This window comes from Stenotrophomonas sp. HITSZ_GD, assembly GCF_029543105.1.
GTDB lineage: Bacteria > Pseudomonadota > Gammaproteobacteria > Xanthomonadales > Xanthomonadaceae > Stenotrophomonas_A.
Genome location: NZ_JARQXB010000002.1, coordinates 286,559 through 343,076 on the forward strand (window position 1 = coordinate 286,559; position 56,518 = coordinate 343,076).

The window sequence follows — 56,518 nt, forward strand, 5'->3', positions numbered from 1 at the left end:
CGCGCGAGTTCATGCAGCAGGTGATGCCGCAGAGCCTGCGCAAGCTCAAGCACTACAAGGACGACATCCCGCTGTTCAACCGCTTCCAGATCGAATCGCAGATCGAGAACGCGTATGAACGCAACGTCCGCCTGCCCTCCGGCGGCTCGATCGTGGTCGACCAGACCGAAGCGCTGACCGCCATCGACGTGAACTCCTCGCGCGCCACCAAGGGCAGCGACATCGAGGAGACCGCGTTCCAGACCAACCTGGAAGCGGCCGAGGAAGTGGCCCGCCAGCTGCGCCTGCGCGACCTGGGCGGCCTGGTGGTGATCGACTTCATCGACATGTCCTCCTCCAAGCACCAGCGCGAGGTCGAGAACCGCCTGCAGAACGCGCTCAAGTACGACCGCGCGCGCGTGCAGCTCGGCCGCATCTCGCGCTTCGGCTTGATGGAGATGAGCCGCCAGCGCCTGCGCCCGAGCCTGGGCGAATCCAGCCAGATCGTGTGCCCGCGTTGCGACGGCCATGGCCGCATGCGCAGCGTGGAGTCCCTGTCGCTGTCGATCATCCGCGTCGCCGAAGAGCACGCGATGAAGGAGAACACCGGGCAGGTGCTGGTGCAGGCCCCGGTGGAGATCGCCAACTTCCTGCTCAACGAGAAGCGCTCGGCGCTGCGCGAGATCGAAACGCGCCACGACGCGCCGATCATCATCGTCGCCGACGAGCAGCTGCACACCCCGCACTACGAAGTCACCCGCCTGCGCGAGAACGAACTGGGCGAGGAAAGCGGCAAGCCGAGCTACCAGCGTGGCACCCCGCGCAAGCTGCCGGTGCACGCGCTGACCAAGGCGCAACTCAACATCCCGGCCGCGCCGGCGGTGACCTCGATCAAGCCGAGCCAGCCGGCCCCGGTACGCGACGAGCCGGTGGAGCCGGTGCCCGCGCCCGCCCCGGTGGCGGCGCCGGCCGCGCCGGCCGCCACGGGCGTGGTCGGCTGGCTGAAGCGCATCTTCGGCACCGGTGAACCGGCGCCCGCCCCCGCGCCGGCCCAGCGTCCGCGCCAGGCCCAGGGCGGCGAAGGCAACCGCAACGGCGGCAACCGCAACGAGCGCGGCGACCGCAACGCGCGGCGCGATGGCCGCGGCGGCAACCAGAACCGTGGCAACAAGGAGGCGCGCCGCGAGGAACGTCGCCAGGACGAGCGGCGCCAGGGCGGCAACGGCCAGCCGGCGCAAGCCGGCCAGCAGAAGCCGCAGCAGTCCCCGCAGCCGCCGCAGGGCCAGAAGCAGAAGCAGCCCAAGCAGCCGCAGCAGAACGCCGGGCAGAACGCCAATGCGCAGCCGCAGGCGCCCAAGCAGCCCGCGCAGCCGCAAGCGCCGCGCGCCCCGCAGCAGGAGAAGCAGAAGGCCGCACCGCGCGTGGAAGACGTCGCGACCGCCGCCGCGGTGATCCCGGCGGTGGCCGCCGCCGCGCCGGTCACCGCGCCCGCGCCGGTCGCCGCCGAGCCGGCGGTGCTCGCGCCCAAGCCGATCGACACCGCGCCGCTGGCCGAAACCCCGGCGCTGGACACGGCCGACGAAGCGCTCGCCGAGGGCGCGCCGCAGGAAGCCGCGGGCCAGGGCGATGATGCCTCCGGCGAAGGCGGCAGCCGTCGTCGTCGTGGCCGCCGCGGTGGCCGTCGTCGTCGTCGTGGCGGCGCCGGTGCCGGCGAGAACGCCGAAGCCGGTGCGCACGACGCAGGCGAAGGCGACGAGCAGGATGCGGACAGCGAGCTCGATGCCGACCTGACCGAAGGCGCCGAGCCGGTGGAAGCCAGCCGCCAGCCGGAGTTCGAGTTCGACGACGAAGTCGCGCCCGCGCCCGCCGCCAAGCCGCGCCCGCAGGCCAGTGCCCCGGTGGCCCCGGTGGCGGTGGCCGCCGTCGCCGCGCCGGCCGTCGTGGCCGACAAACCGCAGGCTCCGGTCGAGCCGGTTGCCCCGTCCGCCGAGCCGGCCGAGACCAGTGCGGTCGATACCGCGGTGCGGACGCCGGTCGAAGCGCCGGTGCCGGTGATCGATTCGCCGAAGGTCGAGGCACCGAAGGCCGCGGCGCCGAAGGTCGAGGCCGCGAGCGTTGAGGCGCCGAAGGTCGAGGTGCTGCCGCCCGTGGAGACCACGCCGGCCGACACCGCGCCGGTCACCATGCAGGCCGCGCAGACCCCGGACGAACCCAAGCCCTACATGCCGGTGCAGACCACCCTGCTCGATGTGCTGGCCCCGGCGGAAGCCGAGCCGGTGCGCGAGCCGGCCCCGGCCGTGGAAGCGGCACCGGCCGTGGAACGGGAGCCCGAGCCCGTCACCCCCACGCCGCAGGCCGAGCCGGCCGCGACGCCGGTGGTGGAACCGGCACCGGCCACGCCGGTCGAAGGCTCTACCGACGCCGCCGCGCAGGCCGCCACGGCCGAAGCCGCGACCGAAGCCAGGGATACGTCTTCGGCACCCGAGTCGGCGTCCGAAGCGGTCCGCGAGGACGTAGAGAAGGCGCACGATCAGCCGCGTCCGCCGATCGTCTGAGTCCATCGCTCGTAAAGCAAAGCGGCCTTCGGGCCGCTTTCTTTTTGCGTCCTGTGCCGCTGCCTCGCGCGCGGCCCGAACCCTTCAGACCGTGCGCGTGGGGTCCAGCAACCCGTATTGGTTGGCCAGCCGCGCGAGCGCGATGCTGTCCTGGATGCCGATCTTCTCGAACAAGCGCGCCTTGTGCGTGTTGATGGTCTTGGCGCTCAGGCTCAGCCGCTTGGCGATATCTTCCTGGCGCAGGCCCTGCGTGAGCAGCAGCGCCACCTCCAGCTCGCGTGGCGACAACAGGTCGAACGGCGAGGCACCGCCTTCCAGGTTCGACAGCGCCATGTTCTGCGCGATGCTCGTGCCCAGATAGCGCCGGCCCAGCGCCACTTCGCGCACCGCGCGCAGCAACTCGTGCGCGTCTCCGCCCTTGCCGACATAGCCGGACGCACCGGCTTCGAGCAGGCGCTTGGGCAAGGGCCCGTCCTCCAGCACCGATACGATGATCACGCGCGTGCCGTGATCGCCCTTGACGATGCGCTCGGTGATCTCCAGCCCGCTGACACCCGGCAGGTGCAGATCGCACAGCACGATGTCGGGGTGCAACTGCCGGATGAGCGGCAGCGCGGCTTCGCCGCTGTCGGCCTCGCCCACGACCTCGATGTCCACTTCCTTGGACAAGATCATCTTCATGCCGGTTCGCACCAGCGCATGGTCGTCGACCAGAAAAACCTTGATGGTCATCCCTGCGTCATTCCCGCTGTAAGCCAACAATTCAGCCTAGACCGCCCGATTGGGCGGGGCAAGCTGAAACCAGTTTGGTGCATGGCCGGGCCGTGGGGAAGCCATCCACTGCGGCGGACCCTTGAACCGGAACGCCCGCCACATCTCCATGTTTCCATGTCCTGCGGGCTGGCGCGCTCAGGGATAGCCCGGTAGGGGGATCGGACTAGGCCGCGCTGGCGCTCAGGCCGGTGTCGGGTCGTGCAGCGGACGCAGCTGCGGGTCCAGTGCCACCCGCTCGTCGAACACGAAGCAATGGCCGTCGTAGCCCTCGCCGCCCACCGCCTCGAAGTAGCCCAGGATGCCGCCCTCCAGCTGCAGCACGTTGTCCATGCCGTCGGCCTGCATCCACAGCGCGGCCTTCTCGCAGCGGATGCCGCCGGTGCAGAAGCTCACCACGGTGGCATCGGCCAGCGCTGGGCGGTGCGGCGCCAGGGCCCCGGGCAGTTCTGTGAAACGGGTGATCGGCAGGGTCAGCGCGCCGGCAAAGGTGCCATGGGCCACCTCCTGCTGGTTGCGCGTATCGAGCAGCACCACGCGCCTGCCCCGGTCGTCGTGGCCCTGGCGCAGCCAGCGCCGCAGGGTCTCGGGGGCCACGGCCGGCGCGCGTTCGCCGGCCAGCGGCGAGGCGTCGTCGCGGCGGAAGCTGATGATCTCGGCCTTGCGCTTCACCTTCAGCCGGGCGAAGGGCATCGCCTCGCTGTGGCTGTACTTCACGTGCAGCGGCTGCAGGCGCGAATCGCCGCGCAGCCAGGCATAGAACGCCTCGATGTCCGGCGCCTGCCCGGCAAGGAACAGGTTGATGCCCTCCCCGGCCACCAGCACGCTGCCCTTGAGGGCGAGCGCCTCGGCGCGTTCGCGCACGGCCTCGGCCAGCGCGTCCGGGTCGGCGATCTCGACGAAATGGTAGGCGGCGGTATTGACGATCATCGCGCCATTCTACCCGGTGGGCGCCGCCCGTCCGGTTCAGCGCGACAGCAGCAGGAACGGCAGCAGCACCAGCGCGGCGACGGCGAGCATGCCCAGCAGGGTCACCAGCACGAACAGCGGCCGGGTGCGCAACAGCGTGGCGAAGGTCTCGCCGCTGCCGTCGGCCAGTTCGGCGGCGCGGCGCGCCCGCGCGGTCTCGCCGCGACGCTGTTGGTAGGCGTCGAGCAGCGGCTTCACCCGCGCGTGATCGTCGCGCTCGCGCAGCCAGATGCCGCCGGCGGAAATGCCCCAGATGCTGGGGCGGGTCTCGTAGTAGTCGACCTTCGCTTCGTCGAGCAGCGCGCGGACTTCATCGGCCTCGTCGTCGGGCACGTTGCGCAGGTTGAGGAGCAGCTTGGCCATGCGCCGATGATACCCGGCCGGGCGATGCGATAATCGCGGTTTTCCCGCGACGTGCCGCCATGTCCCCGCTGCGTACCTGCCTGTTGTTCCTGCTTGCCCTCGCCCCGGCCGCCTGCGCGCCGCCGGGCCCGCCGCCCGGCGGCCGCATCGCCGCCTTCCAGGCCATCGATACGCAGCCGGGCCACGGCCAGCTCGCGCAAGCCGGCGATCAGGTGACCGTGCATTACACCGGCTGGCTGTACGACGAGCGCAAGGCCGACAAGCATGGCCCGAAGTTCGACAGCTCGCGCGACCGCGACCAGGCGTTCACCTTCCCGCTCGGCGACGGCCAGGTCATCCGTGGCTGGGACGAAGGCGTGGCCGGCATGCGCGAAGGCGGCAAGCGCACGCTGATGATCCCGCCCGATTACGGCTACGGCGCGCGCGGCGCCGGCAGCGTGATTCCGCCGGGCGCCTCGCTGGTGTTCGAGGTCGAGCTGCTGCAGGTGCAGCCGCAGTGAGTTCGCCGCGCCTGGCCATCGTCGGCGGCGGTCCGGCGGGCCTGATGGCCGCCGAGGTCGCCTGCCGCGCCGGCGTGGCGGTGGACGTGTACGAGGCGAAGGGGTCGGTCGGGCGCAAGTTCCTGATCGCCGGCAAGGGCGGGCTCAACCTCACCCACTCCGATCCGTTCGAGGTGTTCGTTTCGCGCTATCGCGAGCGCGCCGACGCGGTGGCCGGCTGGCTGCGCGATTTCGATGCCGACGCACTGCGCGGCTGGGCGCGCGCGCAAGGCGTGGAGACCTACGTCGGCACCTCTGGCCGCGTGTTCCCGCTCGACCGCAAGGCCGCGCCGCTGCTGCGGGGGTGGGTACGCCGCCTGAAGGAAGACGGCGTGCGCTTCCACGTGCAGCATCGTTGGCAAGGCTGGGACGCGGACGGCGCGCTGCGCTTCGCCACGCCCGACGGGGAGGTTCGCGCGCAGGCCGACGCCACCGCGCTGGCGATGGGCGGCGGCAGCTGGCCGGAGTTGGGCTCGGACGGCGCCTGGGTAGCGCCGCTGGCCGCGCGCGGCGTGGACATCGCGCCGCTGCAGCCGGCCAACTGCGGCTTCGACATCGCCTGGACGCCCTACTTCGCCGAGCGCCACGCCGGCGCGCCGCTCAAGCCCGTGGTTGCGCACTGGACCGACGCGCAAGGCCACGCGCATGCGCTGCAAGGCGAATGCGTGGCCAGCGCGCATGGCATCGAAGGCAGCCTGGTCTACGCGTTGGCGGCCGACCTGCGCGAGGTCATCGCACGCGACGGCGCGGCCACGCTCTACCTGGACCTGGTGCCCGGCCGCGACGAGGCGCGGCTGCGCGCCGACCTCGCGCGCGCCCGCAATGGCCGCAGCCTCAGCGAACACCTGCGCCGGCAGGCCGGCGTGAGCGGCGTGAAGGCGGCGCTGCTGCACGAGGTGCTCGACAAGCCCGCCCTGGGCGACGCCGCGGTGCTCGCCGCCACGCTCAAGCGCCTGCCGCTGCGCCTGCTGCGCCCGCGCCCGATCGCCGAGGCCATCAGCAGCGCCGGCGGCGTGCGCCTGGAAGCGCTCGATGCCTCGCTGATGCTGCGCGAGCTGCCCGGCGTGTTCTGCGCCGGCGAGATGCTCGACTGGGAAGCGCCCACCGGCGGCTACCTGCTCACCGCCTGCTTCGCCAGCGGCCTGCGCGCCGGGCGCGGCGCGGTGGACTGGCTGCGCGCCGCCGCCTGAGCGGCGCGCGCCTTCAGCGCGACTTGCTCTCGCGCAGCGCCTTCACCCGCGCCGGCGGCTGGAACGAATCGGCGCGCGCATCGGCCCAGAAATCCTTGAACACCGCGTGGTCGGGCGCGTGCCGCAGCAGCTCGCCCGGTTCCAGGTAACGGTACAGCGAGGCCAGCGAGCGAATCTCCACCGCCGACACGCGGCGCAGGATGTGCTCCGGGCCCAGCTGCGCGGGATCGTTGAGACCGGCGGCGGCCAGCAACTCGCGTAGCGCGCGCAACGTGTTCTCGTGGTAGTGGTGTACGCGGGTGGCCTTGTCGGCCAGGTCCAGGTGTTTCCAGCGCCGCGGGTCCTGCGTGGCCACGCCGGTCGGGCAGCGGTCGGTATGGCAGCTCAGCGACTGGATGCAGCCCAGCGCGAACATGTAGCCGCGCCCGGCGTTGCACCAGTCCGCGCCCATCGCGATGGTCTTGGCGATGTCGAAGGCGCTGGTGATCTTGCCTGCCGCGCCGAGCTTGATGCGCTCGCGCAGGTCCAGCCCCACCAGCGTGTTGTGCACCAGCCGCAGCGCCTCGTGCATCGGCACGCCGACATGGTCGACGAACTCGGCCGGCGCCGCGCCGGTGCCGCCCTCGGCGCCGTCCACGACGATGAAGTCCGGCAGCACGCCGGTTTCCTGCATCGCCTTGGCGATGCCGAACCACTCCCACGGATGGCCCAGCGCGAGCTTGAAACCGGTGGGCTTGCCGCCGGACAACTCGCGCAGCCGGGCGACGAACTGCAGCAGCTCGATCGGCGTGGCGAAGGCCGAGTGCGCCGCCGGCGAAACGCAATCCATGCCCATCGGCACCCCGCGCGTGGCGGCGATCTCGGCGCTGACCTTGGCCGCCGGCAGCACGCCGCCATGGCCCGGCTTGGCGCCTTGCGAGAGCTTCACCTCGATCATCTTCACCTGCGGGTCGGCCGCGTTGGCGGCGAAGCGCTCGGGGTCGAACCGCCCGGCCTCATCGCGGCAGCCGAAGTAGCCCGAGCCGATTTCCCACACCAGGTCGCCCCCGCACTCGCGGTGGTAGGGCGAGATCGAGCCCTCGCCGGTGTCGTGGTAGAAGTGCCCGCGGCGCGCGCCCTCGTTCAGTGCGCGAATCGCGTTGGCCGACAACGCGCCGAAGCTCATCGCCGAGATGTTGAACACGCTGGCCGAATACGGCTGCCGGCTTTGCGCGCCGATCAGCACGCGAAAATCGTGCGAGTCGATCTTCGCCGGCGCGACCGAATGGTTGATCCATTCGTAATCCACGCGGTACGTGCTGTGCAGCGTGCCGAACGGCACCACGTCCATCTGGTTCTTGGCGCGCTGGTAGACCAGGGCGCGCTGCTGGCGCGAGAACGGCACCTCGTCCAGGTCGCTTTGCACGAAGTACTGGCGGATTTCCGGCCCGATGGATTCCAGGCCGAAGCGGAAGTGCGCGAGCACCGGGTAATTGCGCCGCAGCGTGCTGCGCGTCTGCAGCATGTCCCACAGGCCGATGACGCACAGCAGCCCGAAGATCACCACGCCCCAATCCCACGCGATCCAGTAGCGCGCCAGCGCCACGGACAGCACCAGCATCAACAGGCAGAATGCGAAAGCCAGGTAGCGGTACATCGATGCCTCTCTTGGAAGTCTGGCCGCGGGCCGGGCACTACAGCCGGTCGGTGACCGCCTCGCGGGGCCAGGCCGACTTGACGTCGTACACCACCGCGCCGGGGCGGCCGAGCGCGGCCACGTCCTGCGCACTGTAGCCGCGGTACTGCGCATGCGCGACCGCCAGCACGACGGCGTCGTACTGCCCAGCCTGGGGCGCGGCGCACAGCGCTACGCCGGCATGCGCCAGCGCCTCGCGCGGATCGGCCCACGGATCGCAGGCATCGACCTTCGCGCCCAGCGCCTGCAGCCCGCGCACCAGCTCCAGCGCGCGGCTGTTGCGCAGGTCCGGGCAGTTCTCCTTGAAGGTCACGCCCAGCACCAGCACGCGCGCGTCGGCGATCGGCCGGCCCTGCGCGCCCAGCAGCGCGGCCACGCGCGAGGACACGTGCTGCTCGACGCGGTTGTTGACCTGCCGCGCGGTGTGGATGAGATCCGGGTGGTAGCCCACGCTCTCGGACTTGTGCAGCAGGTAGTAAGGGTCCACGCCGATGCAGTGGCCGCCCACCAGCCCCGGGCGGAACGGCAGGAAATTCCACTTGGTGCCGGCCGCTTCGAGCACGTCGAGGGTGTCGATGCCGAGGCGGTCGAAGATCAGCGCCAGTTCGTTGACCAGTGCGATGTTGACGTCGCGTTGGATGTTCTCCACCACCTTGGCGGCCTCGGCCACGCGGATCGACGGCGCGCGCCAGGTGCCGGCGGTGATGATGGAACGGTACAGCGCATCCACCACCTCGGCCGCCTCGGGCGTGGAGCCGGACGTGACCTTGCGGATATCGGCCAGGCGCCGCTGGCGGTCGCCGGGATTGATCCGCTCCGGGCTGTAACCGCAGTGGAAATCCACGTTGAAGCGCAGGCCCGAGCCGGCCTCCAGCAGCGGCACGCAGACTTCCTCCGTGGTGCCGGGGTAGACGGTGGATTCGTAGATCACCAGGTCGCCCGGCTTGAGCGCGGCGGCGATCAGCGCGGTGGCCGAGCGCAGCGGCCCCAGGTCGGGTTGCTCGGCCTCGTCGATGGGCGTGGGCACGGTGACGATGAACACCTGGGCGGCGGCCAGGTCGGCCGGGTCGGCGCTGTAGCGCAGCTGCCGGGCCTGCGCCAGTTCGCCGGCTTCCACTTCCAGCGTGGTGTCCTCGCCCGCGCGCAGGCGCGCGATGCGCTGCGCATCGATGTCAAAGCCCAGGATGTCGCGGTGGCCGCCGAGCGCGACCGCCAACGGCAGGCCGACATATCCCAGGCCGATGATGGCGATGCGCGCGGTGGCGGGATCAGGCAGTGCGGCTGCGGGCATGCAATTCCTTCGTGGGACAGGCGCCCTGCGCAGGCATGGCGCGCGGCCGGCAGCATAACCCAGCGCCCGTGATTCACAAGCCGCGCGCGATCAGGCACCCTATCGTCGCCGGCGATGACCGGCGTACCGCACCGCGCCCGAGTGGTGAAACGGGTAGACACAAGGGACTTGGACAATTTGAGCCTTCGGGGGGAAACGCCCGAAGTGGCACCCGTCAAAGTCGGCGAACGCCCTGGACGCCTTGCGTCCGCGCCAACGCCGAGCCAAGCCCGGCCCAGGCCGGGAAGGTGTAGAGAGCAGACGGCGGGCACCTACGGCCGCAGGGCTACGGTGAAGGCGTGCTCCAGACCACGAACGGCGCCCCGCGTGCCGGCGGCGAAAGCCGAAGTGGGAAGAAAATCCCTCGCCGAAAGGCATGCCGGTTCGAGTCCGGCCTCGGGCACCAAACCAGAGTGGGGAGGCTTCATCGCCCCCTGCTTTACACCCAAACCCGCGAACCTGCGGGTTTTATGTCGTGGGGTCCCGACGGATCCCCCGATTGCGGCCTAGCGCTGAGCCATCCTGGCGCGTAACCAGCGCAGGCTGAGCGCCACTGCCAGGATGGCCGAGCTCACCCCCAGAGCCAGCGTGATCGCCACGGCGATGACATCCGGCGACGTACCCCGCCGATTGCACCCGCCGGCAATGCAGAGGCTAGCCGCGATGGCCAGAAGGGCTGCCGGGATACTCAACAGACCCAAGATGCCTGAAGCCATCGCCATGCCCTCGGTCCAACTGCGCCGGCGGCCGCCAAGGATAATCGCCAGCACATGCACCGCCGACAGCGAGATCAGGATGGGAAGGAACCACTGCATTCGATGTGCCCTCCGTGAGCGTGTGCGGCCAACCGGTCGCATGGGACAGGCAAGCCTCGCATAGGGTGCAAGCCCGTCCGGGACATGAAATCACGACGATTACTCGGCCACTTCGCCCCGTCTTCTACTGGCCCGACGCTCCAGACCGGACGACGACCTTGCCCAGTTCAATTGGCCTCTCGTAGCGCTCGTTGCCTCTAATCTCGTAGACAGCAGGCCCGAAGGTTAGTGTGCCGGAGCAGACTATGCCCAACGTGATCCGATGATTGCCCGTCTCGACGACCACGGTAGTCGTGAATCTGCCCCCTACTTCCTGGACATATGCGCCACCTCCGTCCTGGAATGAGGTCTTCATCTGACATCCGTCAACCTCGCGCCCACTTTCATCCACGATTAGTCCACTGACACGGAATGCAGACTCCCCGAACGCAGAGCAGGCGGTCCCTAGACCGGCGCACGCAAGAACGGCCATGAACGGCGCCGCATCGCGCACGTTGTCCCGCCACCCGATACGCACCGCCGCTCCCATTCTTTCTGCCACGCCACGTGTCCCTCTGGCTGGATCGCCCTTCCCACCCGCGGAATTCCCTCCCGGACGATCCTACCGCACGGCCACTCCCAAACGGGAACGGCGCGGCGCGGTCCGCGCTCACAGGATCGCCTTCAATCCCTTGTCGGCAATCACGTTGAGCAGTTTCAGCGCTGGGCCGGCCGGCCGCGTCTCGCCCTGCTCCCACTTGCGCACCGTCGAAGCCGTGGTATGCAAGTGATGCGCGAACACCGGCTGGCTGAAACGCAGCCCTTCGCGCAGCCGCTTGATGTCGGCGGCGCTGAAGTCGCGCACCGGTGGCGGACACACCGCCCCGAACTCACGCATGGTGACCTTGTCGATCGCCCCGGCTTCATACAGCGCCGCCAGGTCGCCCCGCAGCGATTGCGTCATCGTGCTCATCTTCCACCTCGGTTGAAATGCCTTTGCTCGACCGCGGGCGCCCGCCCACGATCCGTTCCAGGACGAATGGCCCGGCCCCGCGGCCTGCCCTCCCCCTTGTCTTGTGCCTTGCCATGCGCGTCATCCGCGATCGGGTACAGTCGGCCCTACGGATCTCCGGCACGTGCGCAGGGAAGCCAGGCCCCGACCCTCGGGGCCCGCGCGCCGCACCCCCTCGCGTCCCGTCCTGCCTTTGCCGGACAGCCTCGCGCGGGGAATGGACGCGCCCCCTTTCACTGCCACACCGGGTATCCCATGGACTCATCGCAAGTGACGTCGCTGGTCAACGCCATGTCCGCCCTTTCCGCCCGCCTGGATGCGGTGACCTGGGTCACCGGCGCGCTGCTCGAAGCGCACCCGGATCCGGCCGCCGTGCTGGAGGCCTGGAACCGGCGCATGCCCGACGCGAGCGACAGCGGCTTCGAAATTCCCGAGGCGGCCGCCGCCTACCGGCAAAAATTCCAGCAGGAACTGTCCGAGTGGTCCGAGACGCTGGCATCCATTGCCCGCCAGCGCGCGCATTCGCCCCGTTGAGCGTCTGATGGCCACGGCTCAGATCGCCTTGGAGAAGCCGCCAGCCGCGCGCGGCTGGCGCAGGTAGCGGTCGAAGCACATCGCGATCAGGCGCAACAGCGGGCGGCCGCGCTCGGTCGCGCGCACGCGACCCGCGTCGGCCTCCACCAAGCCGTCGGCGCGCAAGGTGTCCAGGGCACGCAGCTCTTCGGCGAAGTACTGCGCGAAGTCGATGCCATGGCGCGCGCCGACCTCGCGCGTGTCCACCTCGCCCTGGCACATCAGCGCCTGGATCAGCTCGCCGCGGATCACGTCGTCGCGCGACATCGCCAGCCCGCGCCAGACCGGCACGCGGCCTTGGTCGATGGCCGCTTCCCAAGCCGGCAGTTCGCGCGGGTTCTGCGCATACGCGCCGCCGACGCGGCTGATCGCGCTCACGCCCAGGCCGAGCAGGTCGGTGGCCGCGTGCGTGGTGTAGCCCATGAAGTTGCGGTGCAGGCCGCCCTCGCGTTGCGCGCGCGCCAGTTCGTCGTCCGGCAGGGCGAAGTGGTCCATGCCGATGTACTGATAGCCGGCGGCGGTGAGCCGCTCCACGGCCAGGCCGAGCAGTGCCAGCCGGTTCTCGGCATCGGGCAGGTCCGCATCGTGGATGCGGCGCTGTGCGCGGAACATCGAGGGCAGGTGTGCGTAGCCGTAGATGGCGAAGCGGTTCGGGCGGGCTTCGAGCACGCGGTCGAGCGTGTCGCCGAAGCCGGCCAGCGTCTGCTTCGGCAGCCCGTAGACCAGGTCCACGTTGACCGAGCGCAGCCCATGCGTGCGGCACGCCGCGATCAACGCCAGCGTTTCGCGCGCATTCTGTACTCGGTTGATGGCCTTCTGCACGCGCGGATCGAAGTCCTGCACGCCGAGGCTGGCGCGCGTGAAGCCCAGTTGTGCCAGATCGCCCAGTTCGGCGGGCGCAAGCGTGCGCGGGTCCAGCTCGATGGAGAAATCGCGCGAGGCCTCGGTGCTGAAATGGAAGTGGTGCCGCAGGCCGCGCAACAGCTCGCCGATGAGGTCGGGACTGAGGAAGTTCGGCGTTCCGCCACCGAAATGCAGCTGCACGACTTCGCGCTTGCCGGCCATCAGCGGCGCGATCAGGCTGGCCTCGCGCAGCACGCGCGCCACATACGCCACGCCGCGGCTGCGATCGCGGGTGATGACGCGGTTGCAGCCGCAGTAGAAGCACGGGCTGCTGCAGAACGGCACGTGGATGTACAACGACAGCGGGCCGGCCGGCGCCTGTTCGATCGCTTCGCGCAATTGCGGCCAGCCGAAGCCGTCATGGAACTGCGGCGCGGTGGGATAGGACGTGTAGCGCGGGCCGGGGCGGTCGTAGCGACGCAGCAACTCCGCATCGAAGTGCCAGCGGGGAATGACGTGGGCTTGGGCGGTCGTCTGCATGGCGTGCAGCATCGCCGGTTATACCCGTGCCGTCCTTGATCAGGATCAAATGCCCGCTGCGGGTGGATCGCGCACCCCTGAAACGACAAAACCCGCCGCGGGCGGGTTCTGTATGGAGGCCTGGGTCGGAATTGAACCGGCGTACGCGGATTTGCAGTCCGCTGCATAACCACTCTGCCACCAGGCCGGTGGGTTGCCAGTCTAGCCGAAAAAGCCCGGCGGGTGACTGATAACACAAGGCCCCGCAAGCGGGGCCTTGTCTGAAACTGGAGCGGGAAACGAGACTCGAACTCGCGACCTCAACCTTGGCAAGGTTGCGCTCTACCAACTGAGCTATTCCCGCGTGAGCTGCGCATTGTACAGGGTCTTCACGTGCGTGCCAACCCTTCGTTGCATCGCTTCTTCCATCGGCAGCGCCGGCGGCGAACGCGATTTGGAGGCCTGGACGGGAGTCGAACCCATCTCTACGGATTTGCAATCCGGTGCATAACCGATCTGCCACCAGGCCCCGCATTTCCTGTTCCCGGCGGCATCGCTGCGGCCTGGAATGACAAGGCCCCGCGAACGGGGCCTGGTCCGAAACTGGAGCGGGAAACGAGACTCGAACTCGCGACCTCAACCTTGGCAAGGTTGCGCTCTACCAACTGAGCTATTCCCGCTTGGGAGGCGAAATTCTACAGCGAACCGACCATGTGTCAACTATTGGATTCGACTTTTTTCGGGTTCTGCCGCAGCGCCGCTTTTTCGTCTTCGCGCAGGCTCGGCCAAGCCGCATGCAGGTACTGCAGGCCCGACCACAGCGTGAGGATCGCCGCGATCGCCAGCGTCCAGTCGCCCACGTGGAAGACGAAACGGCCCATCCACATGCCCTCGCCCGCGGCCGCCTGGCCGGGCTGCACGGAATACAGCAAGCACAGCAGGGCGACCATCTGCGCGGTGGTCTTGACCTTGCCGATCATCGCCACGCGCACCTTGGCGCGCTGGCCGAGTTCGGCCATCCATTCGCGCAGCGCGGACACGGCGATCTCGCGGCCGACGATCACCGCGGCCCAGAACGCCATCCACGGCGTGGGATGGCCCTGCACGATCAGGAACAGCGCCACGGCGACCATCAGCTTGTCGGCCACCGGGTCGAGGAACGCACCGAACGCCGAATACTGGTGGTAGCGGCGCGCGATCCAGCCATCGAGCCAGTCGGTGATCGCCGCCAGGCCGAAGATCGCCGCCGACGCGAAGTTGGTCCACGAATACGGCAGGTAGAACACCACGACCAGCACCGGGATCATCACGATCCGCAGCAGCGTCAGCCAGGTGGGGATGGTCAACTTCATCGTGCTTCTCTATTCGCCGTTCGCGTCGGGCAGCGGCAGCCCGTGCAGGTTAGCGTAGATTCGGGCGGCCAGGGCGGCGTTCACGCCTTCCACCCGCGCGATCTCCGCCTCGCCGGCGGCCTTGAGCCCGGCCAATCCGCCGAAATGTTTGAGCAGGTTGGCGCGACGCCGCGGGCCGATGCCCGGGATGTCCTCCAGCTTGCTGGTCATGCGCGCCTTCTGGCGGCGGCCGCGGTGGCCGGTGATGGCAAAACGGTGCGCTTCGTCGCGCACCTGCTGGATGAACTGCAATGCGGGCGAGGCGGCGCCCGGCCGCAGTTCGCGGCCATCGGGCAACACCAGGGTTTCGTGCCCGGCGCGACGTTCCTCGCCCTTGGCCACGCCCACCAGCGCCACGCGGTCGATGCCCAGCTCGGCCATCACCGCCTGCGCCTGCGCCAGCTGGCCGGCGCCGCCGTCGATCAGCAGCACCTCGGGCAGCACGCCGCCCTCCTCCACCGCGCGGCGAAAACGCCGTTCCAGCGCCTGGCGCATCGCCGCGTAGTCGTCGCCCGGCGCGATGCCGGCGATATTGAAGCGGCGATATTGCCCGCGCACGGGCCCGGCGGCATCGAACACCACGCACGAGGCCACCGTCGCCTCGCCCAGGGTGTGGCTGATGTCGAAGCACTCCACCCGCTTCACTGGCTCGGCCAGGTCCAGCATCTCGCGCAGCGCCTCGCTGCGCGCGTGCTGCGCGCTCTGGCTGGTCATCTCCGAGGCCAGCGTCTGCTGTGCGTTGCGCGCGGCCAGCTCGACGTAGCCGGCGCGCTCGCCGCGCACGTTCCACTTCAGCGCGACCTTGCGCTCGGCCGAGGCGGTAAGCGCGTGCTCGATCAGCTCGGCCTCGGGAATCTCGCGGTCCAGCAGGATCTCGCGCGGCGGCGTGTGCTCGATGTAGTACTGCGAGACGAAGGCGGCCAGGATCTCGTCGGCGCTGTCTTCGCCATTGGTCTTGGGAAAGAACGCGCGCGTGCCCAGGTTGCGGCCATCGCGAAAGGCCAGCAGCAGCACGCAGGCGTTGGCGCCCTGGGTGGCGCAGGCAAGCACGTCCAGGTCGGCGGCGCGGCCCTCCACGAACTGCCGGTTCTGCAGGCTGCGCAGCGAGGACAGCAAATCGCGCAGGCGCGCGGCGCGCTCGAACTGCAGCTGTTCGCTGGCGGTCTGCATTTCCTGCATCAGCTCTTCGCCGAGCTGGTCGCTCTTGCCTTCGAGGAACAGCGTGGCGCGGTGCACCGATTCGGCGTAATCCTGCGCGCTCACCAATTCCACGCACGGCGCACTGCATCGGCCGATCTGGTATTGCAGGCAGGGCCGGGAGCGGTTGCGGAACACGCTGTCCTCGCAGCTGCGCAGGCGGAACAGCTTGTGCATCAGGTTCAGCGTCTCGCGCACGGCGTACACGCTGGCATACGGCCCGAAATAGCGCCCCGGGATCGCGCGTGGGCCGCGGTGCAGGCCGATGCGCGGCCAGTCCTCGCGGGTGAGCAGCACGTAGGGGTAGCTCTTGTCGTCACGCAGCGAGACGTTGTAGCGCGGCGTCAGCGACTTGATCAGCTGGTTTTCCAGCAGCAGCGCTTCGGCCTCGGTGCGGGTCACGGTCACGTCCATGCGCGCCACCTGCGAGAGCATGGACATCGTGCGCGCATTCTTCGGCGAGCCGTTGAAATAGCTGCCCACGCGCTTGCGCAGCGCGCCGGCCTTGCCAACGTACAGCAGCGTGTCGTCCGCGGCATACATGCGGTACACGCCGGGGGCGGTACTCAGCTGCGCAGCGAATGCCTTGCCATCGAATCCGGCGGGCGGCCTGGCTTTCATTCCTGGATCGTGAACTCGCTCAATTCGCCGCTGGCGATGTCGTAACGCAGCACGGCGTGGGCATCGGTCTCGGCGATCCACACGCTGCCGGCGGCCACCGCCAGCCCGGCCGGGCCGTGCAGGCGGCGCGGCAGCTTGACCGTGGCCAGCTCGCCGCCGCCCAAACGCAGGCTGCGCAGGCTGCCATTGCCGCTGTCGGCGATCCACAGCACGGGCGCGCCGGCGGGGTCCATCGCGATGGCTTGCGGGAATTGCAGGCGCGCCAGGTGCCGCGGGCCGTCGGCATCGCCGAACTCCCACGGCCCCTGCCCGCCGACCAGCGTCTGCACCAGATCGCCGCGCAGTTGCATGGAGCGGATGGCCGAGCCGAGCGCGTCGCACACGTAGAGGGTCTGCTGCACCGCCACCACGGCGGTGGGCTGCGCGAACGCGGCCAGGTGGCCGCTACCGTCGCGCTCGTCCAGCGCGCCGGCACCGGCGCGCCAGCGCAGTTCGCCGCGGCCCAGGTCGTAACCCCAGATCCGGTTGTCGCCGGCCATCGCCACCAGCAGTTCGTTGCCGGCCACGGTCACGCCCTGCGGGCTGTCCAGCGATACCTGCGTCGCCTCGCCCACCACGCCTTCGACCGGCTCGCCGGCGCGGCCGTTGCCGCACAGCGTATCGACCCGGCCGCTGGAGAGATGGACCCGGCGCAGCGCATGGTTGCCGGCATCGGCCACGTACAGCGCCTCGCGCGCCAGGGCCAGGCCGCGCGGGCGGCGGAAAGCCGCCTCGCCAAGGCCTCCATCCATGAAATCGGCCGTGCCCAGGCCGAACTGGCGCAGCACGCGCCCGGCGTGGTTGCACTCGAGGACGCGATGGTGGCCGCTGTCGGCGATGAACAGGCGGTCGGCACTGGCCGCCAGCCCGGTCGGGAAACGCAGGGTCAGCCGCGGCTCGGGATGGCGCTCGGGCGGTACGCGCAGGTCCTCGTCGCTGGGCATCGGCTGCCCCTCGCACAGCGCCTGCAGCTCGCGTTCCAGCTCGCCGCCAAGGCCGACCACCCGCTGGCGCTCGCGGCCCTGGGCGTCGATCAGCACCACGGTGGGCCAGGACGCCACGCCGAAGCGGCGCCAGGTTTCCCACTCGCGGTCCAGCAGGATCGGGGCCTGCACCCCATGCTGGCGCAGCAGCTTGAGCGCGCGCTCCGGCTCTCGCTCGCTGTCGAAGCGCGGCACCTGCACCACGATCAGCTGCAAGCGCCCGGGATTGCGCGCCTGCCACTGCGACAGTTCGGCCAGCCGCTGGGCACACCACTCCGAGCCGGCGTTGACGAACGCCAGCACCAGCGCCCGCCCGCGGTGTTCCTGCAGGGTGGACGGCCGGGCGTTGAGCCAGGTGGGGAATTCGGGGAATTCCTGAAGATTCGGCACGCTCATCGGTCGATTATGCCCAAAGCGGACGCATGCGTAAGGCGCTGCACCGTGGCCCGCGCCGCGCGGTCGACCAGCGCCCAGGCGGCCTCGAACTCTTCCGTTCCGCCGGTGTAGGGATCAGGCACCTCCGAGGCGTCCTCGATTCCGGCCCACGGCAGCCACAGCACCACCCGGTCGCGGGCATGCGCCGGCGCCCGCGCCTGGGCATCGCGCAGGTTGGACGCGTCGGCGCAGAGGATCCAGTCGAAGGCCTGGAAATCGGCCGGACGCAGCTGGCGCGCGCGCAGGCCGGAGATATCCACGCCGTGCCCGGCGGCGCAGCGGATCGCCTGCCGGTCCGGCGGCTCGCCGGCATGCCAACCGCCGGTGCCGGCCGAATCGACCTCCACTGCGCCGGCCAGCGGCGAGGCGTCCAGCCGCGCGCGCAGGGCGCCCTCGCCCATCGGCGAGCGGCAGATGTTGCCCAGGCACAGCACCAGCAACCTCATGCAGCGTCCCAGCGTGCCTGCGCGCGCAGCAGGTCCTCGGGCGTATCGATGCCCGGCGGGAACTGCTCGGGCGTCAGCGCCACCGCGATGCGGTGGCCGGCCTCCAGCACGCGCAACTGCTCCAGCGATTCCACCCGCTCCAGCCGTCCCGGCGGCATCGCCGCGAACTGCTGCAAAAAGCCGGCGCGGTAGCCGTAGATGCCGATGTGCCGCAGCCACTCGCCCGGTGGCAGCACGTCGCGCGCGGCGGCGAAGGCGTCGCGGTGCCAGGGGATCGGCGCGCGGCTGAAATACAGCGCGTGGCCGGTGTCGTCGCGCACCAGCTTGACCACGTTGGGATCGAACAGTTCGTGCGCCTCGGTGACCGGCGTCGCAAGCGTGGACATGTGCGCCCGGCCCGACGCCAGCAGGCGCGCGACCTCGCGGATGCCCGCGGCCGGGGCGAACGGCTCGTCGCCCTGCAGGTTCACCACGAGCGTGTCGTCCGACCAACCCGCCTGGCGGGCACATTCGGCCAGGCGGTCGGTGCCGGAGGCGTGGTCGGGCGAGGTCATCGCGACATGCACCCCCGCCAGCCCTTCGACCGCGGCGGAGACGCGCGCGTCGTCGGTGGCGACCCAGACCTCGCGGGCGCCGGCCTGCAGGGCCCGCTCGGCGACCCGCCGCACCAGCGGCTCGCCACCCAGCAGCCGCAGCGGCTTGCCCGGCAGGCGGGTGGCCGCATAGCGCGCCGGCACGGCGACGACGAAGGAAGGCAGTTCGGCAGTCATGTCATGCACCGTGGGGACGGCAGGAGGAAAAAGAAAGGTTCAACCGCGACGCAGCTTGCCCAGCCGGTCCAGCAAGGCGACCCAGAACGCGGCCGGCAGGTCGGCCTGCAGCGGCACGCTGAACATCCACTCGTCGGCGAAGTCGCGGCATTTCACCGCGTCCTTCTCGGTCATCAGCACCGGCAACTGGCTGCCGAAGCCGAAGTCCGCGGCCACATAGCGGTGATGGTCGGCGAAGGCGTGCGGCACCACGCCGATGCCGCGCGCGCGCAGCATCGAGAAGAAGCGCTCCGGATGCGCGATACCCGCCACCGCATGCACGCGCTGCCCGGCGAAGACCGCCAGCGACCGCGCGCGGCCGCCCCGCAGCGGCTGCGCCTCGTCCAGGCGCAGGCGCATCTGCCATTCGCCGAAGCCCGGCGCCATCGCCGCGTCCTCCGGCGGGGTCTCGCCCAGGTTGACGATGCGGAAGTCGCACTCGCGGGCACGCTCGGCGGGCTCGCGCAGCGGGCCGGCGGGAATCAGCCGGCCATTGCCGTAGCGGCGCTTGCCGTCCACCACCTCGATCTCGACATCGCGCGCCAGCCGGTAGTGCTGCAGGCCATCGTCGCAGACCACGATGTCGCAGCCGGCTTCCAGCAGCGCGCGGGCGGCGGCAACGCGGTCGGCGTCCACGCGCACCGGCACGCCGGTCTTCCACGCGATCAGCACCGGCTCGTCGCCGCCGAGGGCGGCCGGCGTGCCCGGTTCGATCCAGCGCGGCGTGCGCGCATCCTGCCGGCCATAGCCGCGGCTGGCCACGCCCGGCTTCCAGCCGGCCTCGCGCAGCTTCTCCACCAGCGCGATGGTCAGCGGCGTCTTGCCGGTGCCGCCGGCGGTGACATTGCCCACCACCACGACCGGCACCGGCACCTGGTGGCGGCGCCGCCAGCCGCGCCGGTAGAGCGCCCGGCGCACGCCGACCACCGCGCCGTACAGCGGCGCCAGCACGCGTGCGCCGAAGGGTACCGGCAGGTCCTCGTACCAGTAAGCCGGGGTCTTGCTCAGGGGTTTGCTCATACCTGCCTTTCGCGGAACTGCATGCCGTGCAGGTGGGCGTACAGCCCGCCCTGTGCGAGCAGCTGCGCGTGGGTACCGCGCTCGACGATGCGGCCATGGTCCATCACCAGCACCTGGTCGGCATGCTCGATGGTGGACAGGCGGTGGGCGATGACCAGCGTGGTGCGGTCCGGCATGAGCCGGTGCAGCGCGTCCTGCACCAGGCGCTCGGATTCGTTGTCGAGCGCGGCGGTGGCCTCGTCGAGGATCAGGATGGGCGCATCGCGCAGGATGGCGCGGGCGATCGCCAAGCGCTGGCGCTGGCCGCCGGAGAGCAGCGCGCCGTTCTCGCCGATCGGCGTCTGCAGCTGCTGCGGCAGGCGCTCGATGAACTCCCAGGCGTTGGCCGCTTCGGCCGCGGCGCGGATGCGCGCCTCGCTGGCCTCGGTGCCGTAGGCGATGTTGGCCGCCACGGTGTCATCGAACAGCATCACCCGCTGGCCGACCAGCGCGATCTGCCGGCGCAGGTCTTCCAGCCGGTACTCATCCAGCGGCACGCCGTCCAGCCGGATGCACCCGCCGGTAGGTTCGTAGAAGCGCGGCACCAGCCGCACCAGGCTGGTCTTGCCGCTGCCCGAGCGCCCGACGATGGCCGTCACCGTGCCCGGCTTGGCCTGGAAGGTGATGTCGTCCAGCGCCAGGCCGTCGTCCTGGCGGTAGCGCAGCATCACGTGTTCGAAGGACAGCTCGCCAAGGGCGCGCTTCACCTCGCGGGTGCCGGTGTCCTGCTCGGTGGGCAGGTCGAGGATGCCGAACAGGCGCTCGGCGGCGGCCACGCCGCGGGAAATGGCGCTTTGTACGCTGGTGAGGCGGCGCAGGGAGGGGATGATGGCCATCATGGAGCTCATCAGGGCCATGAACTCGCCCGCGTTGAGGCGACCGGCGAGCGACTCGCGGGTGGCGACAAACACGATCACGGCCAGCGCCAGCGCCGCCAGGAACTGCACGGTGGCGGACGCGGTGGCGCGCGTGGTCTCCACTTTCATGTTCAACCGCAGCATCCGGTTGGCCAGCGCCTGATAGCGCCCGATCTCGTGCTGCTGGGTGCCGTGCACCTTCACTTCCTGCTGCGCCGAGAGCGACTGCTCGGCCGTCTGCGCCATCGCGCCCATGCCGTCCTGGATGCCGCGGCTGATGCGGCGATAACGCTTGCCCACGTAGGACACGATCACGCCGATCAGCGGCACCACCAGCAGCATGGCGAAGGTGACCTTCAGGCTCATCTGCACCATCACGGCCAGCATGTAGATGATGGTAAGCGTGTCGGCCACGACGGTCTTCAGCGCATCGGCGCTGGCCTGGGTCACCTGTTCGGTATCGAAGTTCAGCCGGCTCACCATCACCGGTGTCGCTTCGTTGTCGAAGTGCGTGGACGGCAGGCGCATGTACTTGCCGAGCACCTGCTCACGCAGGTCGCGCACCACGCTGCGGCCGGTACGCGCCATGCAGTAGTCGCCCACGAAGGTGGCCAGACTGCGCATCACGAACAAGCCCAGGATCGCGAGCGGCAGCATCACCGCCGCACGCGGCTCGGGATTCACGAAGCCTTCGTTGATCAACGGCTTCATCAGCAGCATGAAGAAGTAACCGGCGGTGCTTTCCACCACCATGCCGGCCAAGGCCAGCCCCAGCCAGCTCGAATAGGGCCGCGAATAGCCTAGCAGGCGCTTGTATATCGGCCAAACCGGTGCCGCTTTGGCTGCGCTCACGAAAGCTCTCCTGGAGGGCGGCGGCTCGCGCCGGCAAGTGCGCGCGCGCTGGAAAATGTGCGATCGCGCTGGATAAGCGGCATGGGCAGCGGAAGCTCAGTAAATATCATGCGATTCATCAAACGAATATACGGATATCTCGACAGACAATACGTTTATCTGTTGACCCAGCGCCAGCATTTATCAGACTCAGTTGGCCCAATGCAGGGCGATCAATGGAGCACTGAAGATGATCAGAACGCTGAGCGAGAAGGAAGTAAAGCAAGTTTCGGGTGGCAAGGCGGATTTCTCAGGCGTTACGTCGCGTGTCGACAGCACTGCTGAGATCTTGCGCGTCGGCAGCAACGACAGATGGCTGAATGCCGCACGCCGCGTCTTCATGTACAACGCGTTGTTCCGCTAGTTTTTGGCATCGCCGTAGCGCGGCATACCCTGCACGCGCAGGGTATGCTGCCACTTACTTCTGCGCCGCGCGCCCGACCTCCGGCGCCGTCGCGATCGCCAGCTTGCGGAAGCCCAGCTGACCCAGCGCGTCTTGCGCCGTCACCACCGCCTGGTAAGGCGTGCGCGCATCGGCACGCAGCAACACGGTCTGCTCGCGGTCGTCGCCAGCCACCTCGCTGATCACCTGCTTGAGCGAAGCGATGTCGCTGCGCAGCACCTCGCGGTCATTGATGAAGTAGCGCCCGTCCGCATTCACCAGCACGCTCAACGAGCGCGGTGGCGCGGCGCTGTGCTGGTCGCTGGCATTGGGCAGCTGCAGCTGCAACGTGGAGCGCGCATCGAACGTGGTGGTGACCACGAAGAAGATGATCAGCACCAAGATGACGTCGATCAGTGGCACCAGGTCGATATGCGGCTCGTCCTGCGCGCGGTCGTCGCGGATGCGCACGCGCTCAGCCCTTGGCCACGGCGGGGGCACGCGCCGTCGCGGTCGACGACGGGCCGGCGGCCGCGCGCGAGGCGCCGGCCGGGCCGCGGCCATCGAGCGCGTCCAGCAGCAGCGTCGCTTCCTGCTCCATCTCGATCACGTAGCCGTTGACGCGGCCCTTGAAGTAGCGATGGAAGATCAACGCAGGCACGGCGATGATCATGCCCGTCGCCGTGCACACCAGCGCCTTGCCGATGCCGCCGGCGAGCTGGTTCACGTCGCCGATGCCGTGGTCGAGGATGCCCAGGAACATCTGGATCATGCCGACAACGGTGCCGAGCAGGCCCAGCAGCGGGCCGGCCGAGGCGATGGTGCCGAGCGCGTTGAGGAAGCGCTCCATGCGGTGGACGATGTGACGACCGGTGTCCTCGATACGCTCGCGCACCAGCTCGCGCGGACGGCCCCGCATGTCCAGCGCCGCGGCCAGCAGCGCGCCCAGCGGCGAGCTGCGGCGCAGCGATTCGATGTGGGACGGGTCCAGCTTGCCGCGCGCGGCCCAGTTGCGCACTTCCTCGCCCAGACCGGGCGGCAGGACTTCATTGCGGCGCAGCGTCCACAGGCGTTCGAGCACGATAGCCAGCGCCAGGATCCCCAGCAGCAGCAGGGGCACCATGGGCCAGCCGCCCGCCTTGACCAGTTCCCACACGTTCAGATCCTCCGGCGCGATCGGCCGCCTGTTTGCTGGGCGATAGGATAGCAGTCGCGCGCAGGCGTACCTCCGCGTCCCACCAGCGGGGCTGCCAGCGCCGTTGTTCACGCACGGCCAGCCCGTCACGGCCCAGCCAGACCCGGATCGCGCCGCTGCGCGCGGTCTCCAGCGTCTCGGCCCCGGCCCGCGCCCAGGCCCGCACCACGCCGGGCCGGGGATGCCCGAAGCGGTTGCCGTGCCCGGCGGCGAATATCACCAGCCGCGCAGCGGTCGCGCCGATGAAGCGATGGCTGGAAGAGCCCGCACTGCCGTGATGCGGCGCCACCACCAGGTCGGCGCGCAGGTCGGCGGCATCCAGCCGCAGCAGGCGTTGTTTGACGACCTGGCCGATATCCCCCGTCAACAAGGCGACCCGGTTTCCCGCCTGCACCCGCAACACGCAGCTCGACTCGTTGGCCAGGTAAGGAAACCCCGGCGGCGGATGCAGGAAGCGGAAGGCCACGCCGTCCCATTGCCATTGCCCGCCGCGTGCGCAGGGTGCACGCGTGCCCGGCCACGGCATGCCGGGCGGCGTGTAGCGCGCTTCCACGGCGCCTGCGGCCAGCACCGCGGCCGCGCCGCCGGCATGGTCGCCATCGCCGTGGCTGACGACCAGCGCATCCAGCCGCCGGACGCCGAGCGCGCGCAAGGCCGGCAGCACCACCCGCTCGCCGGCGTCGTAGCCCTCTTCCACCCGCGGCCCGGCGTCGTAGAGCAGTGCGTGATCCCGTGTTCGCACCAGCACGGCCAGGCCCTGCCCTACATCCAGCACGGCCAGCTCCACTTCTCCGGCACGGGGGCGGCGCGTCTCCGGCCAGGCGAGGCCCAGCCACAGCGTGACCGCCAGGGCCTTGCCCGGCACGCCGCGGGGCATGAGCCACCAGATCGCGCCGAGCAACGCCAGCACGGCAGCGACGGGAGGGGCCTGGGGCCATCCCGCCCGCGCGAACGGCCAGCTGCCGGCGTGCGAGAAAATGCGCCAGCTCGCGGTGAAGCACGCCTCCGCCGCGCGCCACGCCAGCCCGCCCGCGCCGGTATGCACCGCTTCCATTGCCAAGCCCGATAGCGCCAGCGGTACGACGACCAGGCTCCACCACGGGATGGCGAGCAGATTGACCAGCGGCCCGACCCACGAGGCCTCGGCGAACCACGCGATGGACACCGGCAGCAGGCACACCGTCGCGACCCACTGCGCGCGCAGGAACGTGAGCAGCATCGGCACGCGGTGACTCCCGGCGGGCATAAGCGCCGCCAGGCACGCCACGCCACCGAAGCTCAGCCAGAACCCGGGCAGCAACGGCGACAACGGGTCCACCACCACGGCGACCAGCAGCGCCAACCCCAGAGCGTGCAAGGCGCTCACCCGCCGGCGCGCGAGCCGGGCCAGGCACACCACCGCGACCATCCACACCGTGCGCCACGTAGGCAACGAGCCACCCGCGATGCCGGCATACGCGGCCGCGGCGAGCATCGCCGCCCAGGCGGCCGCCGAATCGCGCGGCCAGCGCCGTGGCAGCGCCGGCCACGCCCACCACACGGCCCGCAGGCACCACGCCGCGCCCAACGCGACTAGGCCCACATGAAAACCGGAGATCGCAATCAGGTGCGTCAACCCGGTGGCGCGCAGCGTTTGCCAGTCGGCGGCCGCCAGGCCGCGCGTATCGCCCAGCGCCAACGCCTGGATGAAACGAGCGCCCGGACCGGCGACCGCCGCCACGATGCGCCCGCTCATGCGGTCGCGCCATGCGTCCACGCCATGAGGAGCGCGCAGTTCATCGGCCTCTGCCGGCCTTCTCACCTGCCCCGTCGCGACGAGCCGCAGCGCGGCGGCATGCCGTTCGGCGTCGGCACCGCCGGGATTGCGCAAGCCGCGCGGCGCACGCAGGCGCACCCACAACCGCCAGTGCGCGCCCGCGCGCAGCGCCCTGCGCGGACCGGGGGCCAGGGCGTCGAAGTCGTCGTACCAGGCCAGTTGCAACAACCGCCCCCGTAGCAGGGACGGCGCGGCCTGCGCCTCGTCCACGCGCAGCAGGAACCGCGTGCGACGCGCATCGACCACCGGCAGGTCCAGGACCTGCCCGCGCACTTCGATCTCCCGCCCTTCCCATGCCGCCGGCCACTGCGCGCGCAGCACCGCCAGCGCATGGCCCGCGGTCCACGCGGCGCCGGCCATGCCGAACGCCACGGCCATCAGTGCATTTCGCCTTACGGGCGCCAGCGCCGGCGTTCGTACCGCGGCCACCGCCACGATCAGGGCCAACGCCGCGCAGCCGGCGATGCGTACCGCCGTCCAAGGCACGCCGGACCACGCCGCGGCGACCGTACCCGCCAGCAGCGCCACCCACGCGCTGGACGGCAATGCCCACGCGCGCCCGCGCTCCCGCACTTCCAGGCTCGACATTCATTTCCCCTCCCACGCACCGCCCCACGGTGTGACGGCCGGCGCCGCCGGCACCCGGTGGCCGACGGTACTGCGCCTCAGGGGGGCTGCGCGGAACAGGCCCGTCGCCCTCGCTGACGGCGCCGGCACGTCACGGGAGAAAGGTTAGTGAGGCCGCCGATTTGCGGGCAGCGGGAAACCGCGCCGTGGCCCGTCAGGCCACGGACATGCCGCATGTGGGAAATCTTGCCGCCGCGATGCTGGGCTTATGCCGCGGCGGGCGCCGTCAGCTGGCGCAGGCGGCCTTCGTGCAGTTCGAGCACGCGGTCGAGCTTGAACGCCAGGCCACGATCGTGCGTCACCAGGACCAGGCTGGTGCGGTGCTGGCGGTTGAGCTCGAGCATCAGCTCGAACACGGTCGCCGCGGTCCGGTCGTCGAGGTTGCCGGTCGGCTCGTCGCCCAGCACGCACGCCGGGCGGTTGACCAGCGCCCGCGCCACCGCCGCGCGCTGGCGCTCGCCGCCGGACAGCTCGCCCGGCTTGTGCTCCAGGCGATGCCCCAGGCCCACGGCCTCCAGCAACTGCGCGGCGCGCTCGCGTGCCGGGGCCACGTCCTCGCCGGCCAGCAGCACCGGCATCATCACGTTCTCCAGCGCGGTGAATTCCGGCAACAGGTGATGGAACTGGTAGACGAAGCCCAGCGCACGGTTGCGCAGCCGGCCGCGCGCGCCATCGGAAAGCTCGGACATCGACTGGCCCGCCACCAGCACCTCGCCGGCGGTGGGCACGTCCAGGCCGCCGAGCAGGTGCAGCAGCGTACTCTTGCCGGCGCCCGAAGCACCGACGATCGCCACCGTCTCGCCCGGTGCCACCGACAGGTCCAGCCCGTCGAACACCGGCGTGCGCATGCGCCCCTCGGCATAGGTCTTGCCCAGGCCCACGGCACGGATCACGGGGGTGGAGCTCATCGCGGCCTCATTCATAGCGCAGCGCCTCCGCCGGCTGGGTGCGCGCCGCGCGCCACGCCGGGTACAGGGTCGCCAGGAAACTCATCAGCAGGGCGACGACGGTGATCGCCACCACGTCGGGGGTCTGCATGTCGGTGGGCAGGCCGGTGATGTAGTAAACGTCTTCCGGCAGCAGCTTGATGTGGAACAGCGATTCGATCGCCCCGAGGATGCGCTCCAGGTTGAGCGTCAGCGTGATGCCGCCGATCACCCCCAGCACGGTGCCGATGATGCCGATCAGCGAGCCCTGCACCATGAAGACCTTCATCACCCCGCCCGGGGTCAGGCCCAGCGTGCGTAGGATCGCGATGTCGGCCTGCTTGTCGGTGACCAGCATCACCTGCGAGGACACCAGGTTGAACGCACCCATGGCGATGATCAGCGAGAGCAGGATGCCCATCACCGTCTTCTCCATGCGCAGGGAGTGGTAGAGGTTGGCGTTTTCCTGCGTCCAGTCGCTGACGCGGTGGTCGCCGGGCAGCTTCAGCGCCAGATCGCTGGCCACTTCCCAGGCGCGGTCCATGTCGTAGAGCTTCAGCCGCACGCCGGTGACGCCGTCCATGCGCAGCACGCGCGCCATGTCTTCCATGTTGGTCACCGCCAGGCCGCGGTCGATCTCGTTGTAGCCGGCCTCGAAGATGCCGCTGACGGTGAAGCGCTTGTAGCGCGGTGCGGCGCCGAACGGGGTGGCCTGCGGCTCGGCCAGCATCACCACCACCTTGTCGCCCACGTTCACGCCCAGCCACAGCGCCAGTTCCTGGCCGAGCAGGATGTTGTACGAGCCGGGCGTGAGGCTGTCGGCCGAGCCCTGCTTCATCTTCTGCGCCAGCACGGAGACCTTGTTCTCCTGCGCCGGCACCACGCCGCGCACGATGGCCGGCTGGTTGCGCGTGCCGGTGATCAGCGCCTGGCTTTCGATGTAGGGCGCCGCGCCGGCCACGCGCGGATCGGCGCTGGCCACCTGTAGCGCGGTCTGCCAGTCGCGCAGCGGCGCGCCGTCCGCGCTGACCGTGGCGTGGGCGGCCATCTGCAGCAGGCGGTCGCGGATTTCTTTCTGGAAGCCGCTCATCACCGCCAGGGTGGTGATCAGCACGGTGACCCCGAGGGCGATGCCCAGGATCGACGCCATCGAGATGAAGGAGATGAAGCCGTTGCGACGCTTGGCGCGCAGGTAACGCAGGCCGATGGCGACAGGTAAGGGTTTGAACATGCGCTGCGACCGTTCAGGGGAGGCTATGGTGCCATTGCCGGGCGTGAGGACGAAACCACGCGGCTGCGAGCGGCCAGTCGCAGTTCACGTCGCCGCGCCGGCGGCAGGGTGTCGGGCCAGAACAGCAGGCCCTGGCGAGGACGCGGACCGCGCCGCCACGACACCCGCACCAGCGGGCCGAGCCATTCCACGCGCAACGCCTCCACGGGCAGGCCGTCCACCCGCGCCGGCGCCCCGCCCCACGGCACGAGCAACTGCCGCGGCCCTTGTCGCGCCATGCCGCGCGCCAGGCGCAAGGCGTGCGCGGCGAGCAGTGCGCTGGCCAGCGGTAGCGCCTCCGCCGGCAAGGCGGACATGCCTAGCGAGAGCCAGGCACAGGCGACGAGCCCGGCCAGCGCAGGCGCGCACCAGCGCGAAGGCCGCCACTCAAGCCTGCAGGGTGCGAATCCGATCGATGAGGGCCGCCTGCGGCGCATCCGGGCACACCTCGTAGCCCATGAACCAGCGCCACAACTTATCGTCCTCGCGCTCCAGCAGCAGCCGGAAAACAGCACGTTCTTCTTCCGGCGCGGTGGCCCAGCGCTGGTCCAGGTAGCGGTCGAACAGCCGGTCCAGTTCGCGCATGCCGCGGCGGCAGCGCCAGCGCAGCTTCTTCAGTTCGGTGGCTTCATCCATCGCGCGGACTTCCTCGGTGGGGCGCAGGCCCCGGAAACGAACGCGGCACCAGGCCGAGGCCGGTGCCGCGCGCAAGGCCACCTCGCGGTGGCCGGCCAGGCGTGCCCGATCAGGCGCGGCGGGCCATCATCAGCTTCTTGATCTCGGCGATCGCCAGCGCGGGGTTCAGGCCCTTCGGGCAAGTCCGCGCGCAGTTCATGATGGTGTGGCAGCGGTAGAGCTTGAACGGATCTTCCAGGTCGTCCAGGCGCGCACCGGTGTCCTCGTCACGCGAGTCGATGATCCAGCGGTAGGCCTGCAGCAGGATCGCCGGGCCCAGATAGCGCTCGCCGTTCCACCAGTAGCTCGGGCAGCTGGTCGAGCAGCACGCGCACAGGATGCATTCGTACAGGCCGTCCAGCTTCTTGCGGTCCTCCGGCGACTGCAGCCGCTCGCGGTCCGGCGGCGGCGGCGTCTGGGTACGGATCCACGGCTTGATCGAGGCGTACTGCGCGTAGAAGTGGGTCAGGTCCGGCACCAGGTCCTTGACCACGTTCATGTGCGGCAGCGGGTAGATCGGCACCTCGGCCTTGCCGCACGCGCTGATCGCCTTGGTGCAGGCCAGCGTGTTGGTGCCGTCGATGTTCATCGCGCACGAACCGCAGATGCCTTCGCGGCAGGAACGGCGGAAGGTCAGCGTCGGGTCGATCTCGTTCTTGATCTTGATCAGCGCGTCCAGGACCATCGGGCCGCACTTGTCGAGATCGATCTCGTAGGTGTCGGTGCGCGGGTTGGCGCTGTCGTCGGGGTTCCAGCGATAGATCTTGAACGTGCGCACATTCTTCGCGCCCGTGGCCGGGAAATGCTTTCCCTTGCCGATCTTGGAATTCTTGGGGAGGGTGAACTCTGCCATGGCTTTGAATCCGGGATAGGGGATTGGGGATTGAGCGCGCGCCGGTCGCCGGTGATGCAGCGACCGTCGCGGGCCCCTTCCCGGCTAGGTCAGTAGACGCGCGGCTTCGGCGGCACCACGTCCACGTCCTGGGAGAGCGTGTACATGTGCACCGGGCGATAGTCGAAGCTGCACTTGCCCTTGTCGTCGACCGAGACCAGCGTGTGCTTCTGCCAGTTGACGTCGTCGCGGTCCGGATAGTCCTCGTGCGCGTGCGCGCCGCGGCTTTCCTTGCGCTGTTCGGCCGAGTTGATCGTCGCCACCGCGTTGAGCAGCAGGTTGTTCAACTCGTAGGTCTCGATCAGGTCCGAGTTCCACACCAGCGAGCGGTCCGAGACCTTGACGTCCTCGAACATCCCGAAGATCTCGTCCATCTTCTGGCAGCCTTCGGCCAGCGTCTTGCTGGTGCGGAAGACCGCCGCGTCGGACTGCATCGTGCGCTGCATCTTGTCGCGGATCACCGCCGTGGGCGTGGAGCCGTTGGCGTTGCGCAACTTGTCCAGCAGGCCCAGCGCCTTGTCGCAGGCGTCGGAGGCCAGCGGCTTGTGCGGCTGGTTGGTCTTGATCGTCTCCGCGCAGCGGTTGCTGACCGCGCGGCCGAACACCACCAGGTCGAGCAGCGAGTTGGAGCCCAGGCGGTTGGCGCCGTGCACCGACACGCAGGCCGCTTCGCCGATGGCGTACAGGCCCGGCACGACCGTATCGGGGTTGTCGCCGACCTTGCGCACCACTTCGCCGTGGTAGTTGGTCGGGATGCCGCCCATGTTGTAGTGCACGGTGGGGATGACCGGGATCGGCTCCTTGGTCACGTCCACGCCGGCGAAGATGTGGGCGCTCTCGGCGATGCCCGGCAGCTTCTCGTTGATCACTTCCGGGCCCAGGTGGGTCAGGTCGAGCAGGATATGGTCCTTGTGCTCGCCGACGCCGCGGCCTTCGCGGATCTCGATGGTCATCGAACGGCTGACCACGTCGCGCGAGGCCAGGTCCTTGTAGTGCGGGGCGTAGCGCTCCATGAAGCGCTCGCCATTGCTGTTGCGCAGGATGCCGCCTTCGCCGCGCACGCCCTCGGTGATCAGGCAGCCCGCGCCGTAGATGCCGGTCGGGTGGAACTGCACGAATTCCATGTCCTGCATCGGCAGGCCGGCGCGCATCACCATGCCGCCGCCGTCGCCGGTGCAGGTGTGGGCGGAGGTGGCGCTGAAGTAGGAGCGGCCATAGCCGCCGGTGGCCAGCACCACGCCGTGGGCGCGGAACAGGTGCAGCGAACCTTCCGCCATATCCAGGGCGAGCACGCCGCGGCACACGCCTTCTTCGTCGAAGATCAGGTCCAGCGCGAAGTACTCGATCATGAAGCGCGCGTTGTGCGCCAGCGACTGCTGGTACAGCGTGTGCAGCATGGCGTGGCCGGTGCGGTCGGCCGCCGCGCAGGTGCGCTGGGCCGGCGGGCCTTCGCCGAACTTGGTGGTCATGCCGCCGAACGGGCGCTGGTAGATTTTGCCTTCCTCGGTACGCGAGAACGGCACGCCGTAGTGCTCCAGCTCGATGATGGCCGGAATCGCCTCGCGGCACATGTATTCGATCGCGTCCTGGTCACCCAGCCAGTCCGACCCCTTGATGGTGTCGTAGAAGTGGTAGCGCCAGTCGTCCTCGCCCATGTTGCCCAGCGCGGCGGAGATGCCGCCCTGCGCGGCCACGGTGTGCGAGCGGGTCGGGAAGACCTTGGTCAGGCAGACGGTCTGCAGGCCCTTCTGGGCCAGGCCGAAGGTCGCGCGCAGGCCGGCGCCACCGGCGCCGACCACGACCATGTCGTACTTGTGTTCGGTGATCTTGTAGGCGGACATCTTGTATCAGTTCCCCAGCGCGATGCGCGCGACCGCGAAAATGCTGACGATTGCACCCAGGACGGCGATGAACTTCACCGATACCTGCAGCGCCAGGGCCAGGAGCGAGTTGTGGACGTAGTCTTCCAGGATGACCTGCAGGCCGATCTGCGCGTGCCAGAACATCGCCACCAGGAAGCCGACCAGCAGCACGGCGTTCCAGGGCTTGGCGATCGCCGCGGTGGCGGCGACGTAGTCGGCGCCGAGCAGGCTCAGCACGAAGGCCACGAACCACAGGCCCAGCAGGATCAGCGCGGTGGCGGTCAGGCGCTGGTGGACGAAGTGCTCGGTGCCGGTCTTGGCGGCGCCCAGGCCGCGGACATTCTTGAGCGGGGTGCGGAAACGGTTCACGCGACACCTCCGGTGGTCAGCACGTAGGCCCAGATCAACGCGGTGATCACCAGGCTGCCGATGACCGACAGCCAGCTGTTGCGCACGAAGGCGGGAATGGAGAACCCGTGGCCGAAGTCCTGCACGATGTGGCGGATGCCGTTGCACAGGTGGTAGGCGAAGCACCACGACCAGCCGAACAGGAAGATCTGGCCGTACCAGGCGCCAGCGATCTGGCGGAAGCAGTTCCAGTGCTGCGGGCCCATCATCAGCGCCAGCAATGCGGCGGCGATGATCAAGGCTCCGACGGACAGCACGATGCCGGTGGCTCGATGCAGGATCGAGGTGGCCATCTGGATCTGCCAGCGATACACCTGAAGGTGCGGTGACAGGGGACGTTCTGGGGTCGCCATTCGCTGACTCTATTACTCGGCTGGGCGGCACGGCGGCCGCGTTGGCTGCACGCTGCTCAAAAATCGATGCAGCGACCGTTTTTCTCCCAATCGCCGTAACGCACCGGATCCAGTCCGCCGCGACCACCGATCTCCGCCGGCACGGTTTCCTGCGCAGAAGGTTCTGCCGGAAGCACCGCGTCTTCGGGTTCGGATTCGGGATGGGGGGTTGTTTGGCCTATCATCGTGGGTCTCGCAACGCACAAATTTTATGCCTCGCCCCCGTGCATGACAACCTTCACATTCCGCAAGCGGCTTTCGGCGCACTGACCGGACACGCCGTGATCGCGCTCGAAGGCCCCGATTCGGTGGCTTTCGCGCAGGCCCAGTTCGCCAATGACGTCGGCGCGCTGCCGGTCGGGCAATGGCAATGGAGCGCCTGGCTCAACCCCAAGGGCCGGGTCATTGCCCTCTTCATGCTGTGCCGCCCCGCCGAACACACGCTGTGGCTGGTGCTGGCCGATGGCCGTGCCGACACCCTGGCGGCGCAGCTGCAACGCTTCGTTTTCCGCCGCAAGGTCAAGGTGGCGGTGCGCGCCGACCTGCACGCCGGCGGCCGCTTCGACACGCCGGCACGGGCGCACGGCAACGTGATCGACAGCGACGGCGATGCGAACGATTTCGATCTGGGCACGACAGCGCTGCCACGCACGCTGCGGCTGTCGCCTCATCCTTTCGTCGAACAGCCCGGCCTGGTGGCCCGATGGCGCGAGGCCGACCTGCGCCTGGGGCTGCCGCGCCTGGACGAGGGCGCCGTCGAGCAGTGGACGCCGCAGCAGATCGGCCTGGACCGGCTGGCCGCCTACAGCGTCAAGAAGGGCTGCTATCCCGGCCAGGAAATCGTGGCCCGCACCCATTTCCTGGGCAAGACCAAGCGCGTGGCACAGCTGGTGGAGGTACCGCCGGGCACGCAGGCCGGCGCGGAGCTGCGCGACGGCGCCCAGGTGGCCGGTACGCTGGCCAGCGTGGCCGGTGCGTTGGCGCTGGCCGTGCTTCCCATCGAAAGCGAAGGGCTGGCCTTGCAGCTCGGCGATGCGCCGGTGCAACGCCAGCCCCTGCTGGAAGGCCTGGCCCGCTAGGCGGGCCGGCCCGCGGGCTCACAACCTCAGTTCGGTCTGCGGGTCGAAGAAATGCAGGTGCGCGCCATGCAGCGCCACTTTCAACGTCTCGCCTATCGCGGGCAATGGCTGCGGCGGCACGCGCATCACCAGCATCTGCTCGCCGAGCGCGAGGTTGACGAAGATCTCGTTGCCGACCGGCTCGATGCCCTCGATGCGCGCCTCGAACGCCACCCCATCGCCCTCGCCCGCCGGACGCAGGTGTTCCGGCCGGATGCCGACCAGCACCTCGGTGCCCTGCCGCTGCGCCGGCGCCGGCGTGCCCGACAACGGCACCTGCCGCCCGTCGGCCATGCGCAGGCCGCCCTCCTCCAACGTGCCGCGCAGCACGTTCATCGCCGGGCTGCCGAGGAAGCCGGCCACGAACAGGTTGGCCGGGCGCTCGTACAGCGCCATCGGCGTGTCGATCTGCTGGATCACCCCGGCGTTGAGCACCACGATGCGCTGGCCCAGCGTCATCGCCTCGACCTGGTCGTGGGTGACGTAAACCATGGTGGTCCCCAGCTTGCGATGCAGCTGCGCGATCTCGGTGCGCACGCTGTGGCGCAGCTTGGCGTCCAGGTTGGAAAGCGGCTCGTCGAGCAGGAACACGGCCGATTCGCGCACCATCGCCCGGCCCAGCGCTACGCGCTGGCGCTGGCCGCCGGACATCGCCTTGGGCAGCTTGTCGAGCATGTCCGACAGCCCGAGCAATTGCGCCGCGTTGCGCACGCGTTCGTCGATCACCGCCTGCGGGTGGCCGCGCAGCTTCAGCCCGAAGGCCAGGTTCTCGCGCACGGTCATGTGCGGGTAAAGCGCATAGCTCTGGAACACCATGGCGATGTCGCGGTCCTTCGGCGCCACGTCGTTCACCACCCGGTCGCCGATGCGCAGCGTGCCGCTGGTGATGTCCTCCAGGCCGGCGATCATGCGCAGCAGGGTCGACTTGCCGCAGCCCGAGGGCCCCACCAGCACCATCAGCTCGCCGTCGGCGACCTCGAACGTGGCGCCCTGCACCGCGACCTGTCCGTTGTCGTAAACCTTGCGGACGTTCTCCAACTGCACTTTCGCCATTCGCTAGCCTCTTTGGATGTCGTGCCTCACGGCGCGCCATACGCGCCGGCCTCGAATGGTCGCCGATGAAACTGCTCGCAATCGAATGCATTCGTTTTATTCTGACATGTAAGCGTTTTCATCTGGCAACATCGGTACCGGGAGGAGCAAGACAATGTCGCAGGAAAACCGTTCGCCCGCGTATGGAGTACGCGGCGTGCATGCCATTCGCCATCTTGCCCCTGCCATGTCGTCGGGGGGCCTAACGGTGCGCCGATATAACTGCAACAATCGGGGACTTGGGTGAAGCCCTCGCCTTCGATGCTGAATGCGCACGACAGCGCTGCCAGCGCGAACGCAGCGGTCCCCGCCGCGCGCCGGACATTGCCTCCCGCAAAACCCCTGAAACCCAGGATCCACGCCATTGACAACGATGTCAGCAGAAACTGAAACTCGGCCAATGCACAACACCCTTTTCCTGTTCGGCGCGACCGGCGACCTGGCGCAGCGCTACCTCTTCCCCTCCCTGCTGCGGCTGTCCATCGACGGCCTGCTGCCGGAGGATTTCCAGGTGCGCGCGCTGGCGCTCTCGCCGCACGACACGGAGAAGTTCCGCGACATCCTGCGCCCGCGGTTGGAGCAGGCGCTGCCGCATGCCGGCGCCGCCGACATCGACAACCTGCTGCAGCGCATCGACTACCGCTCGGTGGACCTGCGCGACGCCGAATCGGTCGCCAACGCCGTGCGCGACCTGGCCTCGCGCAAATGCGTCAGCTACCTGGCCATCCCGCCGGGCCTGTACATCAGCACCTGCCAGGGCCTGGCGCTGGGCGGCGCGCTGGCCGCGCCGAACCGGCTGATGCTGGAAAAGCCGATCGGCCACGATTCGGTGAGCGCCGAGGAGATTCTGCGCTCCATCGGCGCGCTGATCGACGAAGACCGCGTGTTCCGCCTGGACCACTACCTGGGCAAGGCGGCGGTGCAGAACCTGATCGCGCTGCGCTTCGGCAACACGCTGCTGGAAGCGGTGTGGAACCGCAACTACATCGAGTCGGTGCAGATTCTGGTGGCCGAGAGCGAGGGCGTGGACGGGCGCGATGCCTACTACGCGCGTTCCGGCGCGCTGCGCGACATGGTGCAGAGCCACATCCTGCAGCTGTTGTGCCTGGTGGCGATGGAGCCGCCGGCCTCGCTGGAATCGGACCGCATCCGCGACGAGAAGGTGAAGGTGCTGCGCGCACTGCGCCCGCTCAAGGCCGAACACGCCGCGCGCGACAGCGTGCGCGGGCGCTACACCGCCGGCACGATCAACGGCCAGCCGGCGCAGGCCTACCAGCCGCCGGAAGGCAGCGACGTGGAAACCTTCGTCGGCGTCACCGCGCACATCGACAACTGGCGCTGGGAAGGCGTGCCGTTCCACCTGTGCACCGGCAAGCGCATGCCCGAGCGCACCACGCGCGTGGTGGTCACGCTCAAGCCGGTCACCCACTGGCTGTTCGAACGCCCGGACCGCCAGCACGCCACGCCGAACCGGCTCACGTTCCAGCTGCAGCCGCAGGAGAACATCGAGCTGGGGCTGATGAGCTCGCTGGCCGGCCCGGAATGGGGCGCGCTGGAGCTGCAGCCGCTGGAGCTGGAGCTGTCGGTGCCCACCGGCCTGCATCGCCGCATCGCCTACGAGCGCCTGTTCCTGGATGCGTTCAACGGCAACCACGCGCTGTTCGTGCGCGATGACGAAGTGCGCGCGGCCTGGGCCTGGATCGACAGCGTCAGCGACGCCTGGAAGGCGGCGGAGCTGCCGCTGCAGCCCTACCCCGCCGGCACCTGGGGGCCGACCTCGGCCACCACCTTCCTGCCGCCGGGCATCGACCAGGAGGCGCAGGCATGAGCGCGACGCTGCAACCGGTGCTGGTCGCCGACATCGGCGGCACCAATGCGCGCTTCGCCCTGGCCGACCTGGAATCCTCCATGCCGCTGCTGGAAGACAGCGTGCGCGAGTTCGCCGTCGTCGACTTCGCCTCGCTCGGCGAGGCGGCCCAGCATTACCTGGACCAGATCGGCGCCACGGCGCGCCAAGGCGTGTTCGCCGTGGCCGGCCGCGTCGATGGCGACGAGGCGCGCATCACCAACCATCCGTGGGTGATCTCGCGCTCGCGCACCGCCGCCATGCTCGGCTTCGACGAGCTGTACCTGATCAACGACTTCGCCGCGCAGGCGATGGCGATCAGCCTGCTGCGCCCGCAGGACGTGGTGCAGGTGGGCGGCGCTAGCTGGGAGCCTTCGGACATCCGCCAGCCGCGCAACTACGGCGTGATCGGCCCGGGCACCGGGCTGGGCGTGGGCGGGCTGATCGTGCGCGACGGCCGCTGCTATCCGCTGGAGACCGAAGGCGGCCACGTCAGCTTCCCGCCGGGCACGCCGGAGGAAATCCGCATCCTGGAGATCCTCTCCCAGCAGTTCGGCCGCGTCTCCAACGAACGCCTGATCTGCGGCCCCGGCCTGGTCAACATCCACCGCGCGCTCAGCGAGATCGCCGGGGCCGACCCCGGCCCGCTGAAGCCTTCGGACATCACCGCGCGCGCCGCCGCCGGCGATGCCCGCGCCGCGCGCTCGGTGGACCTGTTCTGCGCCATCTTCGGCGCCATCGCCGGCGACATGGTGCTGATGCAGGGTGCCTGGGACGGCGTGTTCCTGACCGGCGGGTTGGTGCCGCGCATGCTCGATTCGCTGCAGCATTCCGGCTTCCGCCAGCGCTTCGAGAACAAGGGCCGCTTCTCGGCGATCATGTCGCGCGTGCCCTCGCTGGCGGTCATGCACCCGCACGCCGGCCTGCTCGGCTCGGCCGCCTACGCGGTCGATGTGGAGCGCAACCGGGGGAGCCGCGCATGAGCCCGGCACGCGACCGCATCTCGCTGATCCGCCACGACGACGCCGACGCCTGGGTGGCCGGCATCGCCGAGGAAATGGCCAGCATCCTGGGCCATGAGATCGGCAAGCGAGGGCATGCCCGCATGCTGCTGTCCGGCGGCACCACCCCGGCGCCGGTGTACGAAGCGCTGGCGCTGCAGGCGCTGGAATGGAACAGGATCGAAGTGGGCCTGGTGGACGAGCGCTGGCTCTCGCCGCAGGACCCGGACAGCAACGCCTACCTGGTGCGCCACAGCCTGCTCGATCGTGCCGAAGGCGCGCAGTTCGTGCCGCTGGTGCGGCAGGGCAAGTCGCTGGCCGACTGCGTGCACGACGCCAACCTGCACGCCACCCACGCCGCGCCGCCGTGCCTGGCGGTGCTGGGCATGGGCGGCGATGGCCACACCGCCTCGCTGTTCCCCGGCTCGATCGACCTGCCCAAGGCGCTGGCCAGCCAGCAGCCCTACGCGGCGCTCGACGCCACCGGCTGCCCGGGCGCAAACACCTGGCCGCTGCGCATCACCCTCACGCCCGCCGGCCTGGCGCAGTGCGAAACCCGCCTGCTGCTGCGCGGCAAGCAGAAGCTGGAGATGCTCGAGGCCGCGCTGGCCGGCGAGGATCCCACCGAATACCCCATCCGCGTCGCGATCCAGCAACCTGGTGCGCACCTGCGGGTCCACTGGTGCGCATGACGCGTGCTCCGCGGACGGTGGCATGCCGCCACCGTCCTTCACGTCCCGCCGCACGCCGCATCGGCGCCCGCGTGGCCTTCTCATAGCCGAACGAGCCAATGAGCCTGCATCCGAACATCCAAGCCGTCACCGAACGCATCCGCATGCGCAGCGCCGCCTCGCGCGCGGCCTACCTGGCCGGCATCGACGCCGCCCTGCGCGACGGGCCGTTCCGCAGCCGCCTGAGTTGCGGCAATCTCGCCCATGGCTTCGCCGCGTGCGGGCCGACCGACAAGGACCGCCTGCGCGGCGCGATCACCCCGAACCTGGGCATCATCACCGCCTACAACGACATGCTCTCGGCCCACCAGCCGTTCGAGCACTACCCGGAACTGATCCGCGAAACCGCGCGTTCGCTCGGCGCCACCGCGCAGGTCGCCGGCGGCGTGCCGGCGATGTGCGACGGCGTCACCCAGGGCCGCGCGGGCATGGAGCTGTCGCTGTTCTCGCGCGACGTCATCGCCCAGGCCGCCGCGATCGGCCTGAGCCACGACATGTTCGACACCACCGTGTACCTCGGCGTGTGCGACAAGATCGTGCCAGGCCTGCTGATCGGCGCGCTCGCCTTCGGCCACCTGCCGGCCGTGTTCCTGCCGGCCGGCCCGATGACCCCGGGCATCCCGAACAAGCAGAAGGCCGAGGTGCGCGAGCGCTACGCCGCCGGCGAGGCCACCCGCGCCGAGCTGCTGGAAGCCGAAGCCGCCTCGTACCACGCGCCGGGCACCTGCACCTTCTACGGCACGGCGAACTCCAACCAGGTGCTGCTGGAGGCGATGGGCGTGCAGTTGCCCGGCGCCTCCTTCATCAACCCGGGCACGCCGCTGCGCGATGCGCTGACCCGCCACGCCGCCGAACGCGCGCTGGCGATCACCGCGCTGGGCGACGACTTCCGCCCGTTTGGCCGGCTGATCGACGAACGCGCGATCGTCAACGCGATCGTCGCGCTGATGGCCACCGGCGGGTCCACCAACCACACGATCCACTGGATCGCCGTGGCGCGCGCGGCCGGCCTCGTGCTGACCTGGGACGACATGGACCTGATCTCGCAGACCGTGCCGCTGCTGGCGCGCGTCTATCCCAACGGCGAGGCGGACGTGAACCGCTTCCATGCCGCCGGCGGCACCGCCTTCGTGTTCCGCGAGCTGATGGACGCCGGGCTGATGCACGACGACCTGCCGACGATCGTCGAAGGCGGCATGCGCGCCTTTGCGCAGGAGCCCCGCCTGCAGGACGGCAAGGTGTTCTTCGTGCCGGGCGCGGCGGCCAGCGCCGACGAGGAAGTGGCGCGCCCGGTCGCCCAGGCGTTCGAATCGCAAGGTGGCCTGCGCCTGCTGCGCGGCAATATCGGCCGCTCGCTGATCAAGCTCTCGGCGGTCAAGCCGCAGTACCGTCGCATCGAAGCGCCGGCGGTGGTGGTCGATGCGCCGCAGGTGTTGAACAAGCTGCACGCCGCCGGTGCGCTGCCGCAGGATTTCGTGGCGGTGGTGCGCTACCAGGGCCCGCGCGCGAACGGCATGCCCGAGCTGCACTCGCTGGCGCCGCTGCTGGGCCTGTTGCAGAACCAGGGCCGGCGCGTGGCGCTGGTGACCGACGGCCGCCTGTCCGGCGCGTCGGGCAAGTTCCCGGCGGCGATCCACGTCACGCCGGAAGCCGCGCGCGGCGGTCCGATCGCGCGCATCCGCGAGGGCGATGTCATCGTGCTCGATGGCGAAGCCGGAACGCTGGAGGTGAAGGTTTCGGCGGCCGAGTGGGCTTCGCGCGAGCTGGCGCCCAACACGGCGCCGGCTGGCCACGACATCGGCCGCAACCTGTTCGCGATCAACCGCCAGGTCGTCGGCCCCGCCGACCAGGGCGCGATCTCGATCGGCTGTGGCCCGATGGCGGCGGACGGCACCATCTGGGAATACGACGCCGAGTACGAGCTGGGCGGTGAGCCGGCCGCCGCGGCCGCACCGCACGAATCCAAGGACGCGTGAGCGCCCTGCCCCACTTTCGCAAGGATTGACCACACCATGACGATCGCCGATCTCCAGAACCGCGCCGAGTCCCTGCTGCTGCAGGCCGGCATTCTCCCGGTCATCACCGTCGACAGCCTGGACCAGGCGCGCGCGGTCACCGACGCGCTGCTGGAAGGCGGCCTGCCGGCGATCGAACTGACCCTGCGCACGCCGGTGGCGATGGAAGCGCTGGCGACGCTGAAGCGCGAGCGTCCCGAGTTGGTGGTCGGCGCGGGCACCGTGCTCAGCGAGCTGCAGATGTTGCAGTCGATCGATGCCGGCGCCGATTTCCTGGTGACGCCGGGCACGCCGCCGGCGCTGGCCGACCTGCTCGCGGACGCGCCAATCCCGGTGGTGCCGGGCGCGGCCACGCCGACCGAATTCCTGTCGCTGATGGGCCGCGGTTTCCGCGTCTGCAAGCTGTTCCCCGCTTCGGCGGTGGGCGGCCTGCACATGTTGAAGGGCCTGGCGGGCCCGCTGGCGGAGCTCAAGTTGTGCCCGACCGGCGGCATCAGCGAGGACACGGCGGGCCAATACCTGTCGCAGCCGAACGTGCTGTGCATCGGTGGCTCGTGGATGGTGCCCAAGGACTGGCTGGCCAAGGGCGAGTGGCACAAGGTGCGCGACAGCGCGGCGGCCGCGGCGAAGATCGTGGCGCAGGTGCGCGCTGGCTGAGGTCTTCCCGGGCTTGGGTGATTTCAAGGAATGCCGCGCCTAGCGCGGCATTTTTTTTTGGGCAGTTCCCGCGTGGGTCTCCAGGCGGCTTCACTACCTCCCCGCCAGGAGCAGCGCCCGCAAACCGCTCAAGGCGACCGGGAAAGCGGCCGCTTTGTCGCAGGCTGTACCGCTTCGTCGGCCTCGGCCTAACATGGAAGCGTCGACAGGAGCCCCTGATGCATTCGCCCCACGAACCTCATCACCCCACGGGCCCTTCCCATGCTGGCGGCCACGGCGGTGGCGACCCTGGCGCGTCGCTGCGCGATCCCGTGTGCGGCATGCGCGTCACGACGGAATCGAAGCATCGCGTCGCACATGAGGGCCAGGCTTATTACTTCTGCAGCGCCGGATGCGCGGCCAAGTTCCAGGCGGCGCCCGCGCGTTATCTGCACCGCGATGGCCACGCCGATGGACATGCCGCTGCGATGCCGACGCCGCCCGCGCCGGCCGGCACGATCTACACCTGCCCCATGCATCCGGAGATCCGGCAGGACCATCCAGGCACCTGTCCCAAGTGCGGCATGGCGCTGGAGCCGGAAATGCCGAGCCTGGAGGAGGACGACAACCCCGAGCTGCGCGATTTCTCGCGCCGTTTCTGGTGGACGCTGCCGCTGTCGCTGGTGGTGATGTTGCTGGCCATGTTCGGCCATCGCCTGCACCTGATGGACATGGCGACGCAGAGCTGGGTCGAACTGTTGCTGACGCTGCCGGTGGTGCTGTGGGCCGGTGCGCCTTTCTTCCAGCGCGGCTGGCAATCAGTGGTCCACCGCAGCCCCAACATGTGGACGCTCATCAGCCTGGGGACCGGGGCGGCGTTCGTCTACAGCGTGGTAGCCACGGTGGCCCCCGGCGTATTCCCCGCCTCCTTCGTGTCGATGGGCCGGGTGAACGTGTACTTCGAAGCGGCGGCGGTGATCATCTCGCTCACGCTGCTTGGCCAGTTGCTCGAACTGCGCGCGCGGGCGCAGACCTCGGCGGCCATCCGCGCACTGCTCGGGCTGGCGCCGAAGACCGCGCGGCGTGTGCGCGAAGACGGCCAGGAGGAAGACGTGCCGCTGGCCGGCGTCCGGGTCGGCGACCGCCTGCGGGTGCGGCCCGGCGAGAAGATCCCCACCGATGGCCGCGTGCTGGAAGGCCAGAGCGCGGTGGACGAGTCCATGCTCACCGGCGAACCGGTGCCGCTGACCAAACGTCCCGGTGATGCGCTGATCGGCGCCACGCTCAATACCAGCGGCGCGCTGTTGATGCGCAGCGAGCGCGTCGGCGCGGACACGGTGCTCTCGCAGATCGTACAGATGGTGGCGCAGGCGCAGCGCTCGCGCGCGCCGATGCAGCGCATGGCCGATGGCGTGGCCGGCGTATTCGTACTGGCGGTGGCCGCCGCGGCGCTGCTGACATTCCTCGCATGGGGCCTGTTCGGTCCATCGCAGGGCTGGGTATTCGGCCTGGTCAACGCGGTGGCGGTACTGATCATCGCCTGCCCTTGCGCATTGGGGTTGGCGACGCCGATGTCCATCATGGTGGCGACCGGTCGCGGCGCCACGCTGGGCATCCTGTTTCGCGATGCGGCGGCCATCGAGAACCTGCGCCGCGTCGATACGCTGCTCGTCGACAAGACCGGCACGCTCACCGAGGGCCGCCCGGCGTTCGAGCGCGTGGTACCGGCCACGGGCTTCGATGCCGAGACCGTGCTGCGGCTCGCCGCCAGCCTCGACCAAGGCAGCGAGCATCCGCTGGCCGCGGCCATCGTCGCGCAGGCACGCGCGCAGGGGCTGGGCCTGTCGAGGGTCGAAGACTTCGAATCCGCTTCCGGCATCGGCGTACGCGGCCGCGTGGAAGGCCACGCGCTGGCACTGGGCAATGGGGTGCTGATGGCGCAGGTGGGCGTGGACGTGGCGCCGTTGTCGGAACAAGCGGAAGCGTTGCGCGGACAAGGCGCCAGCGTGATGCACCTGGCCGTGGACGGCGCGCTCGCCGGACTGCTGGCGGTGGCCGACCCCATCAAGCCCAGCACGCCCGAGGCGCTGGCTACGTTGCATGCCGCCGGCCTGCGCGTGGTGATGGCCACCGGCGACGGCCAGACCACCGCGCGTGCGGTGGCCGCGCGGTTGGGCATCGACGAGGTGCACGGCGAAGTGAAGCCGCAGGACAAGCTCGCGTTGGTCGAACGCTTGCAGCGCGAAGGCCACGTGGTGGCGATGGCCGGCGACGGCATCAACGACGCGCCGGCCCTGGCCCGCGCCGACGTCGGCATCGCGATGGGCACCGGCACGGATGTGGCGATGAACAGCGCGCAGGTCACGCTGGTGAAGGGCGACCTGCGCGGCATCGCGGTGGCGCGCGGCCTGTCGCAGGCCACCGTGGCGAACATGCGGCAGAACCTGGGCTTCGCGCTGGTCTACAACGGCCTGGGCGTGCCGCTGGCCGCCGGCGTGTTGTATCCGCTGACCGGCTGGCTGCTGTCGCCGATGTTCGCGGCGTTGGCGATGAGCCTGAGTTCGGCCTCGGCGGTGGGCAATGCGCTGCGGCTGCGGCACCAGCGCTTGCCAGGGGCGTAACGCGCGCGGCCGCCCTGCACCCGGTTTGGATTGGCCGACTCAGTGTAGGAGCGGCTTCAGCCGCGACCCTGCAACCTCGCGGTCGCGGCTGAAGCCGCTCCTACAAAAAATACAGCGGCGTCCCCGCAACGCAGCGCGCCCTCAATCCCGCTTGCGCTCCGCGCGCCGCACCGACGACGGCACGTCGATCTCCACGTGCGCCGGCACCGCATGGAGGCGCAGCTCGCCGTTCTCCCACACCGCCGGCTCGCCATTGACCTTCGCATCGCCCGGCTTTCCGCTGTACGGCCATGCCAGCACCAGGCCACCGGCCGGCGGGGTGATGCCGGCGGGCACGTCAAGCACCAGCTGGCGGTCGCTGCGCTGCAATCGATAACCCAGGCGGCCATGCGGCGTGCGCAGGTCGCCGATCGACACGCCCTGCCCTTCGAACCAGCGCGTGGGCAGCCCGGCGGCCAGCACGATGCTGTCATCCACCTCGCGCCCGTAGGCGAACATGTCCAGCACCGAACGCACGAAATCCGACGCCACCCAGGCATGCGGCAGGTCGCCGACGAAGAACGGCTTGCGCGGCGTATGCGAGACCACCTCGGCCCACTGGTTCCAGGGCTGCGGCGCGCGGTCCTTGAAGAAGAACGACACCGCATCCCACGCGCGGTCGCGCCAGCCCAGGCGCACGAAGGCGGCGACATTGCGCCACTCGTAGGGCGTGTAGTCCTTCCACGGGCGGCTGCCGTCGCGGCGCTGCACGAACTCGTTCCAGTAGCGCTGGAAGGTGTTGTCCAGCAGGTCGGCCGGCAGCCGGCCCTGCTCGCCGCCCGGCGCCAGCGCGATGGTGGTCGAGGTGGCATCGAAATCGCCCAGCTCGGCCGAGCCCGGCAGGAAGTCGATGCCATGCTGGCGCACGGCCGCCTGCAACGAGGCGGCCAGGTCGCCGCGGAACTCGTCGCGCGCGCCGGCCATCAGCGGCAGTTCGTCGGCCTTGCCGAGCGTGCCGGCGATCTCCGCCGCGTCCTTATAGCCGCGCAGCGCCCAGAAGTTGTCCCAGTACGAGTGCATCGGCTTGGCCGAATAGCCCTCGTGGCTGATCGACACCGGCATCATGCCGTAGAAGGCCGGGTTGCGCATGAAGTTCTCTTCGGTGCGCTCGCTGGCGCGCAGCTGCTCCATGTAGTTGAACGCGCCCAGCACGTGCGGCCACATCTCGTCCAGGAAGGCGCGATCGCCGGTGTAGCGGTAGTACTCGGCGATGTTGTAGATCAGCTCGCCGTGGCTGTCGTTCTCCGGCACCGGGTCGCTGCCGCGGTCGTCCACGCAGCACGGCACCATGCCGTTCTCGAACTGGAACGGGGCGAACCACGCCACGTAATCGCGCACCACGTCCTCGCGGCCCAGGCGCAGCAGCCCTTCGGAGATCATCGCGCCGTCGCGGATCCAGCTGCGCGCATAGGAGCGCGTGCCCGGCTGCAGGCGCGGGCCGTTGCGCGAGATCAGCATGTGCGCCAGCGCCGTGCGCAGCGTATCCACCACCGGCTTGCCCTCGCCCGGCACCTCGAAGCGCACGCGGTCCAGGCGGTCGCGCCAGCCCTGCGCCACCTGCTGCTGCGCGCGCTCGGCATCGAAACCGGCAGGCAGCGCGGCCGCGCCAGTCTGCGGCACCACCACCGCCACCTCGCGCATCTCGCCCGGTGCCAGGTGCCAGCGATACACCAGCGCGCCGGAGGCCAGGCCGGTGTCGTCCTTGACCTGGCGCGTCTGCGGCAGCTGCGCCCTGGACAACTGCTTGACCGCCATGCCGCTGTCGAACGCGGTGACGAACGCGGCATCCGGCGCCTGGGCGGCAAAGACGCGCGGCTTGCCGTTCACGCTTACCTGCCCGCCGTCCACCGCCATCTGCTCGATGCGGCTGATGCCGCCGACGGTATTGAGGAACTGCGTCGGCGGGTTGACCTGGAACGGGCGCACCGCCAGTGCCAGGCTGAAGTCGCGCGCCTCCTTGCCGGTGTTGCGCAGCTGGTAGCGCGCCACCAGTTGCGACTGCGCCGGCGTGCCCTGCACGAAGGCGGTCACGCGCAGGTCGAGCTGGTCGTGGTGCCACTGCACGCTGGGAATCGGCAGGTAGTCGTCCTGCAGGCTCTGCTCGGCGCTCACATCGGCCCAGCTCACCCACTTGCCGCCGCTGAGCACGAACGGCTCCAGGCTGAAGCCGCCCTTGCCGACCTCCACCGCGCCGTCCTCGCCGATCAACCCTTGCTCGGTGCCGCCATCCAGGCCGATCAACGTCCAGTACGGCTGCTCGCCGCTGTACGCACGCGGGAACGCGCCGCGCGGCGAGAGCGCGGCCACCGAGGCGATGAAGTCGTTCGGCGTAGCCGCCCACGCCAGCGGCTTGAGGGTGATCTCGCGGATGCCGTAGCGCCAGTTGGGGCCGTTCTTCAGGTCGAACCGCAGGTAGCGCGCTTCGGTGTCGGGCAGCGCGAGGAAGTCGGTGCCGCCGGCGCCGGCCACCACACTGCGCAGCGGCTTCCAGCTGCGGCCGTCGATGGAGCCGCGCACGTCGTATTGCGAGGCTTCCAGCCCGGGAATCCAGTCGACGATGGCGCCGCCGAACTCGCGCACCTTGCCCAGGTCCAGCGTCACGGTCTGGGTTTTCACCCCGCCGCTGAGCCAGAACGTGTCCGTCTTGCCGTCGGCGATGCGCTGTTCGAGCGCCGGCGCGGTGTCGGCGATGGCGCTGGCGTGCAGCGGCGAGTTGTCCGGCGGCGGCAGCGCGGTGAGCGCCAGGCGGTCCAGGCATACCGTGCCCTTGCCGCCGACCTTGTTGTAGATGGTGAACTCGATGCTCGCGCTGCGCTTGAGCGTCGGGTCGAGCTCCGGACCCCAGGCCTTGCTGATCTGGCGCTTGCGCCACGTCTGCGGCGTCCAGTTCTTCGGGAAGGCGAAGCCGGGCTGGTTGACCCACCACACGTTGTCGCCGCTGGCATCGATCAGCTTGAACTGCAGGTCGTTGGCCGGCGAATCGCCCCGCAGGTTGAAACTGAACTGGTAGTTGTCCGGATACTGGATCGGCAGCTCGCGGCGGATGCCGACATAGCCGGACACCCCGTTGAAGTTGTAGTCCAGGCACAGCGCCTTGCCGCCGCCAGGCACGCTCACCGGCCGCAGCGAACCGCTCACCTGGTTGGAGACCACCAGCTTCCACGGCGCGATGTCGTCGAAATCGTCGAGCACCTTGGCGTCCTGCGCACTGGCGTGCAGCGACAGGCCGGCGCACAGCGCCAGCAACATGCGGATCGGAAAGCGGTGCTTGATCGAAGCCATGGGGTCTCTGGAACGTTGGAACAAAGTGGAAACAGCGTGCGGCCGCCGCGCCGGCGCCACGCGCGGCGCAACCGGCGGCCGGCTGCCCGGCCGCGCGAGGATTCAGCCCTTCACGCTACCCAGCAACAAGCCCTGGATGTAGTAGCGCTGCAGGGCCAGGAACAGCAGCAGCACCGGGATCACCGTGATCACCGCGCCGGCCATCATCAATTCCACGTCCATGATGTGCTCGCGCGACAGCGAGGCCAGCGCCACCGGCAGCGTGTAGTGCTCCTGGTCGGTCAGCACGATCAGCGGCCACATGAAGTCGTTCCAGGCGCCCATGAAGGTGAAGATGGTCAGCGTCACCAGCACCGGCTTGAGCATCGGCAGCACGATCTGGAAGAAGATGCGCAGCTCGCTGGCACCGTCGATGCGCGCGGCCTCCAGCAATTCGTCAGGAATGCTGCGCGCGTACTGCCGCACCAAGAAGATGCCGAACACCGTGGCCAGCGCCGGCAGGATCACCCCGCCGAAGCTGTTGACCAGGTGCAACTGCTTCATCAGCAGGAACAGCGGCAGCATCGCCACCTGCGCCGGGATCACCAGCGCGGCCAGCAGGATCTGGAAGATCCGCTCGCGGCCCACGAAGCGCAGCTTGGCGAAGGCGTAGCCCGCCAGCGTGTTGACCAGCAACGAGCCCAGCGTGATCGCCAGCGAGACGCCCAGCGAGTTGGCAAAGTGACTGGCCATGCCGGTACGTTCGAACAGCTCGTGGTAGTTGGCGGTCGTCCACCGGGACGGCAGCAACGGCGGCGGGAACGTACTGGCCTCACCCGTGGGCATGAACGACACCGAGGCCATCCACAGCAGCGGGCCCAGCGCGATCAGCGCCAGCAGCAGCAACCCGCCGTTGACCAGCACGGCGTTCCAGCGCGATTGACCGATTTCCCGGCTCATACCAGATCCTTCTTGCGGCCGAAGCGCAACATCACCGTGGTCACCGCCAGGATGATCAGGAACAACAGGAACGCCACGGCCGACGCGCGGCCGAGGTTCCACCACTTGAAGCCTTCCTCGAACATGAAATACAGCACGCTGACCGTGCTCTGCAGCGGGTCGCCGCGCGTCATCACGTAGGGCTCGGCGAACAACTGGAAGTAGCCGGACACCGTGATCACCCCCACCACCATCAGCACCGGGCCGAGCATCGGCAAGGTGATGTGCAGGAACTGCTTCCACTTCGAGGCGCCGTCGATGCGCGCGGCCTCGTACAAATCCTGCGGGATGCCCTGCAGGCCGGCCAGGAAGATCACCATGTTGTAGCCGAAGTTCTTCCACACGGCGAACAGCATGATGGTCGGCATCGCCCAGCGCGGGTCACCGAGGAAATCGACCGGCGAGATGCCCAGCTGCCCGAGACCCCAGTTCACCAGGCCGTACTTGACGTGGAACAGGTAGCGCCAGATCACCGCCACCGCGACCAGCGTGGTCACCACCGGGGCGAACAGCGCGGTGCGGAACAGCGCGCGCAAGCGCGCGGCCGGGGCGTTGAGCAGCATGGCCGCGCCCAGCGAGACGGCGATGGACATCGGCACGCCGAGCAGCACGAAGTACGTGGTGTTCCACAACGACTTCCAGAACAGCGGCGTCTGCAGCAGGTCCACGTAGTTGCCCAGGCCGACGAAGCGCAGGTGGCTGCTGTCGGCCAGCGCGTAGAGGTCGAAGTCGGTGAGGCTGAGCACCAGCGCGGCCAGCACCGGCACGCCGAAGAACATGCCCAGCACCAGCAGCGCGGGCGCGGTGAAGACCCAACCGGCGAGCGAAGGCCGCTTCATGGCGCGGCCTGCGCCGGCGTGGCGGCCTGGGGATGCTGCTGCGCCCAGATCCAGCGCCGCTTGGCGAGAATGTCATCCACGCGCTTGTCCAGCTCCTGCACCGCGTTCTCCTGGCTCTCGCCGCCGCGCACCACCCGTTCGGTCACCAGCCGCATCTCCTGCACGATGCGCTCCCACTCCAGCACCTTGGGCGTGGCCTTGACGCGTTCGAGCTGGTCCCCGAACGCGCGCGCCAGCGGGTCCTGCTGGAGCGAGGGATACTGCCAGGTGCTGCGACGCGGCGGCAGGTCGCCGATGATGGCGTGGAAGCGTGCCTGCTGCTGCGGGCGCGAGAGGAATTCGATCAATTTCCACGCCGCATCCTTGTGCTGGGACTGGCGCAGGATCACCAGGCTGGCGCCGCCGGCGATGCCCGCGCCCGGGCCGTTCGGGCCGGGCAGCGGCATGGTGCCCCACTTGCCCTCCATGCCCGGCGGCTGGCGCAGGCGGAATTCGCGCACGTTCCAGGGCCCGGACAGATAGAAGGCGAACGAGCCGTTGAAGAACTCGTACCAGACGTTGGAGATCTGGGTTTCGGACACCTTCTGCGCCCAGCCCTGTTCGTACATGTTGGCGTAGAACGCCAGCGCCTTGCGGAAACCGGGGCTGCGGAAGTTGCCGTAGTTGTCGTGGTCGCGCAGCAGCGGGTCGTCCTGCTGCAGCGCGAAGGACAGCTGCTGCTCGAATTCGTTGAGCGGCATCATGATGGCGTAGCGCTGCGGGCCGACGTGCCGCTTCACCGCGGCCAATGCCTGCTCGAACTCGGCCCAGGTCTGCGGGGTGCGGGTCACCCCGGATTCGGCCAGCAGGTCCTTGCGGTAGAACAGCAAGCGCGTATCGACGTACCAGGGCACGCCATACAGCGTGCCGTCGACGATATTGGTGTCCCACACGCCGGGGAAGTAGTCCGCCGGGTCCACCACGTTCGAGCGATCGATGTACCGTTGCAGCGGCTCGAGCGCATCGAGCATGGCGAACTCGGGCAGCCAGGTGTTGCCCAGCTGGCACACGTCCGGCAAGCCATCGGCGGCGAAGGCGGTCAGCAGCTTTTCGTGCGCGGCGGTCATCGGGATGTTCTGCACATCCACGTGGATGCCGGGGTTCTCCTTCTCGAAGTCGGCCACCAGTTCGGTGACCACCTCCGCCTCGCGGCCCATTGCCCAGAAGCGCACGGTCTCGCCTTGCGGCGCGCGCGCGCAGCCGCCCAGGCCGGCGGCCAGCAGCAGCGCCGCGAGGACGTGTCGGCTCATGCGCGGACTCACTCCGGCTTCTGCTGCTGGCGCTGGGCGGGGTTCTGCTGCGCCTCGGCGGCGGCCGCGCGCGATTCGGCGATGCCGATCGCCCGTGCCGCGGCGGCCTGCTCGTCCTTCTTCGGCTGCTGCGGCGCCTCGCCTTCCGGCGCCAGCCAGCCGCCGGTGAAGCCGGCGCGCTCCAGCCCGGTGCGGATGTACTTGTTCTTCTTCATCACGTTCCACACGAACTCGTTGCGATAGTTCGCGATCATCGTGAGGATCGGGCCCTGGTCGATGGCGATGTAGTCGCTGGCCACCCAGCCGCGGTCGGGCACCACGCGCCCGGTCTTGAGCGGGATGTCGTAGTTGAAGCTCGGGTTGAACGAATCCAGGAAGCCGTAGCTGGAATACAGGTAGTCGCCGTAGCGCTTGTGCATTTCCTCGGTGGCCGGGATCACCACCTCCGGCGCGAAGACGATGGAGGAGATCGCCGCGGTCGGCGCGATGGTGCCGTCGTCGAAGTTCTCGCGCAGGCCCGCGCCGCGCGAGGAATAGTGGCGGAACTGGCGCTGCTCGCCGCGGTAGTCCTGGCTGGTGTTCTGCGGGCCGTCGCTGGCGGTCAGGCCCCAGACGTTCTCGCCGTAGTCCTTCCACTTCATCGGGTTGTCGATGGCGTAGTCGCGCTGGGCCAGGGTCGCGCGGCGGCTGTTGAGGAAGTAGTCGATGCCGCGCTCGCGCATGTACTGGTCCTGGATATCGCGGAAGTCGATCCAGACATGGCTGTACTGGTGGCCGAACAGCGGGCCGAAGGACAGGTATTCCTGGCCCTGGTACACGCCCCAGTCGTTGTTGTACGTGCGCGTCCACACCGTCCAGGCGTCCGGGTCGACCGGGTGCGACGGCGAGCCCAGGGCCAGCACGTACAGCATCATCGCCTCGTTGTAGCCCATCCAGTCGTGGTTGATGAAGCCGCTCTCGGGGAACCAGCCCATCGAGATCAGCGGGGCGCGCTGCTGCAGCCAGGTCCAGTCCACGCGCTTGTACAGCGTGTCGGCGATCTGGCGGATTTCCTTCTCGCGCGGGTCTTCGCCGTCGTAGTACGACTGCGCGAACAGCACGCCCATCATCAGCAGCGCGGTATCCACGCTCGACAGCTCCACCCAGCTGTCGTAGCGCTGGCCGCGCTGCATGTCCAGGAAGTGGTAGTAGAAGCCCTTGTAGCCGGCCTTGCCGGTGCGCTGCGGGCCGACCGGCGCATCGCGGAAGAACTTCAGCGTGGTCAGCGTGCGGTCCACCGCCTGGGTGCGGCTGACCCAGCCATTCTCGATGCCGATCGGATAGGCGGTCAGCGCGAAGCCGACCGAGGCGATGCTGGCGAACGGCCGCGAGGGGAAGCGGTCCGGCGTCAGGCCATTGACCTCGTTGGTGGTATCCCAGAAGAACTGGAACGTGCGGCGCTCGATGTCGGAGAACAGCGGCGGCAGTTCCGGCTTCACCGGCTTGGGCGCCGCCGGCGGCAGCGTGGGCTCGATCAGGGTCACGGTGGGCGCGGGCTTAGCCTCGGGAGTCGAAGGCGCCTGCCCCTGGCAGGCGGCCAGCAGCAGCATGCCCAGCGCCAGGCCCACGCCCGGCAGGTGGCGGGCATGGCCGCGAACGGTGTGCTTGCTGCCGTCTTTCATGAAATCGCTTACAACCCTCACCCAGAAACTCCCTCGAAGACTAACGCGTGAACCAGTGAAGAAATGGCTGAAACCTGACGCCCGGCTCAATCGCGGCGCGGGCGCGGAACCCTCAGCCGGTGGCGCTGCCGGGCCGGCTCATGCCTGCCCCGCGCCGGCGACGGTGGAATCGCGCACGATGAGCGTCGGCTTGAGCGTGACATTGCCCTGCGGCGCGGCGCCGGCCGGGTCGATCAGCGCCAGCAGCCGGCCCATCGCCTGCGCCCCCAGCTCGGCGATGCTGACGCGCATCGTCGTCAGGCCGGGATGGACGAAACGCGCCAGCGGAATGTCATCGAAACCCGCCAAAGCCACCTGGCCCGGCACCTGCACGCCGGCCTGGGTCAGCGCGTACAGGCAACCCAGCGCCATCATGTCGTTGGCCGCGAACACCGCGTCCGGCAGCTCGCCCTGCAGCAGTTGCTGCCCGGCGCGGTAGCCGGAGGCCTCGTCGAAATCGCCGTACATCACCCGCGCGCGGGCGTCGGCGCCGTGGGCGGCCATGGCGTCCTGGAAGCCGCGCAGGCGCTCGCGGGCGTCGAAGTTCAACTCGGGGCCGGCGACGAAGACGATGCGGCGGTGCCCCTGCGCGAGCAGGTGCTCGGTCATGGCGATGGCGCCGGCATGGTCGTCGATGCTCAGCACCGGGTAGTGGTCATCGTCGGGCAGGTGCGTATTGATCAGCACCGTCGGCAGGGACTGCGGCAGGTTCTCGGTCAGGAAACCGGGGTGCTCCGCATAGGGCGAGAGCACCAGCAAGCCGTCGACGCGGCCGCGCATGGCGCGCAGCGCACGGCCCTGCTCTTCCTGGTCGCCGTGGTAGCTGGACACCAGCAGGTGCTGCCGGCGCGCGCGCGCCACCCCGTCGATGCCGCGGATCAATTCGGAAAAGAACTCCCCGTACAGATCCGGCAGCACCACGCCGATGGTCTGCGTATGCCGGCTGCTCAGGCTGCGGGCGGCGGCATGCGGGCTGTAGCGCAGGCGGTCGGCGACCTCCAGCACGGCCTTGCGCACTGCCTCGGCCACGTTGTCGTGGCCGTTCAGTGCGCGCGAAACAGTCGCCACCGAGACCTTGGCTTCGCGCGCCACGTCCTTGATGGTGATGGAATTCTTTGCCAACGTACCGCCCTCCACGGTCGAGACTCCGAATACGTCGCCTGACTGTAAACGTTTTCAGGCGACACGTCATTCCGCACTGCAACGCAATTCTAACCAGAGCTTGTCCGATGGACAGGATCGGCCGCAAGGATCGGACAACGGCCGGCCACGCCGGCGACATCGCTCAGCCGGCGGGCGGCTCGGCCTGGATCGACAGCGCGTGGATGTCGTCGCGCATCATCGTGCCCAGCGCGGCGTACACCGCGCGATGACGGGCCAGCGGCGCCAGGCCGGCGAAGGCCGGCGCGACGATGCGCACCGCGTAATGCCCGCGCCCATCGCGGGCCCCGGCGTGGCCGGCGTGCTTGTGGCTTTCATCCACCACCTCCAGCACGGACGGCGCAAAGGCGGCACGCAGGGCGGCCTCGATGCGGGCGACGCGGTCGTTCACGGCAGCACCCGCTTGAACGGCCGCACCTCGACGCGGGCATACACCCCGGCATCCACGTAGGGATCGGCGTCCGCCCAGGCGCGCGCATCGGCCAGCGAGGCGAACTCGGCCACCACCAGGCTGCCGCTGAAACCGGCCTCGCCCGGGTCCTCGGCGTCGATGGCCGGGCAAGGGCCGGCCAGCAGCAGGCGGCCGGCGTCGGCCAGCGCGCGCAGGCGCGCCAGGTGCGCCGGGCGCGCGGTGCGCCGTCCTTCGGCCGCGCCCTCGCCGTCGTATCCCTCGATCACGTACCACATGCCTGCCGCCACCTCTTCTGCTGGAACCTGGCATTCATTCTAGCCCCGGCGGCGCTGGACACCGCCCCGGCGCTGCCATTACCCTAGCCGTCAATGCACGCGGCGGGATGCGGCGGCACGTCGGCACACCGGCCCCTGCGGCCTCGCCGGCCACCCGCTCCGCCGGTTCCCGAACCGCCCGCGTAGACCACCTCCTCGTTGTCCAGTCGCTGCAGCCGCTTGCAGCGGCGTTAGTTTGAATTGGGATCGTGCCGCCGCCGGCACGCCGTAGAAGCCACCTTCGCCGGACGGGTTTCCCCCGCACGTGCGCGTCGTGGGCGCCGTTGAAGCACACGCCGCAACACCAGATCGCTGATGACCGCCGAACTCGCGCAGGACGCGAATCCGCCAACCCAGAGCCCCTCGCCGCAGCAGCAGGAAATGCCGCTGGCGGTGGTGCATGGGCAACCGGTGCTGCAGATCCCGCAGGACCTGTACATCCCGCCGGACGCGCTGGAGGTCATCCTCGATGCCTTCGAAGGCCCGCTGGACCTGCTGCTGTACCTGATCCGCCGGCAGAACCTGGACATCCTGGACATCCCCGTCGCCGAGATCACCCGGCAGTACGTGGACTACATCAACGTGATGCAGGAGCTGCGCTTCGAGCTGGCCGCCGAGTACCTGGTGATGGCCGCGATCCTGGCCGAGATCAAGTCGCGCATGCTGCTGCCGCGCCCGCCCAGCGCCGAAGGCGAGGAAGAGGACCCGCGCGCCGAGCTGGTGCGCCGTCTGCAGGAGTACGAACGTTTCAAGCAGGCCGCCGAGGATATCGACGCCCTGCCCCGCCAGGACCGCGACACCACGCCGGTGCACGCGCATGTCCCGGACCGCGCGGCGATCAAGCTGCCGCCGCCGGTGGACCTGAAGGAAATGCTGCTGGCCCTGCACGACGTGCTCAAGCGCGCCGAGCTGTTCAGCGGCCACGCCATCCGCCGCGAGGCGCTGAGCGTGCGCCAGCGCATGGGCGACGTGCTCGGCCGCCTGGACGACGGCAAGTTCTACCGTTTCGAAAGCCTGTTCACCGCCGAGGAAGGCAAGCTCGGCGTGCTGGTCACCTTCCTGGCCCTGCTGGAACTGGCCAAGGAACAGCTGCTGGACATCGTCCAGGAAGCGCCGCTGGCGCCGATCTACGTGAAGTCGCTGGCGCTGGGCAACACCAACGCCCCGCTGGCGTTCTCCAGCGAGTTCGACGACAGCGACGCCGACGACGCCACCCCCTGAGCCGGAAGACACCGCGATCGTGCAAATGGACCAACCGCTGATCACCCGTATCGTCGAGGGCGCCCTGCTGGCCAGCCCGCAGCCGCTCACGCTGGCGCAGCTGCAGGGCCTGTTCCCCGAAGAGGAGCCGGCGCCCCCGGGCAGCATCGAGCGCGCCATCGAGCTGCTGCGCGAAGGCTGCGCCGAGCGCGGCGTGGAGCTGGTCGAGGTCGCCTCCGGCTTCCGCTTCCAGGTCAAGGCCGACGTGCACGGCTGGGTCGCCCGCCTGTGGACCGAACGCAAGACCAAGTACACCCGCGCCACGCTGGAAACGCTGGCGCTGATCGCCTACCGCCAGCCGATCACCCGCGGCGAGATCGAGCAGGTGCGCGGCGTGGCGGTGAGCAGCAACATCATCCAGGCGCTGGAAGAGCGCGAGTGGATCCGCGTGGTCGGCCACCGCGACGTGCCCGGCAAGCCGGCGCTGTTCGGCACCACCAAGGGCTTTCTGGATTATTTCGGCCTCAAGCGCCTGGACGAGCTGCCGCCGCTGTCCGAACTGAAGGACATCGGCGAACTGGAGCCGCAGCTGCCGCTGGATAGCGAAGGCCAGCCCGACGTGCCGCTGGCCGCGGGCGCCTCGCTGGACGGCGAAGGCGAGGCGGCCAACGATGCCGACGCCGACGGCCACGCCAGCGGCGAGACCACCGACGAGGACGGCCCGGCACCGGCGCCCGAAAACGACACACCCCCCACCGAGGCGGCCGAGGCCGGCACCGAGGACGCGGGCACGGACGCGCAGGATGCCGCCGACGAAGCAGACGACGGACACGCGGCGCAGGCCGAATCCGCCCAGGACCCCACCCCTTCCGACGATGCGGACGCCGATACGGCCGCGACGGCGGACGACAACGAAGACGAAACCACTGAGGCCGACGCCGAACGCGCCGACCGGAGCGAAATGAAATGAGTGACACCCCCCGCAAGCTCTCGCTGAACAAACTGTCGCTCAAGCGCGGCGGCGAGACCGAACAACCCAAGCTCGAGGAACGCCTGCACAAGGTGCTGGCGCAGGCCGGCCTGGGCTCGCGCCGCGCGCTGGAGCAGCGCATCGCCGACGGCCTGGTCAAGGTCAACGGCGAGGTCGCGCAGACCGGCATGTCGGTCCGCAGCGGCGACCGCATCGAGCTGGACGGGCGCGGCTTCGTCGCCAGCGCGCTGAGCGAGCCCTCGCGCGTGCTGATCTACAACAAGCCCGAGGGCGAGGTCACCACGCGCGACGATCCCGAAGGCCGCCCGACCATCTTCGAAGCCCTGCCCGCGCTCAAGGGCGCGCGCTGGATCGCCATCGGACGCCTGGACATCAACACCACCGGCCTGCTGCTGCTCACCACCGACGGCGAGCTGGCCAACGCGATGATGCACCCCTCCTTCGAGGTCGAGCGCGAGTACGTGGTGCGCGTGCGTGCGCCCGAAGGCCAGGAGCAGGTCTCCGACCAGATCGTCGACCGCCTCGCCCGCGGCGTGGCGCTGGAGGACGGCCCGGCCAAGTTCGACGAGATCGAGCGCATCGGCGGCACCGATTCGCACGACTGGTTCCGCGTGGTGGTCAAGGAAGGGCGCAACCGCGAAGTGCGCCGCCTGTGGGAATCGCAGGGCTGCCAGGTCAGCCGCCTCAAGCGCACCCGCTACGGCAAGATCTCGCTGCCGCGCGAACTGCTGCGCGGCCAGTCGGTGGAAGTGCCGCAGCCGCAGGTCGAAGCGCTGCGCGCCGAGCTCAAGCTGGAAGAAGGCCAGCCTTCGGCGCTGACGCTGCAGCCGGTGATCGGCCAGCGCCGCGCCAGCCGCGCCACCGTGCATGTCGGCCGCGACGGCGGCGGCCCGCGCAATGCCTACGTCAACGGCCACAACACCGCCGACGAGGGCCGCGAACTGCGCCGCTTCGACACCTTGCGCGAG

Annotated in this window: 50 protein-coding genes, 4 tRNA genes and 1 pseudogene (2 of these 55 cut by a window edge); 15 read left to right on the top strand and 40 right to left on the bottom strand. The window is 69.6% G+C overall.

Annotated features, from left to right (window positions below; genetic code table 11):
- Positions 1-2,534, top strand: partial view of an Rne/Rng family ribonuclease gene (locus tag P6166_RS03140; protein ID WP_277763142.1) — the 3' portion only. The gene continues 706 nt to the left of window position 1, outside the view; 2,534 of the gene's 3,240 nt are visible here — the last part of the coding sequence; its start codon lies beyond the left edge, outside the window; its stop codon occupies positions 2,532-2,534.
- Positions 2,535-2,618: 84 nt separating this feature from the next.
- On the opposite strand, the gene P6166_RS03145 is transcribed toward P6166_RS03140, so the two are convergent.
- The 3 genes from P6166_RS03145 to P6166_RS03155 form a co-directional block, all read right to left on the bottom strand.
- Positions 2,619-3,266 carry a response regulator gene (locus tag P6166_RS03145; protein WP_277763075.1) on the bottom strand — a complete coding sequence of 216 codons (648 nt, stop codon included), beginning with the start codon at positions 3,264-3,266 and terminating at the stop codon, positions 2,619-2,621.
- A gap of 222 nt (positions 3,267-3,488) precedes the next feature.
- On the bottom strand, positions 3,489-4,235 hold the full coding sequence (locus P6166_RS03150; protein ID WP_277763076.1) for a sulfurtransferase: 747 nt from the start codon (positions 4,233-4,235) through the stop codon (positions 3,489-3,491).
- Between the two features lie 36 nt (positions 4,236-4,271).
- Positions 4,272-4,637, bottom strand: coding sequence for a DUF6164 family protein (locus P6166_RS03155; protein ID WP_277763077.1), 366 nt, complete (start codon positions 4,635-4,637; stop codon positions 4,272-4,274).
- 59 nt (positions 4,638-4,696) lie between these two features.
- On the opposite strand from P6166_RS03155, the gene P6166_RS03160 reads away from it, so the two are divergent.
- Positions 4,697-5,137 carry an FKBP-type peptidyl-prolyl cis-trans isomerase gene (locus P6166_RS03160; RefSeq protein ID WP_277763078.1) on the top strand — a complete coding sequence of 147 codons (441 nt, stop codon included), beginning with the start codon at positions 4,697-4,699 and terminating at the stop codon, positions 5,135-5,137.
- Positions 5,134-6,366: a TIGR03862 family flavoprotein gene (locus tag P6166_RS03165; protein ID WP_277763079.1), complete on the top strand. Its 1,233-nt coding sequence runs from the start codon at positions 5,134-5,136 to the stop codon at positions 6,364-6,366. Before P6166_RS03160 ends, P6166_RS03165 begins: the two co-directional genes overlap by 4 nt.
- A 13-nt stretch (positions 6,367-6,379) precedes the next feature.
- On the opposite strand, the gene P6166_RS03170 is transcribed toward P6166_RS03165, so the two are convergent.
- The 4 genes from P6166_RS03170 to P6166_RS03185 form a co-directional block, all read right to left on the bottom strand.
- The gene (locus P6166_RS03170; RefSeq protein WP_277763080.1) at positions 6,380-8,002 is read right to left on the bottom strand and encodes an FMN-binding glutamate synthase family protein; all 1,623 of its coding nucleotides are present in this window, start codon (positions 8,000-8,002) and stop codon (positions 6,380-6,382) included.
- Between the two features lie 37 nt (positions 8,003-8,039).
- Positions 8,040-9,332 carry a nucleotide sugar dehydrogenase gene (locus tag P6166_RS03175; protein WP_277763081.1) on the bottom strand — a complete coding sequence of 431 codons (1,293 nt, stop codon included), beginning with the start codon at positions 9,330-9,332 and terminating at the stop codon, positions 8,040-8,042.
- A gap of 545 nt (positions 9,333-9,877) precedes the next feature.
- A complete protein-coding gene (locus P6166_RS03180; protein WP_277763082.1) occupies positions 9,878-10,186 on the bottom strand; it encodes a hypothetical protein in 309 nt (102 codons plus the stop codon).
- A gap of 649 nt (positions 10,187-10,835) precedes the next feature.
- The gene (locus tag P6166_RS03185; RefSeq protein ID WP_277763083.1) at positions 10,836-11,138 is read right to left on the bottom strand and encodes a DNA-binding transcriptional regulator; all 303 of its coding nucleotides are present in this window, start codon (positions 11,136-11,138) and stop codon (positions 10,836-10,838) included.
- Positions 11,139-11,468: 330 nt separating this feature from the next.
- Here P6166_RS03185 and P6166_RS03190 point away from each other — a divergent pair, with 330 nt between their 5' ends.
- The gene (locus P6166_RS03190) at positions 11,469-11,711 is read left to right on the top strand and encodes a hypothetical protein (protein WP_277763084.1); all 243 of its coding nucleotides are present in this window, start codon (positions 11,469-11,471) and stop codon (positions 11,709-11,711) included.
- Positions 11,712-11,729: 18 nt separating this feature from the next.
- Here the strand turns inward: P6166_RS03190 and hemN are convergent, their stop codons facing one another.
- The 12 genes from hemN to msbA form a co-directional block, all read right to left on the bottom strand.
- Entirely contained in the window at positions 11,730-13,133 is a 1,404-nt protein-coding gene (gene hemN, locus P6166_RS03195) for an oxygen-independent coproporphyrinogen III oxidase (RefSeq protein WP_277763085.1), read from the bottom strand.
- Between the two features lie 113 nt (positions 13,134-13,246).
- Positions 13,247-13,320: transfer RNA gene (locus P6166_RS03200), tRNA-Cys, on the bottom strand.
- Between the two features lie 80 nt (positions 13,321-13,400).
- Positions 13,401-13,476 (bottom strand) — tRNA-Gly (locus tag P6166_RS03205).
- Positions 13,477-13,567: 91 nt separating this feature from the next.
- Positions 13,568-13,641 (bottom strand) — tRNA-Cys (locus P6166_RS03210).
- A gap of 75 nt (positions 13,642-13,716) precedes the next feature.
- Positions 13,717-13,792: transfer RNA gene (locus tag P6166_RS03215), tRNA-Gly, on the bottom strand.
- Between the two features lie 36 nt (positions 13,793-13,828).
- Entirely contained in the window at positions 13,829-14,464 is a 636-nt protein-coding gene (gene pgsA / locus P6166_RS03220) for a CDP-diacylglycerol--glycerol-3-phosphate 3-phosphatidyltransferase (RefSeq protein ID WP_277763086.1), read from the bottom strand.
- A 9-nt stretch (positions 14,465-14,473) separates the two neighbouring features.
- Positions 14,474-16,321: an excinuclease ABC subunit UvrC gene (gene uvrC / locus P6166_RS03225; RefSeq protein WP_277763087.1), complete on the bottom strand. Its 1,848-nt coding sequence runs from the start codon at positions 16,319-16,321 to the stop codon at positions 14,474-14,476.
- Entirely contained in the window at positions 16,318-17,739 is a 1,422-nt protein-coding gene (locus tag P6166_RS03230) for a redoxin domain-containing protein (RefSeq protein ID WP_277763088.1), read from the bottom strand. The genes uvrC and P6166_RS03230 overlap by 4 nt, the downstream gene beginning before the upstream one ends.
- Positions 17,736-18,224 carry a low molecular weight protein-tyrosine-phosphatase gene (locus tag P6166_RS03235; protein WP_277763089.1) on the bottom strand — a complete coding sequence of 163 codons (489 nt, stop codon included), beginning with the start codon at positions 18,222-18,224 and terminating at the stop codon, positions 17,736-17,738. The genes P6166_RS03230 and P6166_RS03235 overlap by 4 nt, the downstream gene beginning before the upstream one ends.
- Positions 18,221-18,994: a 3-deoxy-manno-octulosonate cytidylyltransferase gene (gene kdsB, locus P6166_RS03240; RefSeq protein ID WP_277763090.1), complete on the bottom strand. Its 774-nt coding sequence runs from the start codon at positions 18,992-18,994 to the stop codon at positions 18,221-18,223. The genes P6166_RS03235 and kdsB overlap by 4 nt, the downstream gene beginning before the upstream one ends.
- Before the next feature lie 39 nt (positions 18,995-19,033).
- Complete coding sequence (lpxK, locus tag P6166_RS03245) at positions 19,034-20,053, bottom strand: tetraacyldisaccharide 4'-kinase (protein WP_277763091.1); 1,020 nt, start codon at positions 20,051-20,053, stop codon at positions 19,034-19,036.
- Entirely contained in the window at positions 20,050-21,801 is a 1,752-nt protein-coding gene (gene msbA, locus P6166_RS03250) for a lipid A export permease/ATP-binding protein MsbA (RefSeq protein WP_277763092.1), read from the bottom strand. Before msbA ends, lpxK begins: the two co-directional genes overlap by 4 nt.
- A gap of 229 nt (positions 21,802-22,030) precedes the next feature.
- Here msbA and P6166_RS03255 point away from each other — a divergent pair, with 229 nt between their 5' ends.
- Positions 22,031-22,204: a hypothetical protein gene (locus tag P6166_RS03255; RefSeq protein WP_277763093.1), complete on the top strand. Its 174-nt coding sequence runs from the start codon at positions 22,031-22,033 to the stop codon at positions 22,202-22,204.
- 54 nt (positions 22,205-22,258) lie between these two features.
- Here P6166_RS03255 and P6166_RS03260 read toward each other — a convergent pair whose 3' ends face one another.
- The 12 genes from P6166_RS03260 to P6166_RS03315 all read right to left on the bottom strand — a co-directional run bounded on the left by P6166_RS03260 (position 22,259) and on the right by P6166_RS03315 (position 32,470).
- Entirely contained in the window at positions 22,259-22,693 is a 435-nt protein-coding gene (locus P6166_RS03260; RefSeq protein ID WP_277763094.1) for a biopolymer transporter ExbD, read from the bottom strand.
- Between the two features lie 4 nt (positions 22,694-22,697).
- Entirely contained in the window at positions 22,698-23,378 is a 681-nt protein-coding gene (locus P6166_RS03265; protein ID WP_277763095.1) for a MotA/TolQ/ExbB proton channel family protein, read from the bottom strand.
- The gene (locus tag P6166_RS03270) at positions 23,269-25,821 is read right to left on the bottom strand and encodes a DNA internalization-related competence protein ComEC/Rec2 (RefSeq protein WP_277763096.1); all 2,553 of its coding nucleotides are present in this window, start codon (positions 25,819-25,821) and stop codon (positions 23,269-23,271) included. Before P6166_RS03270 ends, P6166_RS03265 begins: the two co-directional genes overlap by 110 nt.
- 245 nt (positions 25,822-26,066) lie before the next feature.
- Positions 26,067-26,783 (bottom strand): lipoprotein-releasing ABC transporter ATP-binding protein LolD, encoded by a 717-nt coding sequence (gene lolD / locus P6166_RS03275; protein WP_277763097.1) that lies wholly within the window; start codon positions 26,781-26,783, stop codon positions 26,067-26,069.
- On the bottom strand, positions 26,776-28,017 hold the full coding sequence (locus tag P6166_RS03280) for a lipoprotein-releasing ABC transporter permease subunit (RefSeq protein ID WP_277763098.1): 1,242 nt from the start codon (positions 28,015-28,017) through the stop codon (positions 26,776-26,778). The genes lolD and P6166_RS03280 overlap by 8 nt, the downstream gene beginning before the upstream one ends.
- 23 nt (positions 28,018-28,040) lie before the next feature.
- On the bottom strand, positions 28,041-28,493 hold the full coding sequence (locus P6166_RS03285; RefSeq protein WP_345781847.1) for a hypothetical protein: 453 nt from the start codon (positions 28,491-28,493) through the stop codon (positions 28,041-28,043).
- Positions 28,444-28,692 (bottom strand): succinate dehydrogenase assembly factor 2, encoded by a 249-nt coding sequence (locus P6166_RS03290; RefSeq protein WP_277763100.1) that lies wholly within the window; start codon positions 28,690-28,692, stop codon positions 28,444-28,446. Before P6166_RS03290 ends, P6166_RS03285 begins: the two co-directional genes overlap by 50 nt.
- A gap of 109 nt (positions 28,693-28,801) precedes the next feature.
- On the bottom strand, positions 28,802-29,584 hold the full coding sequence (locus tag P6166_RS03295) for a succinate dehydrogenase iron-sulfur subunit (protein WP_130318378.1): 783 nt from the start codon (positions 29,582-29,584) through the stop codon (positions 28,802-28,804).
- An 89-nt stretch (positions 29,585-29,673) separates the two neighbouring features.
- Positions 29,674-31,464 carry a succinate dehydrogenase flavoprotein subunit gene (gene sdhA, locus P6166_RS03300; protein WP_277763101.1) on the bottom strand — a complete coding sequence of 597 codons (1,791 nt, stop codon included), beginning with the start codon at positions 31,462-31,464 and terminating at the stop codon, positions 29,674-29,676.
- A gap of 6 nt (positions 31,465-31,470) precedes the next feature.
- Entirely contained in the window at positions 31,471-31,854 is a 384-nt protein-coding gene (sdhD, locus tag P6166_RS03305; protein ID WP_277763102.1) for a succinate dehydrogenase, hydrophobic membrane anchor protein, read from the bottom strand.
- Entirely contained in the window at positions 31,851-32,246 is a 396-nt protein-coding gene (sdhC, locus tag P6166_RS03310) for a succinate dehydrogenase, cytochrome b556 subunit (RefSeq protein ID WP_277763103.1), read from the bottom strand. The genes sdhD and sdhC overlap by 4 nt, the downstream gene beginning before the upstream one ends.
- A 56-nt stretch (positions 32,247-32,302) precedes the next feature.
- Positions 32,303-32,470: a DUF1674 domain-containing protein gene (locus P6166_RS03315; protein ID WP_277763104.1), complete on the bottom strand. Its 168-nt coding sequence runs from the start codon at positions 32,468-32,470 to the stop codon at positions 32,303-32,305.
- Positions 32,471-32,509: 39 nt separating this feature from the next.
- On the opposite strand from P6166_RS03315, the gene P6166_RS03320 reads away from it, so the two are divergent.
- Positions 32,510-33,364, top strand: a complete 855-nt coding sequence (locus P6166_RS03320; RefSeq protein WP_277763105.1) for a folate-binding protein — start codon at positions 32,510-32,512, stop codon at positions 33,362-33,364.
- A gap of 18 nt (positions 33,365-33,382) precedes the next feature.
- On the opposite strand, the gene ugpC is transcribed toward P6166_RS03320, so the two are convergent.
- Positions 33,383-34,456 (bottom strand): sn-glycerol-3-phosphate ABC transporter ATP-binding protein UgpC, encoded by a 1,074-nt coding sequence (gene ugpC, locus P6166_RS03325; RefSeq protein ID WP_277763106.1) that lies wholly within the window; start codon positions 34,454-34,456, stop codon positions 33,383-33,385.
- Between the two features lie 439 nt (positions 34,457-34,895).
- Between ugpC and zwf the strand changes: the two genes are divergently transcribed.
- The 6 genes from zwf (at position 34,896) to P6166_RS03355 (ending at position 43,345) form a co-directional block, all read left to right on the top strand.
- A complete protein-coding gene (gene zwf, locus P6166_RS03330) occupies positions 34,896-36,323 on the top strand; it encodes a glucose-6-phosphate dehydrogenase (RefSeq protein WP_345781848.1) in 1,428 nt (475 codons plus the stop codon).
- On the top strand, positions 36,320-37,324 hold the full coding sequence (glk, locus tag P6166_RS03335; RefSeq protein WP_130318370.1) for a glucokinase: 1,005 nt from the start codon (positions 36,320-36,322) through the stop codon (positions 37,322-37,324). The genes zwf and glk overlap by 4 nt, the downstream gene beginning before the upstream one ends.
- Positions 37,321-38,034 (top strand): 6-phosphogluconolactonase, encoded by a 714-nt coding sequence (pgl, locus tag P6166_RS03340; protein ID WP_277763108.1) that lies wholly within the window; start codon positions 37,321-37,323, stop codon positions 38,032-38,034. The genes glk and pgl overlap by 4 nt, the downstream gene beginning before the upstream one ends.
- A 98-nt stretch (positions 38,035-38,132) precedes the next feature.
- The gene (edd, locus tag P6166_RS03345; RefSeq protein WP_277763109.1) at positions 38,133-40,049 is read left to right on the top strand and encodes a phosphogluconate dehydratase; all 1,917 of its coding nucleotides are present in this window, start codon (positions 38,133-38,135) and stop codon (positions 40,047-40,049) included.
- 36 nt (positions 40,050-40,085) lie between these two features.
- The gene (locus P6166_RS03350) at positions 40,086-40,745 is read left to right on the top strand and encodes a bifunctional 4-hydroxy-2-oxoglutarate aldolase/2-dehydro-3-deoxy-phosphogluconate aldolase (protein ID WP_277763110.1); all 660 of its coding nucleotides are present in this window, start codon (positions 40,086-40,088) and stop codon (positions 40,743-40,745) included.
- 218 nt (positions 40,746-40,963) lie between these two features.
- Entirely contained in the window at positions 40,964-43,345 is a 2,382-nt protein-coding gene (locus tag P6166_RS03355) for a heavy metal translocating P-type ATPase (protein WP_277763111.1), read from the top strand.
- A 141-nt stretch (positions 43,346-43,486) separates the two neighbouring features.
- Here P6166_RS03355 and P6166_RS03360 read toward each other — a convergent pair whose 3' ends face one another.
- The 8 genes from P6166_RS03360 to P6166_RS03395 form a co-directional block, all read right to left on the bottom strand.
- The gene (locus tag P6166_RS03360; protein WP_277763143.1) at positions 43,487-46,633 is read right to left on the bottom strand and encodes a discoidin domain-containing protein; all 3,147 of its coding nucleotides are present in this window, start codon (positions 46,631-46,633) and stop codon (positions 43,487-43,489) included.
- A gap of 135 nt (positions 46,634-46,768) precedes the next feature.
- Complete coding sequence (locus P6166_RS03365; protein WP_277763112.1) at positions 46,769-47,605, bottom strand: carbohydrate ABC transporter permease; 837 nt, start codon at positions 47,603-47,605, stop codon at positions 46,769-46,771.
- Positions 47,602-48,483, bottom strand: coding sequence for a sugar ABC transporter permease (locus P6166_RS03370; protein WP_277763113.1), 882 nt, complete (start codon positions 48,481-48,483; stop codon positions 47,602-47,604). Before P6166_RS03370 ends, P6166_RS03365 begins: the two co-directional genes overlap by 4 nt.
- Positions 48,480-49,772 carry a sugar ABC transporter substrate-binding protein gene (locus P6166_RS03375; protein ID WP_277763114.1) on the bottom strand — a complete coding sequence of 431 codons (1,293 nt, stop codon included), beginning with the start codon at positions 49,770-49,772 and terminating at the stop codon, positions 48,480-48,482. The genes P6166_RS03370 and P6166_RS03375 overlap by 4 nt, the downstream gene beginning before the upstream one ends.
- Positions 49,773-49,780: 8 nt before the next feature.
- On the bottom strand, positions 49,781-51,361 hold the full coding sequence (locus P6166_RS03380) for a glucoamylase family protein (protein WP_277763144.1): 1,581 nt from the start codon (positions 51,359-51,361) through the stop codon (positions 49,781-49,783).
- A gap of 210 nt (positions 51,362-51,571) precedes the next feature.
- A complete protein-coding gene (locus tag P6166_RS03385; protein WP_277763115.1) occupies positions 51,572-52,594 on the bottom strand; it encodes a LacI family DNA-binding transcriptional regulator in 1,023 nt (340 codons plus the stop codon).
- A 163-nt stretch (positions 52,595-52,757) separates the two neighbouring features.
- The gene (locus P6166_RS03390) at positions 52,758-53,024 is read right to left on the bottom strand and encodes a BolA family protein (RefSeq protein ID WP_277763116.1); all 267 of its coding nucleotides are present in this window, start codon (positions 53,022-53,024) and stop codon (positions 52,758-52,760) included.
- Entirely contained in the window at positions 53,021-53,320 is a 300-nt protein-coding gene (locus P6166_RS03395) for a YciI family protein (protein ID WP_277763117.1), read from the bottom strand. Before P6166_RS03395 ends, P6166_RS03390 begins: the two co-directional genes overlap by 4 nt.
- Before the next feature lie 354 nt (positions 53,321-53,674).
- Here P6166_RS03395 and P6166_RS03400 point away from each other — a divergent pair, with 354 nt between their 5' ends.
- The 3 genes and pseudogenes from P6166_RS03400 to P6166_RS03410 form a co-directional block, all read left to right on the top strand.
- Positions 53,675-54,580 carry a ScpA family protein gene (locus P6166_RS03400; RefSeq protein WP_277763118.1) on the top strand — a complete coding sequence of 302 codons (906 nt, stop codon included), beginning with the start codon at positions 53,675-53,677 and terminating at the stop codon, positions 54,578-54,580.
- 25 nt (positions 54,581-54,605) lie between these two features.
- Positions 54,606-55,238, top strand: a pseudogene (scpB, locus tag P6166_RS03405) (SMC-Scp complex subunit ScpB); the annotation flags it as partial.
- 287 nt (positions 55,239-55,525) lie between these two features.
- Positions 55,526-56,518, top strand: partial view of a pseudouridine synthase gene (locus tag P6166_RS03410; RefSeq protein ID WP_277763119.1) — the 5' portion only. It continues 582 nt past the right edge of the window; only the first 993 of its 1,575 coding nucleotides appear in the window; its start codon is at positions 55,526-55,528; its stop codon lies beyond the right edge, outside the window.

What these genes read in the sequence shown, in the direction of transcription:
- P6166_RS03270 (WP_277763096.1), bottom strand. Translation starts at nt 25,821, where the DNA reads ATGTCGAGCCTGGAAGTGCGGGAGCGCGGGCGCGCGTGGGCATTGCCG.
- P6166_RS03150 (WP_277763076.1), bottom strand. Translation starts at nt 4,235, where the DNA reads ATGATCGTCAATACCGCCGCCTACCATTTCGTCGAGATCGCCGACCCG.
- lpxK (WP_277763091.1), bottom strand. Translation starts at nt 20,053, where the DNA reads ATGAGCAAACCCCTGAGCAAGACCCCGGCTTACTGGTACGAGGACCTG.
- P6166_RS03380 (WP_277763144.1), bottom strand. Translation starts at nt 51,361, where the DNA reads ATGCTGCTGCTGGCCGCCTGCCAGGGGCAGGCGCCTTCGACTCCCGAG.
- glk (WP_130318370.1), top strand. Translation starts at nt 36,320, where the DNA reads ATGAGCGCGACGCTGCAACCGGTGCTGGTCGCCGACATCGGCGGCACC.
- P6166_RS03400 (WP_277763118.1), top strand. Translation starts at nt 53,675, where the DNA reads ATGACCGCCGAACTCGCGCAGGACGCGAATCCGCCAACCCAGAGCCCC.
- P6166_RS03155 (WP_277763077.1), bottom strand. Translation starts at nt 4,637, where the DNA reads ATGGCCAAGCTGCTCCTCAACCTGCGCAACGTGCCCGACGACGAGGCC.
- P6166_RS03145 (WP_277763075.1), bottom strand. Translation starts at nt 3,266, where the DNA reads ATGACCATCAAGGTTTTTCTGGTCGACGACCATGCGCTGGTGCGAACC.
- P6166_RS03190 (WP_277763084.1), top strand. Translation starts at nt 11,469, where the DNA reads ATGTCCGCCCTTTCCGCCCGCCTGGATGCGGTGACCTGGGTCACCGGC.
- P6166_RS03395 (WP_277763117.1), bottom strand. Translation starts at nt 53,320, where the DNA reads ATGTGGTACGTGATCGAGGGATACGACGGCGAGGGCGCGGCCGAAGGA.
- lolD (WP_277763097.1), bottom strand. Translation starts at nt 26,783, where the DNA reads ATGAATGAGGCCGCGATGAGCTCCACCCCCGTGATCCGTGCCGTGGGC.
- P6166_RS03370 (WP_277763113.1), bottom strand. Translation starts at nt 48,483, where the DNA reads ATGAAGCGGCCTTCGCTCGCCGGTTGGGTCTTCACCGCGCCCGCGCTG.
- P6166_RS03350 (WP_277763110.1), top strand. Translation starts at nt 40,086, where the DNA reads ATGACGATCGCCGATCTCCAGAACCGCGCCGAGTCCCTGCTGCTGCAG.
- ugpC (WP_277763106.1), bottom strand. Translation starts at nt 34,456, where the DNA reads ATGGCGAAAGTGCAGTTGGAGAACGTCCGCAAGGTTTACGACAACGGA.
- P6166_RS03175 (WP_277763081.1), bottom strand. Translation starts at nt 9,332, where the DNA reads ATGCCCGCAGCCGCACTGCCTGATCCCGCCACCGCGCGCATCGCCATC.
- kdsB (WP_277763090.1), bottom strand. Translation starts at nt 18,994, where the DNA reads ATGACTGCCGAACTGCCTTCCTTCGTCGTCGCCGTGCCGGCGCGCTAT.
- P6166_RS03295 (WP_130318378.1), bottom strand. Translation starts at nt 29,584, where the DNA reads ATGGCAGAGTTCACCCTCCCCAAGAATTCCAAGATCGGCAAGGGAAAG.
- P6166_RS03230 (WP_277763088.1), bottom strand. Translation starts at nt 17,739, where the DNA reads ATGAGCGTGCCGAATCTTCAGGAATTCCCCGAATTCCCCACCTGGCTC.
- P6166_RS03375 (WP_277763114.1), bottom strand. Translation starts at nt 49,772, where the DNA reads ATGAGCCGACACGTCCTCGCGGCGCTGCTGCTGGCCGCCGGCCTGGGC.
- P6166_RS03285 (WP_345781847.1), bottom strand. Translation starts at nt 28,493, where the DNA reads ATGCGCCGCAGGCGGCCCTCATCGATCGGATTCGCACCCTGCAGGCTT.
- P6166_RS03290 (WP_277763100.1), bottom strand. Translation starts at nt 28,692, where the DNA reads ATGGATGAAGCCACCGAACTGAAGAAGCTGCGCTGGCGCTGCCGCCGC.
- P6166_RS03235 (WP_277763089.1), bottom strand. Translation starts at nt 18,224, where the DNA reads ATGAGGTTGCTGGTGCTGTGCCTGGGCAACATCTGCCGCTCGCCGATG.
- P6166_RS03360 (WP_277763143.1), bottom strand. Translation starts at nt 46,633, where the DNA reads ATGTTGCTGGCGCTGTGCGCCGGCCTGTCGCTGCACGCCAGTGCGCAG.
- uvrC (WP_277763087.1), bottom strand. Translation starts at nt 16,321, where the DNA reads ATGAAAGCCAGGCCGCCCGCCGGATTCGATGGCAAGGCATTCGCTGCG.
- P6166_RS03315 (WP_277763104.1), bottom strand. Translation starts at nt 32,470, where the DNA reads ATGATAGGCCAAACAACCCCCCATCCCGAATCCGAACCCGAAGACGCG.
- P6166_RS03185 (WP_277763083.1), bottom strand. Translation starts at nt 11,138, where the DNA reads ATGAGCACGATGACGCAATCGCTGCGGGGCGACCTGGCGGCGCTGTAT.
- P6166_RS03180 (WP_277763082.1), bottom strand. Translation starts at nt 10,186, where the DNA reads ATGCAGTGGTTCCTTCCCATCCTGATCTCGCTGTCGGCGGTGCATGTG.
- hemN (WP_277763085.1), bottom strand. Translation starts at nt 13,133, where the DNA reads ATGCAGACGACCGCCCAAGCCCACGTCATTCCCCGCTGGCACTTCGAT.
- P6166_RS03160 (WP_277763078.1), top strand. Translation starts at nt 4,697, where the DNA reads ATGTCCCCGCTGCGTACCTGCCTGTTGTTCCTGCTTGCCCTCGCCCCG.
- P6166_RS03255 (WP_277763093.1), top strand. Translation starts at nt 22,031, where the DNA reads ATGATCAGAACGCTGAGCGAGAAGGAAGTAAAGCAAGTTTCGGGTGGC.
- P6166_RS03170 (WP_277763080.1), bottom strand. Translation starts at nt 8,002, where the DNA reads ATGTACCGCTACCTGGCTTTCGCATTCTGCCTGTTGATGCTGGTGCTG.
- P6166_RS03365 (WP_277763112.1), bottom strand. Translation starts at nt 47,605, where the DNA reads ATGAGCCGGGAAATCGGTCAATCGCGCTGGAACGCCGTGCTGGTCAAC.
- edd (WP_277763109.1), top strand. Translation starts at nt 38,133, where the DNA reads ATGAGCCTGCATCCGAACATCCAAGCCGTCACCGAACGCATCCGCATG.
- P6166_RS03355 (WP_277763111.1), top strand. Translation starts at nt 40,964, where the DNA reads ATGCATTCGCCCCACGAACCTCATCACCCCACGGGCCCTTCCCATGCT.
- P6166_RS03280 (WP_277763098.1), bottom strand. Translation starts at nt 28,017, where the DNA reads ATGTTCAAACCCTTACCTGTCGCCATCGGCCTGCGTTACCTGCGCGCC.
- zwf (WP_345781848.1), top strand. Translation starts at nt 34,896, where the DNA reads ATGCACAACACCCTTTTCCTGTTCGGCGCGACCGGCGACCTGGCGCAG.
- sdhA (WP_277763101.1), bottom strand. Translation starts at nt 31,464, where the DNA reads ATGTCCGCCTACAAGATCACCGAACACAAGTACGACATGGTCGTGGTC.
- sdhC (WP_277763103.1), bottom strand. Translation starts at nt 32,246, where the DNA reads ATGGCGACCCCAGAACGTCCCCTGTCACCGCACCTTCAGGTGTATCGC.
- pgl (WP_277763108.1), top strand. Translation starts at nt 37,321, where the DNA reads ATGAGCCCGGCACGCGACCGCATCTCGCTGATCCGCCACGACGACGCC.
- pgsA (WP_277763086.1), bottom strand. Translation starts at nt 14,464, where the DNA reads ATGAAGTTGACCATCCCCACCTGGCTGACGCTGCTGCGGATCGTGATG.